Annotated in this window: 46 protein-coding genes; 24 read left to right on the top strand and 22 right to left on the bottom strand. The window is 45.4% G+C overall.

The features are described from left to right. Positions 1-320: 320 nt before the first annotated feature. The 4 genes from S1OALGB6SA_RS07825 (at position 321) to S1OALGB6SA_RS07810 (ending at position 6,799) form a co-directional block, all read left to right on the top strand. Entirely contained in the window at positions 321-2,147 is a 1,827-nt protein-coding gene (locus S1OALGB6SA_RS07825; protein ID WP_124033092.1) for a DUF6056 family protein, read from the top strand. A 116-nt stretch (positions 2,148-2,263) separates the two neighbouring features. Beyond that, a complete protein-coding gene (locus tag S1OALGB6SA_RS07820; RefSeq protein WP_124033091.1) occupies positions 2,264-3,196 on the top strand; it encodes a glycosyltransferase family 2 protein in 933 nt (310 codons plus the stop codon). Then, positions 3,193-4,596, top strand: a complete 1,404-nt coding sequence (locus S1OALGB6SA_RS07815; protein WP_124033090.1) for a hypothetical protein — start codon at positions 3,193-3,195, stop codon at positions 4,594-4,596. Before S1OALGB6SA_RS07820 ends, S1OALGB6SA_RS07815 begins: the two co-directional genes overlap by 4 nt. Further along, a complete protein-coding gene (locus S1OALGB6SA_RS07810) occupies positions 4,580-6,799 on the top strand; it encodes an LTA synthase family protein (protein ID WP_124033089.1) in 2,220 nt (739 codons plus the stop codon). The genes S1OALGB6SA_RS07815 and S1OALGB6SA_RS07810 overlap by 17 nt, the downstream gene beginning before the upstream one ends. Before the next feature lie 22 nt (positions 6,800-6,821). Here the strand turns inward: S1OALGB6SA_RS07810 and S1OALGB6SA_RS07805 are convergent, their stop codons facing one another. The 3 genes from S1OALGB6SA_RS07805 to S1OALGB6SA_RS07795 are packed head-to-tail and all read right to left on the bottom strand — an operon-like array spanning position 6,822 to position 10,584. Further along, positions 6,822-7,964 (bottom strand): glycosyltransferase, encoded by a 1,143-nt coding sequence (locus tag S1OALGB6SA_RS07805; RefSeq protein WP_230204501.1) that lies wholly within the window; start codon positions 7,962-7,964, stop codon positions 6,822-6,824. Then, complete coding sequence (locus S1OALGB6SA_RS07800) at positions 7,954-9,336, bottom strand: undecaprenyl-phosphate glucose phosphotransferase (protein ID WP_124033088.1); 1,383 nt, start codon at positions 9,334-9,336, stop codon at positions 7,954-7,956. Before S1OALGB6SA_RS07800 ends, S1OALGB6SA_RS07805 begins: the two co-directional genes overlap by 11 nt. Before the next feature lie 3 nt (positions 9,337-9,339). Beyond that, the gene (locus tag S1OALGB6SA_RS07795; protein WP_124033087.1) at positions 9,340-10,584 is read right to left on the bottom strand and encodes a BamA/TamA family outer membrane protein; all 1,245 of its coding nucleotides are present in this window, start codon (positions 10,582-10,584) and stop codon (positions 9,340-9,342) included. Positions 10,585-10,773: 189 nt separating this feature from the next. Here S1OALGB6SA_RS07795 and S1OALGB6SA_RS07790 point away from each other — a divergent pair, with 189 nt between their 5' ends. The 3 genes from S1OALGB6SA_RS07790 (at position 10,774) to S1OALGB6SA_RS07780 (ending at position 14,277) form a co-directional block, all read left to right on the top strand. Then, positions 10,774-12,660 carry a hypothetical protein gene (locus tag S1OALGB6SA_RS07790; protein WP_124033086.1) on the top strand — a complete coding sequence of 629 codons (1,887 nt, stop codon included), beginning with the start codon at positions 10,774-10,776 and terminating at the stop codon, positions 12,658-12,660. A 61-nt stretch (positions 12,661-12,721) separates the two neighbouring features. Further along, the gene (locus tag S1OALGB6SA_RS07785) at positions 12,722-13,759 is read left to right on the top strand and encodes a 3-dehydroquinate synthase (protein ID WP_195910372.1); all 1,038 of its coding nucleotides are present in this window, start codon (positions 12,722-12,724) and stop codon (positions 13,757-13,759) included. Positions 13,760-13,851: 92 nt separating this feature from the next. Next, complete coding sequence (locus tag S1OALGB6SA_RS07780) at positions 13,852-14,277, top strand: GtrA family protein (protein WP_195910371.1); 426 nt, start codon at positions 13,852-13,854, stop codon at positions 14,275-14,277. A 212-nt stretch (positions 14,278-14,489) separates the two neighbouring features. On the opposite strand, the gene S1OALGB6SA_RS07775 is transcribed toward S1OALGB6SA_RS07780, so the two are convergent. Both S1OALGB6SA_RS07775 and hisS read right to left on the bottom strand, forming a co-directional pair. Then, complete coding sequence (locus tag S1OALGB6SA_RS07775) at positions 14,490-17,030, bottom strand: helicase-related protein (protein WP_124033083.1); 2,541 nt, start codon at positions 17,028-17,030, stop codon at positions 14,490-14,492. A 316-nt stretch (positions 17,031-17,346) separates the two neighbouring features. Next, positions 17,347-18,732: a histidine--tRNA ligase gene (gene hisS / locus S1OALGB6SA_RS07770; RefSeq protein ID WP_037564171.1), complete on the bottom strand. Its 1,386-nt coding sequence runs from the start codon at positions 18,730-18,732 to the stop codon at positions 17,347-17,349. A 366-nt stretch (positions 18,733-19,098) separates the two neighbouring features. Here hisS and S1OALGB6SA_RS07765 point away from each other — a divergent pair, with 366 nt between their 5' ends. Further along, on the top strand, positions 19,099-20,139 hold the full coding sequence (locus S1OALGB6SA_RS07765) for a tRNA nucleotidyltransferase/poly(A) polymerase-related protein (protein WP_195910370.1): 1,041 nt from the start codon (positions 19,099-19,101) through the stop codon (positions 20,137-20,139). Then, on the top strand, positions 20,136-21,452 hold the full coding sequence (locus S1OALGB6SA_RS07760; RefSeq protein WP_037564169.1) for a UDP-glucose dehydrogenase family protein: 1,317 nt from the start codon (positions 20,136-20,138) through the stop codon (positions 21,450-21,452). Before S1OALGB6SA_RS07765 ends, S1OALGB6SA_RS07760 begins: the two co-directional genes overlap by 4 nt. Before the next feature lie 208 nt (positions 21,453-21,660). Here S1OALGB6SA_RS07760 and S1OALGB6SA_RS07755 read toward each other — a convergent pair whose 3' ends face one another. Continuing rightward, positions 21,661-22,644, bottom strand: coding sequence for a hypothetical protein (locus tag S1OALGB6SA_RS07755; RefSeq protein ID WP_124033082.1), 984 nt, complete (start codon positions 22,642-22,644; stop codon positions 21,661-21,663). Between the two features lie 179 nt (positions 22,645-22,823). On the opposite strand from S1OALGB6SA_RS07755, the gene S1OALGB6SA_RS07750 reads away from it, so the two are divergent. The 10 genes from S1OALGB6SA_RS07750 (at position 22,824) to S1OALGB6SA_RS07705 (ending at position 34,559) form a co-directional block, all read left to right on the top strand. After that, positions 22,824-24,416, top strand: a complete 1,593-nt coding sequence (locus S1OALGB6SA_RS07750; RefSeq protein ID WP_037564168.1) for a hypothetical protein — start codon at positions 22,824-22,826, stop codon at positions 24,414-24,416. After that, on the top strand, positions 24,413-25,744 hold the full coding sequence (rsxC, locus tag S1OALGB6SA_RS07745; protein ID WP_037564166.1) for an electron transport complex subunit RsxC: 1,332 nt from the start codon (positions 24,413-24,415) through the stop codon (positions 25,742-25,744). The genes S1OALGB6SA_RS07750 and rsxC overlap by 4 nt, the downstream gene beginning before the upstream one ends. 3 nt (positions 25,745-25,747) lie before the next feature. Continuing rightward, entirely contained in the window at positions 25,748-26,776 is a 1,029-nt protein-coding gene (locus tag S1OALGB6SA_RS07740) for an RnfABCDGE type electron transport complex subunit D (protein ID WP_037564164.1), read from the top strand. After that, positions 26,773-27,315, top strand: coding sequence for an FMN-binding protein (locus S1OALGB6SA_RS07735; RefSeq protein ID WP_037564162.1), 543 nt, complete (start codon positions 26,773-26,775; stop codon positions 27,313-27,315). Before S1OALGB6SA_RS07740 ends, S1OALGB6SA_RS07735 begins: the two co-directional genes overlap by 4 nt. Next, positions 27,312-27,917, top strand: coding sequence for an electron transport complex subunit RsxE (gene rsxE / locus S1OALGB6SA_RS07730; RefSeq protein ID WP_037564160.1), 606 nt, complete (start codon positions 27,312-27,314; stop codon positions 27,915-27,917). The genes S1OALGB6SA_RS07735 and rsxE overlap by 4 nt, the downstream gene beginning before the upstream one ends. Then, positions 27,914-28,510, top strand: coding sequence for an electron transport complex protein RnfA (locus S1OALGB6SA_RS07725; protein ID WP_037564158.1), 597 nt, complete (start codon positions 27,914-27,916; stop codon positions 28,508-28,510). The genes rsxE and S1OALGB6SA_RS07725 overlap by 4 nt, the downstream gene beginning before the upstream one ends. 3 nt (positions 28,511-28,513) lie before the next feature. After that, positions 28,514-29,326 (top strand): RnfABCDGE type electron transport complex subunit B, encoded by an 813-nt coding sequence (locus S1OALGB6SA_RS07720; protein ID WP_037564156.1) that lies wholly within the window; start codon positions 28,514-28,516, stop codon positions 29,324-29,326. A gap of 61 nt (positions 29,327-29,387) precedes the next feature. Next, positions 29,388-31,427: an alpha-amylase/4-alpha-glucanotransferase domain-containing protein gene (locus S1OALGB6SA_RS07715; RefSeq protein ID WP_037564155.1), complete on the top strand. Its 2,040-nt coding sequence runs from the start codon at positions 29,388-29,390 to the stop codon at positions 31,425-31,427. Between the two features lie 73 nt (positions 31,428-31,500). Next, the gene (locus tag S1OALGB6SA_RS07710) at positions 31,501-32,700 is read left to right on the top strand and encodes a flagellar motor switch protein FliG (protein WP_037564154.1); all 1,200 of its coding nucleotides are present in this window, start codon (positions 31,501-31,503) and stop codon (positions 32,698-32,700) included. 71 nt (positions 32,701-32,771) lie between these two features. Then, positions 32,772-34,559, top strand: a complete 1,788-nt coding sequence (locus S1OALGB6SA_RS07705; RefSeq protein ID WP_124033081.1) for an alanine--tRNA ligase — start codon at positions 32,772-32,774, stop codon at positions 34,557-34,559. A gap of 75 nt (positions 34,560-34,634) precedes the next feature. On the opposite strand, the gene S1OALGB6SA_RS07700 is transcribed toward S1OALGB6SA_RS07705, so the two are convergent. From S1OALGB6SA_RS07700 to S1OALGB6SA_RS07635, 14 genes are all read right to left on the bottom strand, one after another. Then, entirely contained in the window at positions 34,635-34,919 is a 285-nt protein-coding gene (locus S1OALGB6SA_RS07700) for a hypothetical protein (RefSeq protein ID WP_230204500.1), read from the bottom strand. Positions 34,920-34,945: 26 nt separating this feature from the next. After that, positions 34,946-35,524, bottom strand: a complete 579-nt coding sequence (locus S1OALGB6SA_RS07695; protein ID WP_124033080.1) for an imidazoleglycerol-phosphate dehydratase — start codon at positions 35,522-35,524, stop codon at positions 34,946-34,948. Further along, positions 35,521-36,150, bottom strand: coding sequence for an ATP phosphoribosyltransferase (gene hisG / locus S1OALGB6SA_RS07690; RefSeq protein WP_037564150.1), 630 nt, complete (start codon positions 36,148-36,150; stop codon positions 35,521-35,523). Before hisG ends, S1OALGB6SA_RS07695 begins: the two co-directional genes overlap by 4 nt. After that, positions 36,143-37,264, bottom strand: a complete 1,122-nt coding sequence (locus S1OALGB6SA_RS07685; protein ID WP_195910369.1) for an ATP phosphoribosyltransferase regulatory subunit — start codon at positions 37,262-37,264, stop codon at positions 36,143-36,145. The genes hisG and S1OALGB6SA_RS07685 overlap by 8 nt, the downstream gene beginning before the upstream one ends. 41 nt (positions 37,265-37,305) lie before the next feature. Beyond that, complete coding sequence (locus S1OALGB6SA_RS07680) at positions 37,306-38,946, bottom strand: LysM peptidoglycan-binding domain-containing protein (protein ID WP_124033078.1); 1,641 nt, start codon at positions 38,944-38,946, stop codon at positions 37,306-37,308. Positions 38,947-39,011: 65 nt separating this feature from the next. Further along, positions 39,012-39,563: a 16S rRNA (guanine(966)-N(2))-methyltransferase RsmD gene (gene rsmD / locus S1OALGB6SA_RS07675; RefSeq protein ID WP_124033077.1), complete on the bottom strand. Its 552-nt coding sequence runs from the start codon at positions 39,561-39,563 to the stop codon at positions 39,012-39,014. A 7-nt stretch (positions 39,564-39,570) separates the two neighbouring features. Further along, positions 39,571-41,640 (bottom strand): ATP-dependent DNA helicase RecG, encoded by a 2,070-nt coding sequence (gene recG / locus S1OALGB6SA_RS07670; protein ID WP_124033076.1) that lies wholly within the window; start codon positions 41,638-41,640, stop codon positions 39,571-39,573. Positions 41,641-41,649: 9 nt separating this feature from the next. Beyond that, positions 41,650-42,252 (bottom strand): YggT family protein, encoded by a 603-nt coding sequence (locus S1OALGB6SA_RS07665; RefSeq protein ID WP_124033075.1) that lies wholly within the window; start codon positions 42,250-42,252, stop codon positions 41,650-41,652. Between the two features lie 3 nt (positions 42,253-42,255). Then, the gene (gene dnaE, locus S1OALGB6SA_RS07660) at positions 42,256-45,762 is read right to left on the bottom strand and encodes a DNA polymerase III subunit alpha (protein ID WP_124033074.1); all 3,507 of its coding nucleotides are present in this window, start codon (positions 45,760-45,762) and stop codon (positions 42,256-42,258) included. Positions 45,763-45,778: 16 nt separating this feature from the next. Continuing rightward, positions 45,779-46,708 carry an FAD binding domain-containing protein gene (locus S1OALGB6SA_RS07655; RefSeq protein WP_081950135.1) on the bottom strand — a complete coding sequence of 310 codons (930 nt, stop codon included), beginning with the start codon at positions 46,706-46,708 and terminating at the stop codon, positions 45,779-45,781. After that, entirely contained in the window at positions 46,650-47,135 is a 486-nt protein-coding gene (locus S1OALGB6SA_RS07650; protein WP_124033073.1) for a (2Fe-2S)-binding protein, read from the bottom strand. Before S1OALGB6SA_RS07650 ends, S1OALGB6SA_RS07655 begins: the two co-directional genes overlap by 59 nt. Continuing rightward, complete coding sequence (locus S1OALGB6SA_RS07645; RefSeq protein ID WP_037563937.1) at positions 47,132-49,156, bottom strand: molybdopterin cofactor-binding domain-containing protein; 2,025 nt, start codon at positions 49,154-49,156, stop codon at positions 47,132-47,134. The genes S1OALGB6SA_RS07650 and S1OALGB6SA_RS07645 overlap by 4 nt, the downstream gene beginning before the upstream one ends. Next, positions 49,143-50,342 carry a DegT/DnrJ/EryC1/StrS family aminotransferase gene (locus tag S1OALGB6SA_RS07640; protein WP_037563936.1) on the bottom strand — a complete coding sequence of 400 codons (1,200 nt, stop codon included), beginning with the start codon at positions 50,340-50,342 and terminating at the stop codon, positions 49,143-49,145. The genes S1OALGB6SA_RS07645 and S1OALGB6SA_RS07640 overlap by 14 nt, the downstream gene beginning before the upstream one ends. Next, entirely contained in the window at positions 50,326-51,795 is a 1,470-nt protein-coding gene (locus tag S1OALGB6SA_RS07635) for a polysaccharide biosynthesis protein (RefSeq protein WP_124033072.1), read from the bottom strand. The genes S1OALGB6SA_RS07640 and S1OALGB6SA_RS07635 overlap by 17 nt, the downstream gene beginning before the upstream one ends. Before the next feature lie 89 nt (positions 51,796-51,884). Between S1OALGB6SA_RS07635 and S1OALGB6SA_RS07630 the strand changes: the two genes are divergently transcribed. The 3 genes from S1OALGB6SA_RS07630 to S1OALGB6SA_RS07620 are packed head-to-tail and all read left to right on the top strand — an operon-like array spanning position 51,885 to position 54,216. After that, on the top strand, positions 51,885-52,418 hold the full coding sequence (locus S1OALGB6SA_RS07630; RefSeq protein WP_124033071.1) for a hypothetical protein: 534 nt from the start codon (positions 51,885-51,887) through the stop codon (positions 52,416-52,418). After that, positions 52,418-53,482: an RlpA-like double-psi beta-barrel domain-containing protein gene (locus S1OALGB6SA_RS07625; protein WP_124033070.1), complete on the top strand. Its 1,065-nt coding sequence runs from the start codon at positions 52,418-52,420 to the stop codon at positions 53,480-53,482. The genes S1OALGB6SA_RS07630 and S1OALGB6SA_RS07625 overlap by 1 nt, the downstream gene beginning before the upstream one ends. Next, positions 53,479-54,216: a TylF/MycF/NovP-related O-methyltransferase gene (locus tag S1OALGB6SA_RS07620; protein ID WP_124033069.1), complete on the top strand. Its 738-nt coding sequence runs from the start codon at positions 53,479-53,481 to the stop codon at positions 54,214-54,216. The genes S1OALGB6SA_RS07625 and S1OALGB6SA_RS07620 overlap by 4 nt, the downstream gene beginning before the upstream one ends. A gap of 40 nt (positions 54,217-54,256) precedes the next feature. Here S1OALGB6SA_RS07620 and S1OALGB6SA_RS07615 read toward each other — a convergent pair whose 3' ends face one another. Together S1OALGB6SA_RS07615 and S1OALGB6SA_RS07610 are read right to left on the bottom strand one after the other, a co-directional pair. Beyond that, on the bottom strand, positions 54,257-54,808 hold the full coding sequence (locus tag S1OALGB6SA_RS07615; protein ID WP_052080246.1) for a TlpA family protein disulfide reductase: 552 nt from the start codon (positions 54,806-54,808) through the stop codon (positions 54,257-54,259). A 28-nt stretch (positions 54,809-54,836) separates the two neighbouring features. Next, positions 54,837-55,448: a CPBP family intramembrane glutamic endopeptidase gene (locus S1OALGB6SA_RS07610; protein ID WP_037563931.1), complete on the bottom strand. Its 612-nt coding sequence runs from the start codon at positions 55,446-55,448 to the stop codon at positions 54,837-54,839. A gap of 95 nt (positions 55,449-55,543) precedes the next feature. Between S1OALGB6SA_RS07610 and S1OALGB6SA_RS07605 the strand changes: the two genes are divergently transcribed. Then, positions 55,544-56,635, top strand: coding sequence for a PilZ domain-containing protein (locus tag S1OALGB6SA_RS07605; RefSeq protein ID WP_037563930.1), 1,092 nt, complete (start codon positions 55,544-55,546; stop codon positions 56,633-56,635). Between the two features lie 55 nt (positions 56,636-56,690). Beyond that, positions 56,691-57,671, top strand: a 981-nt coding sequence (locus S1OALGB6SA_RS07600) for a ComEC/Rec2 family competence protein (RefSeq protein ID WP_195910368.1), incomplete at its 3' end; no start/stop codon positions are given.

Raw genomic sequence — 57,671 nt, 5'->3', positions numbered from 1 at the left:
TTCCGAAACTCTCAAATGGGCATCCGATAGCATTTCCACTCCAAAATTACGCAGCGCATGCAATGAAAGTCAATCATTAATTAGAAAATTCAGGCTACACCGCCGTAATTTAAACCAAGCACTATCGGCGAGAATTTGGCGAGAGATTTTTCCAGAATCTTCTAATTGATTAGTTGAGAGATTTATAGGTATTATCTGGCGGCGAGTTTTTATGAAGTCTAAGAATTGTCCGCCTGGAATGTTATCGGTTTGTTTTGACTGACGATGGTGTAACTTCGGGGGGGGTGCCCAGCTTGATTTTTTGTGGAGGGAGGAGTAGAATGGCAGCGAAATCTGATGTCAATACTGTTCCCGGGAATAGTTTCGTGCGCAAGATATTCCAGCATAATCGTTTTCCGATTAGTGGCTCCAGGTACGCAGGACAGTATTATTTTTGGCTATCGATAGTACTAGTTGACTCCTGGTATCTCTATTTAAATCTTTGCATTCCATTATATGCAGATGACTACAGATACTCCCTGGTCTTCGGTACATCCCGGCATCTAGAATCGTTAACAGATGTAATAATATCGGGTCGGAATTTATATCAAACTTGGGGAGGGCGAATTGTTGCCGCGGGCATAGGGCAATTGGCGTTGCTGGGGAAATGGCAAACCACGGTTTTTCGTTTCTTAAACACCTGCGTTTTTTTGGGATTAAATCTGTTGCTCGTTGATTTTGGTAGGAGCAGGTACTGGGGCGGGAGTAATTCAACAGCTGCGAGCATAAATGGCGGCAGATCTGATTACGGGCGACCGAGGTGGATGCTGTTTCTTATCAGCTTTTATCTTTTCTGGCTATTTGTTCGGACTCTGGGGGAGACAACGCTTTGGCTCATGGGCAGTGTTAATTATCTCTGGATACTTTTTTTTTATTCTACTACTCCTGAGACTTTCCATAACGCTATATACCAGAAACAGTTTTCCAATCTTGATTTTGCATGTATTGATGGGATTTTTTGCCGGGTGTGGGTACGAGTCCACCTCACTTACGGGCCTGATATTTTTTTGATTCTTTTTTTCAGGCAGGAAAAAGGATTCAGGCGGATATCTTGGCAGATACCGGGTTTCTTAGCCTATCTTGCCGGCTATATTCTATTGGTTGCGGCGCCCGGAAATACAATTAGGGCAGAATACTTTGGTGTAGATGGAACATTCTTTTCCTTACTTGTCAACAATATTCCACACTATGTGAAATTACATATTTTTTCATGGGAAATCCTGCTCTTATTGCTGGTTTTAGTTTTGGTGGCACTTAAGAAGTTAGGTCGTATCGATTGGACAACCTGGGTTTTTATAGGAGCTGGTTTTTTCAATAACGGATTGATGCTGGTTTCCCCAACGTTGCCAATGAGATCCAGCTTTGCATCATCAGCGTTTTTTATATGCTCCATTCTTTCACTCCTGTCAAATCCAAGTCTAGTCACTAGGCGGGTTTTAGTCTGGATTCTAATCGCATTCTCTGCCATATCGATAGTTCTGGCTTTCTCAGATGGAATCTCATATTGGGAATGGAGAGTATTGGATAAGGAGCGAAAGTCTATTGCCAGAGCGGCGCTGGAAAATGATGAATCGACAGCGGAATGGCCGCTCCCAAGCATGCGATTTAATCAGCGGGTTTTTGAAAGAGATATTAAAGGTAGTTCGAGTTATTGGGTAAACGAGGCTGTTGCAAACTACTACGGATTTGATGCTGTGTTCGGGAAGGAACCAGGACTTGAGTACTACTATGAATCTGAACCTTGGTTGTCTGCAAATAGAGATTTAGGTGATGTGAAATTGATTGATATTTCCAAGTACTGCGATGCCAGGCGATGTTTTTTGTATTTCCGTCTCAGCGCAAACAAAGGCTTGGATGTCAATTGGGACAACTTATCCTTTCGTTTCTATTACACATATTCAGGATCGCTGCATAAAAGAATCATAGGGCTATTACCGGATAAGTTCTTCAGGAAATTTGGAGCCAAAGGAATCATAATGACTCCACCTCACAGGGCTGAGGATAGTTACATATTCGTATACGCAATTCCCAAAGAGCATTCTGCTATCAACAGAATTGAATTCAGCGTAGAATCAGGATCTGAAACTTATCGATGGTCAAAGAAGTAAAAATGAACATCCTGACAAAAATCAGAAATCAACAGGGGAGCATGAAATTTGATTCTCCTAGGATGTAATGTAAGTTACCTGAGGCATACATGGAAGTATGATAGTGGAGCTGTTTGATGAAATTGACAATCATTGTCCCTTGCTACAACGAAGAGCAGGTTATAGGAGCGACTCACAGACGTTTACTTAAGGTAATTGACAATGCCCACTGGGATAGCGAAATATTGTATGTAAATGATGGTAGTACTGATGACACAGTGTCCATGTTAAGCGATTTTTCCAACAGGGATTCAAGGGTTTCTGTCATTTCTTTTTCCCGGAATTTTGGGCAACAAGCGGCAGTCAGCGCCGGAATACATCAATCCTGCGGGGAATATGCCGCCATCATCGATGCCGATCTCCAAGACCCCCCTGAGCTTATTCCAGAGATGCTGGCTTTGTGCCTCAAAGAGAAGGCAAACATGGTCTATGGCCGCAGAAGGATTAGGAAGGGCGAAAATCGATTCAAGAAGTGGACAGCCAGTCTTTATTGCAGGCTGTTAAATAGACTTTCGGAATATCCAATTCCTCTTGATACCGGCGATTTTCGACTTATCGATAAGAGGGTGATCAAAACCTTTAAATCCTTGTCGGAAAAGAACAAGTACCTTAGGGGGCTCTTCGCCTGGATGGGGTTTAAGCAACTCGAATTCCTTTATGATAGAGATGCCAGAGCTGTAGGAGAAACAAAGTATCCACTTACTAAAATGATGCGTCTAGCCACCGATGGTTTGATTGCAATTAGTCGTAAGCCACTAACCGTGGCGCTTCATGTCGGCCTTGTAACCGTGGCTGTTTCGTTAATTCTTGCATTGTATGTATTCGTTTCCTATTTCTCTAAATACATAACGACTGTGCCCGGCTGGGCTTCTGTGACCCTAATCATTATATTTTTTAGTGGTGTCCAGCTCCTTACTATAGGGATTATAGGGACCTACCTCGGTTGCATTTTCGATGAGGTTAAGGAGAGGCCCGAATATATCATTGTGAACGATAACGAGAAGTCGTGACTCAGAGAATTCCAAGATTGCTTGTGCTCACAGTAATCATTATCCTAATCGTATTATACATACCATTTCATAATCGCTATCGAAATGAACACATAGATGACGCCTGGAGTTTTTCTTGGGCCTATGGGTATTGGACTGAGGGTGATGTCTATGATTCCGTATTTGGATATCTTGATGGAGATGGGGGAACCTCGATCTTTGGAAGAACTTATGCATTTATATATGGAGCATGGGGTTCGGCGACTTCGTGGTCGAGACCAGCCGGATATGTACTCTCAACGCTCTTTCTTTTTGGTGCCGCGGCCCTATGGAGAAAGAATCTTCTAATACTCGGATACTCTTCTCCGATTATACTGAGTTTTGTATTGATAATGCTTCTAATGGAGGCGTACTATGGAATGGCACATCGACTTCGAAGCGATGCCCTGGTGCTGTTTCTATCCACGCTTTCCCTGACGCTGTATCTTTGCAAACGTCCGTTTTTTTCAGCTATAAGCTTGTGTGTTGCCGTCGAAACCCATCCCTATGGAATGGTTGGCTTATTTTATATATTGAGTGTTGTTCTAAGCGAGTTGATAGGCACTGCAAAGCAGAATCGCCGATATCCTCCTGCCGACGTATTCCGATTTCTTCTCGGCGGTTTGCTGGGTTTTGGATACTATATGGCACTTCACTATAAATGGCTTGAGGGTCTTTCAGACACATTGAATCGCATCGGAGGGAATTCAATATTTAAGTACTTTTTCGATCACAGCTATTCCTGGAGGCATTGGCCCGAACTTGTAGTGATAGCCGTAGGAGTTTCAGTGTTCATAATTCGAAGAGAGTATCGTAATGATAAATTTATTCCTATTTTTATCTGTATGATGCTTCTGTTTTCCATTCTTCTGCCAAGGGCAAATCACCAATACATTGTTTTCCTATACCCACCCTTCATATTGTTACTTCTGTATATGAGTGCCAGATTGAATTTTCTACCTGTCTTCATGGCTGGCTTCCTGTTGTTTCAGATTCCCCAGTATGCATGGCTGTTTTGGAATCAGAGGGATTTTTCTTGGCCCAATTATGTTGAGCGACTGAGGAAAATCATTCCGGAAGACAAAGATGCCATGATTTATGGCCCATCGAGCGCTTGGTTTGCTCTGTATAAGTATAACTATGTAGCCTACGGATATTTTCAGAGAGCCGAAGTAGATGAAGCGCAATTGCCGGAAAAAATGTATGTTATCAGAAATTGCAATATGCAAAAGGAGGGCGGCGTTGTCGATCTTCAGAACATTGAACAATATTATAAAAAACAAAGAATAGAGGAATGGTTCGAGCCAGGGCATTTTAAATATCACGTATCATATTGGAAACTTGATCGGTCTCTCAATGGTATAGATGACAACAACTTCTAGAAAAAGCATAGCGATTCCAAATAGATTGGAGGTATTGGCCGCAATCATTGGATTGCTAATCCTGATTCCAGCAATAATACTGGATAAGCATCTACTCGTTTTCAAGGTGTCTCTTTCCATAACCCTTGAGCTGCTCATAATCTATCTGGCTTTTACTCAATTTCGACAACGGATAATTGACAGAAGGCGGGTACTACTTGCCCTTATTATTGTTGTATCGCTATTCATGCATGGGTTTTTGCTTCTACCAAACATATCTTCTATCAGTTACACAGAGTTGATGTATTTTATTTTGAGCCAAATCCCCGTGTTGCTACTGCTCACTCTCTATGCAGTAACTGATGCCTTCTCCAAGTCTCTGAATCAATTCTACAGACATGGGCGCAAACATCTAGACTCCCTTTTTATATGCGGTATGCTGCTTTGCTGCGGACTTATCTTCTTTTACTCACCTTTGACAATACATTCTTCGGACTTCGAATCCTTACCGTTCCCCTTGGTTCAGCTCATTCTTTGGCATCTTCTGTACTGCATGGCTTTCGTAGTCTTAACCTATCTGTTTTATCGAACCAGGCTAATGGAAATGCGGGGACTGATTGCTCCTCTGGCAGCGGTTATCGGCCTTAGCGCCTGGTTGTATACCTACATCTTGCCTGGAGACTATGGGCATCTAGATGTCATTCTGTTCTCGAACCCAGGATCACTTCTGGGTTTCGACCGGCTCTATGGAATCCGTGAGAAGCTGCTTCAAATCGCGGAAATAGTGCTTATTCTGATTACAGGATGCGGCCTGTATTATCTTGTAAGAAAGTTTTCACATGTCGCGCTTTGGGTATTGATTGCTTTGAACTTCATGGTATTGGGGCAGACAGCCATGAATGTATTCGTTAGTCCCGAGCTTTGGCGAGTTAATGGAAAGAGTGCTTATTTACCGGAAAATGCAAGGACTGTATTTCGGCTTTCAAGGGACAAAAACGTTTTGCTTTTTATGATGGATATGTTTACAGGCGGATTCATTCCGGAAATATTCGAATCATATCCGAGGCTTAGAGCCAGTTTCGAGGGGTTTGTATGGTATCCCAATACCATATCTTTGGGAACGGCCACATTTGCCGGGCTTCCTGGGATACTGGGTGGAGACGAGTTCGCTCCTCATAATGTGAATAACAATCCCGGAATCCCAATGAAGAAGCGCCTTTCCGAGGCCTATGGAGTATACTCTGAGGCCTTCAATGCTAGCGGCTACGAAACCGTTTATGTAAATCCAGTCTATTTCAACCTTGAAAAAGAGTCGGATAAGAGGGACATCACCGTTGTGCATCCTGAGTCCTTTGTCGAATACTGGCTTAGTTCCGATGAAGAAGCCTTGGAATTGAATCTTCATTACTCATCTGGACAATACGCGCTTATCTTCTCAGTTATCGGACTGTTTAAGGCATGCCCATTCGTACTTCGACCATTCATCTATACTCAGGGCAGATGGCTGAATATAAATCGGGGTGAATTGAACATACGCAATACTGTTAATCATTTGGCATATTTATCACTGCTGCGAAAACTGACAACAGTCGACATGGGGAAACCGGCATTCAAGTTCATAAATAACGAACTCACGCATTCGCCGTGGGCCATCGATAAAGAATTGAAAATAACAACTGAAACCACTGGCGGGCGTCGTTATTTTTCCGAATACGACTTCATGCTGGTAGATAGAGACGGGCCATATTATGCCTCCATTCGGGCCTTGATTGAGCTGGCCAATTTTTTTGATTGGATGCGTGAAAATGAGGTGTTCAATGAAAGCAAGATTGTCATTGTTTCCGATCACGGACACTATGGCCCGTCGCCATTATGGCCCAGATTACCTGTAATTAGAGCTCGCAATGGCGAAGGCGTAGAAGGTTCCGCCGCATATCATTCACTGTTGATGGTAAAGAATTTCAACTCTGAATTCAAGTTTAAACAGGATAATCGATTGATGAGTACGGCGGATACAGCGGCGATCATACTTTCAGCTTTGGGTGATACTAAGTGGATTGAAAAGGATCCTACGCGGAGGCCAGCACAACCTAGAGAAGTTGTCACAACTCTGACACCTGTTCCGCCTGAGAAGAACGAGAAAGATTCTTACAAAATTGAATATCAATTCTCGATTTCCGGCGATCCTTCACAACCAGAAAACTGGCACCAGGATTTTCCCTAGCTAGAACTCGTACTCTGTGTTCTTAGAGCACTCTGTGTTCAATGCTGGAAAAATCATTTAGCGCTTCCAGTATAAAACCTTGGAGTTTTGACAGGAAAATCTTCCTGTCATATTTCTCGGCATGATGTCTAATTTTGACGCTGTCCCAGTGGTGGTTTTCAAGTTCTCTGATTCCATTGATGAGTGAGTCCTCTGCCTGCTCATCGAAAAACACACCTGTCAAACCAGGAATTACCGTATCTAATGCGCCACCCCGCCCCAAGGCGACTACTGGCCTCCCGCAAGCCTGAGCTTCAACCGGAGTAATACCAAAATCCTCAAATGCGGGGAACAAAAAAGCGCGACAGTTGCGATAGTGCTCCCTGATTCTGCTATCTGAGACCTCTCCCAAAAAGAAGATTTGCGGGCCCGCTAGTTTCTTCAGCCTTTTTTCCTGTGGACCGCTGCCTATTATTATCAACTTTCTGCCCAATTTATTGCAGGCCTTGATAGCCAAATCTACTCGCTTGTATGCAACTAATCGTGATACGACAAGATAGTAATCATCGCATCTATCAGGATTGGAATCTGGCGAATAGAAGTCAGTTCGAACTGGAGGATGAAGAACCGCAGCATCTCGTCGATAGGTTTTCGAGATTCGAGCCGCAACTTCTCTTGAGTTAGCAAGATACTTATCAACTCTAATTCCGGAAAGAGCATCCCACTGGCGGATACTGGACATCTGAATTCTCATTGCCAAGCGGGTTAGAAATCCAACTTGCCTGATATAGTCTGGATAAAGTTCCCAGGCGTATCGCATTGGTGTGTGAACATAGCTGATATGGAGTGTGCTTGCTGAGCTGATAACACCCTTGGCGCAGCATGATGAACTCGACAGTATCAGATCGAAATCACTAAGATCGAATTCTTCAAATGCCCTGGGCATTAAGGCAAGCATTTTTCTGTAGTGCTTTTTTGCGAAAGGGACTCTCTGCATATAGGAAACTAAGATACGGTTTTCAGCAAACATGCTCCCCATCGTCTTCCTATCGTATACAGCGGTGAAAATAGAAGCCTCTGGAAACAGATAAGCAAATTCCTTGAGAACCCGTTCAGCGCCTCCAGGAGATATCAACCAGTCGTGCACCAACGCAACTTTCAACCCGTTTAGGGAATCAATAGGCATTGGGATTCACGAATCCTCGAAGGAAGGTTAAGAACAGAATCTTGATGTCCAACCATATCGACCAGTTTTGAATATAATAAAGGTCGAATTCAATTCGTTTTTCCAAGCTGGTGTTGCCTCGCCAGCCGTTTACTTGGGCCCAGCCTGTGAGTCCCGATTTCATCTTATGACGCAGCATATACGAAGGTATCTGGTTGCGAAATTTTTCGATAAGAGCCGGCCGTTCCGGCCTTGGACCTACCAAGCTCATATCCCCTTTTAGTACATTCCAAAATTGCGGAATTTCATCAAGTGATGTTTTTCGTAGAAAAGCTCCGAATGGTGTTATTCGCGAGTCATTTCTCTTTGTCCACACCGTGCCGGATTTCCTTTCCGAGTCAACAAACATCGAACGATATTTCCACATGATAAATAGTTGTCCATTTTGCGACACCCTCTCCTGGTTATAAAAAACTGGTCCTCTGGAACTTACTCTCACGATAATCGAAATTAACAGGAAAGCAGGGGACAAAATAATCAGAGCCAGAAGGCTTCCCAGAATATCAATACCACGTTTGATTAGACTTTCCAAAATCGAAAGACGATGAGCATTTATCTTGAGCATGGGAATGCTGTGAAATGACTCGATTGTATATCCGATGAAAGTGTGCTCTATATCGGGCAGTATCCATACTGGAATCACTGTCTTGTTAAAATGTTCCAAAACAGTACTTTGACTCGGATAATCCTTAACTTCATAGCCAATAATCAGTGCATCTGGCGATTCTTCTCCCTGAACCGTAGGAATATTTTCGACCGAAGAGAGTTCCGGGATATCGAGTTTCCCGGCCTTGCCCCGGGAATCCAGCCAGCCTATTATCCTGAGCCCCAGTTCGGGAGTTTGAATTACCCTTTGTGCATATTCAAGAATTGATTTATTCGCGCCTATCAACACCATTTGTTTGAGATTGAACCCCTTACGCCGGCGCAGTATTAGAAGTGATTTCATGAGAAGTCGACTAGCTAAAGATAGGGAAACAACCGAAATGCTATAAGTAAGCAGCATAATCCTAGACAGTCTGGAGGGGTTTAAGGCATACAGAAGAACAATTACCGTGGAAATGGCCTGAAAATGCGATTTGAAAACTGAAAGTAATTCATGGTGCCAGGAGAAATAGCGCTGCGATGTATATAAATCATTGTGAGAAAAGAATAAGAGTGTGATAACAGCCACCGCTACGCCAATCATGGGAATCTCTAAATTGGAATAATCGATATTGGAGGCCATCAGGCCAAATCGCAGAATGTATGCGCCATTCCAGCAAACTGTTACAATGAGGAAATCAAATATGCGATACAGAACCATTGTGGAATTTCTCTGATTTCTTATCATTGATTAATAGAATAACGAACTTGTTATTGAAATTTCCAGACTGTCAAGCAAATCTTCTTTGTCGAAACGCTTAGGATCAATTCCAACAGATCCGGTTGCCACGAGATTGGGCAGGACATCGATGTACAAAACCAAATCGAAACCTATACCATAATTGTAATCTCGAAGGGAATTGAAGCTTTCATTGTTATAGACGATGCCTAAATCGAAGAAGGGATGGATTTGTGCATCCCAAACTTTCTCGAAACGCCAGAACTGAAAGGCGAGACTTGTATTGAGCACGGCGCCGACATAACCGGACATTACGTTGTCGCGAACACCACGAATTAAGGATGCCGGAGTTTTAGGCACGCCCCAGTGGTAAAATGCAGTCATGCGGGTGTAGAGGTTGAATCTCTTCCAAAATGGCAGATAATAAGAAGCGGAAGCATTGATACTGCTGGAGAATTGAAATTTTCCGTTGTTTGTCACACCGAAACCATAAGAGTTGAATAGTCCTGTGGTAAAACCTTTTCTAAAATTCTCAACCCAATCCACCTCTCCATATCTCAATCCATGAGATGGAGCAAACTCATATGGTCGTTTTGAATTTGGTCCAAGATTTCCAGAATAATTGTATCTGAAACTGGCTCCTAAACTCACCAGGTAGTTCAGTTTCTTATAGAGTGCAAAGGATGTCCCAACATTCAAACTTGTGAGATAGTATCCATAATAGTAAGACTTGGAAGGAGTCAGAATATCTTCAAAATCTTCTTCGTTGTAACTCTGCCGCATCGAAACAGAGAGAAAAATTCCTTTGCTCAATCTGATATCCGATATGGACGGATTGATATCCCATCCGCCAATTTCCCACTTGTTTTCAGAATCTTTTGGTTGAATACTGATACCCATACCCAGATAGACATTCGTCATAGTCCCAAGGAAATTGTTCCAGTAGATTTTGGATCCCAGTCGAACACCGGTATTTGAGTTGTATTTAGGATAAACGATTGGAGTAATTGTTATGGCATCGACAACGGAAACAATAACCATGAAATTATGAATATTTGCCTCTGTATAAAGCTGTATGATATCTGTGTTTACTGATTCAAAAACCCTGGCGTTTACAAGTTTCTGATGCTCGTCTTCAACAGATTCTTCCAGAATTTCCAATGAAGGAAAACTCATTCCGGCCTCTAGATTCGAAAGGGCTCTAAGGGCTTTTTCCTTAGTGCTGCCATCAATCGAATAGATTATTTCTTTTATCATGAATACATCATCTTCACTATGCATTGCATGCAAACTTGTGTTTGGGAATCCGAGGCAGATAGAAATAAGAATCAGAGTCTGACAAAATCGCCCCATCAAAGAAGTATATCGCTTAAAGGGCACTGGAAACAAGTATTTTAAAACCGTCGCTTATTTACAAAGGACAGATTTAGCTTATATTTTACTGATATGAGGAATGGCATACTAAGCAAAAAAAATCTAATTGCAACAGCACTTCTACCCTGTTTATTAACTGCCCTCTCGGCGCAATCTCACAATACAATACCAGTTACAGAGACAGCGCTCTATAATTTTCTGGATATTGCCAGAATTCGCGGATTTACAGACCCCATTAGAGCTGCCAAACCCTATGCCAGATCCCTTGTTGCTGCGATTCTCTATGAGATAGAGGAAAAGAAAGACAAGCTAAGTGAACATGAGCAGTCGGTTCTGGAAGATCTGATTGAGCGCTATGCAATAGATGCTGATAAGGCTTTTAATCTGGATGGTGATGTTCGGATTTCTCACGATATCTTCCCGACAACCTTTGGCGCGTACATAAAAGGTGAGATGAGCCTTGATATTGCCAGGAAAGATAGTTTGGGTGGCAACGGTTTGGTAAGCGTCTATATCAAGGGCGATGTTGGAAAACACGTATCCTGGGGGATCGATGCGACCTGGGGGGGATTTCTTGTGGATGACTACGATACAAAAAGAAGTTACGGGCCTGAAGGATGGACTCCCTACTCGTATACAAAGATTTGGGACGGTGGCTTGCATCCCATCTCCAGCTTGAGCAGCTTTGAGCAAATGCCAACCTCTCTATCGGCGGGTTATTCTTATACCCCCGAAATTGCAGCGACCTTTTGGGATAATCGCGTTGACTTACGATTCGGCAGGATTCGCCACGACTGGGGGATCGGGGAGGGGAGTCTTCAACTTGATTCGGATGCAAGACCCTTTTTTGCATTTGAATGGAACGTAACCCCGCTCAAACAAGTTTCCATATCCTCCATTGCCGGAATACTGGAATATGGGGAGAATTTTCGCAAAAACGATGATTATCACATAGAGTATACTTCAAGGGAGCAGCAAAATATGTTTTCCGCTCTTCATGTGGAAATAACTCCACTAGACTGGCTGTATTTGTCATTCTTTGATGCTGTTATCTATCTGAAACGTCCCGAATGGGGCTATGTCTTCCCGCTCATGAGCAAGTTCTTGAGTCAAAACAACACTGGCGACTTTGATAACCTAATGATGGGAGGTACAATAGGATTAACCTGGCCGGGTATCTTGCGGGCCTACTTCTCTGTTTATCTTGATGAGGCCCGCTTCACTGCAGGTGATTTCTTTCATAATACGGCAAATATGTACAGCTTTCAGACGGGAATCAAAATGCCGATTCCAAGCATACCCTGGTCTAATCTGACATTGCAATACACTAAAATTGAACCCTTCACATATACCCACTACTACTATGTTGACTCACCTTGGTATTCCCCCCCGGATTCTTCCGGTGATGATGGGAGAGGCGGCGAGCCGAACGGAGTTCCAGATTATGCAATGGATACGGGATACATGAATGGCGGTGAATCACTTGGCTATGGCCTGGAGCCGAATTCAGACGAAATAATGTTGAAACTGACAAGCCACTTTCGCCGTGGAATAACTTGGAGCGGTGAGTATCGCATGATTCGTCACGGTTTCCCAGGCAGCGTATCCGGAAGTACCTTCGATCCCTGGGGTTTTAGTCCTAAAAAAGAAACCCTTGAGTCCGGGAAAGACCCGGAAATACTGACTCCTGGGAAAGATCCAAATGGGGCATACAGTGGGAAAAAGAAGAATTTTCTGTCTGATGGCATATATGAGTGGTTTCATATCATCACCCTTGGCGGAACTCTGGACACAAGGCTTTGGAACGAACCTGTACAATTTAGCTTGCAGTATTCGTTCGTGGCTCTATACTACACCGATTTCAAAGAACAGGGTAATTTCAGGCCCATAAACAGTTCCTCCTACCCCAATACATTTCGAAATATCGTAACAATATCCATTGGAGTTTCGCCCTATTGAAGCATCGCCGTAGGGACCTACTAGACTGGGCTGAAGCGATTATACATGGCGTATGGCAGCTATGAGAAAAATAGCCTCAATTCCTTTCTTGGAAGGTGAATCCGCAGTTCTGCATGTTTCCGAGGAAGAGATTTTGCCCTCCGGCGAGTTCGTTACTGTAACTGACAAAAACATTGTTGAATTCTTTGCACCTGCCGATAGCAATCGAATGCTCAAGATGCCCCCCGGAGAGACTGCAAAGGCGTGGACATCGGTGGAGAAAATCTTGAATTTTGCCCTCTCTCTATCTTTGGGTAGGGATGGAATGATGCTGGGCTTTGGTGGCGGAGTGGTATGCGATGTCACAGCATTCGCGGCTTCCATATATATGCGAGGATGCAGATTGGTTCTGGTTCCCACAACCTTGCTCTCAATGGTGGATGCAGCAATCGGTGGCAAAACCGGCATTAACTTCGGAGGTTCCAAAAATATTCTCGGCACCTTCTATCCCGCGAATGAAGTTCGCATCTGCCCCAAATTGCTAAGAACACTTCCGGATTGGGAGTATAAGTCCGGCCTCGCTGAAGTAATCAAACATGCCATGCTGGAACCTAAAAAATACGGATTGTTGGACATCCTCTTAAGCAGGAGGGAGGCCATACTCTCTAGAGATTCGCGAATTTTGAACAGAATTATCCCTGCCGCCGCAAAGATTAAAGCTGATATAGTCAGTGCGGATCTTCGAGAACAGGGTAGAAGAGCCTATCTGAATTTAGGCCATACCTTCGGACACGCTTTAGAGGGGGCAACGAATTTCATTCGATGGAGTCATGGTGAAGCCGTTGCGTGGGGCATAAAAAAAGCTCTGGACTTGGGGGAACGCATGGGAATCACGAATCCTGATTGGGCTAAATTTTCCAGACGATTGTTTTCGGAGTACGGTTTTGATGATGTTAATCTCGAAGTTGAAAGCTCTAAGTTGAAAGAAGCCATGATACATGACAAGAAAAAACAGGGAGGGGAACTCCGCTTCATTCTGATGAGGGATGCGGGTGAAGTAACTGTGGAAAAGGTAAATCAATTTGATTTGGATTCAGTATTGGAAATTCGGAATGGCTGATTTCGCAGTAGCTAAGTTGACTATGCAGAGTAGTCGCTTCTGCAATGCCGTTTTCGACGGAGTATGAGGTGTCCGAGAAGAGTAAATTGTGGATGTCGCGTAAGTTTCAAAACGAGATATGGATGATGGTCCGCTATGGATTCGTGGGACTTCTAAACACTGGAGTATTCTCGTTAACTGCCTACCTGCTAAGTAGGAAAGGATTGCATTATGCCGTTTACACAGCCCTGGGCTACATTGTAGCCATAGTATTTAGTTTTTTAATGAACACTCTCTTTACCTTCAGAAAATCAGAATCTCCCAAATTGGGAATGTTCGGCAGGTTTGTTCTGGTTACAATAACACTGCTGATACTGGTACAAGGAATACAGGCCGGATTGATTGAAATCATGAACACAAAGGAAGTGCCTGCAATAATAGTTGGGATGCTGTTCTATACAGGAGTGGGGTATACACTCAATCGTCTTTGGGTTTTTGGGAAACAGAAAGGCGGACCGAAGAAACACTATGATAATTAGTTCTTTTTAGGGATGGAACAAGCATATCGGAGACAAGATGTGGCAATCAAGATAATGAAATACTTCCAAACGACAAATTAGACGTCTAAGATTATCCATTTGGTAATTGAGTGGACTTTCGAGGGACATCTCTGTATGGGTATTTGCCTCGATTCGCCGCGAAGGACAGTTCAATAAACTAAAACTTTGTCCAGGAAGATGACTCAACTCTCTTAGTATAAGAGCGATTCTATCTGCCTGTATGTGTCTCCCAATTTCGTTTTTTGTGACTTATGCGAATCTGTTTTCATGTAGTCGGCAAGACTCTCCAAGCTTTCAAGACAAGTGGAAATTGCCCCATGAAAGCTTTTAAGCGACCGAAACCAGAAATGACCCCTCCCATCGGAATAGAGGGTTACGAAGCCCATTCCACCCTTCTTCCGTCTTTTATTTTTACGCGTTACTTTCAGCAGATTTGGTAATTCGTCGATTAAATCGTCTAGGCGAGTATCGATATGAAAATTGCCGCGGGGTGCAGCTTCAATAAGATCTTTTTTAGGATCTAGCAAATTCACTGCCTTGATAATCGTATTCACCTTGCTATTTGGCAATACCTCATCATTACCTAACAGCAAGGTCCCTTGCATTGATCCGAAATCCGGCAGCGCCGCATCCCTCGTCTTAGCAAGTGCAGCATGAAGACGGTCCCATTGAATCAGTGCCCGCCTCTTGCTTCTTCTACCCGAGTTTCTTAAGAGTTTAAAACCCTCGCCGGCAATCCAAATTTGATTTGTTGTATCCTTCCTGGGCACACTTTCCCCAGCACCTTTTTCTCTTCGCCAGTTTGAGCCAAATCTTGTGCCTCCCCTTACCGATAGCCATTTCGGCAATTTCGGGTGAATATCCGGCAACCATGCCTTTTGCAGGGGCGAGACCGAGCGTGCATAAGTTCTGCTAGTTCGAACTATTTCGCCTGCAATGATGAACTCAGGAGTTTCCTTGAATAAAACCGAACCAGGATGAATCAGGATGTGGTCCGCGCCAACACTTCTGTAATCGAAGCGCCTGTCCCTCACGCAAATAAAGGGAATAAGGCCGCGCGCGCATGCCTTGATGAAGTTTTCGTTCGCTCCCCCCCCGCTTATCGATATGCTGTTCCGCTCAGTTATTTCTTCCAGCTGATCGGCTATCGCCACAATCTCATCCAAAATCTTTTTGTCCAGGTAATGGGCTTCGGCGAATTTCTGTCTATCCCTCGCTTCCGTATAATCCCCAAAAAGGTTGAGGTAACTCGCAAAATCCCCATGATGCTCCGATCGAAACTTGTGATGTGCCTTCCGCGCCTCCATTTCCTCTCCCCGTGGAAGTAAATAGGGTGAATTGGTAGAGAGAAATGCCGCGAGAATTATCACTTCCCTTATAACATCCGGATAACGCAAAATCGACTCAATTATCATCCGAGAATGTCTAGGCAGAAGAGGGTATGGTACCATTCTCTGTCCAATATCAGTCAATTCATCGTCTAAATCGAGGGCATCCAGAAGACGCAGAGCCGCAACAGCACCACGGATACCCCCGCCCTTAGGCGCACTGATAAAGGGAAAAGCTTCGAAATCCTTAATTCCGATTTCGGCCATGCGTAACACCACCTCTGCCAAATCGGTTCTATAGATATCCTCCTTGGTAAATTTCGGTTTCCTGTTGTAGCTAGCCTCCGAATAAAGCCGATAACAGATTCCAGGCTGGGTTCGTCCTGCCCTGCCTTCTCGCTGATTTGCCGAAGCCTTTGAAATCTCAGTTTCATTTAGAGAGTTAGTATAGGTATGCGGATCATAGAAATTCAGTTTAACAAGCCCAGTATCAATAACCGCAGTTATACCATCTATGGTAACACTCGTTTCGGCAATATTGGTGGCCACCACCACTTTGATTTTCTTCTTCGGAGCGGCCTCGAATACCTTTTCCTGTTCTTCACTCCCGAGACGTGCATAGAGAGGCATCACTAGAAGTTGCCCGCGTACGGAACAGGTGACAAGCTTTGCCACCGTATCTTTTATCATTTTTTCACCCGAACAAAAAATCAATATATCACCGCTGGGAACATCCTCTTTTTCAGGATTTCCTATCGCCGCAATCCGCTCAACCTTGGCAACAATCTTATCAATCAACATATCTTCATTCCCTTCGATGGGCGGAGGATCGTAGCAGAGATGAACTGGATAAACAGGGGTATCAATCGTTACGATGGGAGCCCCGTCGAAGTAGTCACTAAAAGTATGTGGATTCAATGTGGCAGATGAGATAATCACTTTTAGTTCCAGACGATGTGGCAAAATTCCCTTCAGTAAACCCAAAATAAAATCAATGTTTAAGGTGCGTTCATGTGCTTCGTCAATTATCAAAACATCATATCGACTAAGCCAACGATCGCCCTTCATCTCTTGCAAAAGAGTTCCATCAGTAATAATCTTTAATTTCGTATCTGAGCTCGTAACATCTTCAAAACGCATCTTATAGCCCACAAGTCCGCCTACTTCAGAATCCATATGACGCGCAATAAAATTGCAGACACTCATGGCTGCAATGCGCCTCGGCTGAGTAACGCCTATAAGACCCTTCTTTGCATACCCGGCTTCAAGCAGAATCACAGGCAGCCCGGTAGTTTTGCCCGATCCGGTCGGACTCTCAACTACAAGCACCTGTTCCCCTTCCAAAGCCTCAAGTATTCGATGTTTCTCTGAATAAACCGGTAAATTCCATAGAGAATTTTCCACACTATCCTCTCAAATTGGCCATCCCGCACACCAGTGTCCTCAAAAAACCGCCACCAGCACTCTAAACCCACCCTGGAGGGCCCAAGCCTTGTTTCCAATACTTCAGCACCCCAGCTAAACAAACAACTGGATATACTATACTAACGTCGATGCGTTGCTAACAACTAATTACCAAACTGCATCAATCTTCGTACGAACTTCATTCCCATCCTTAATCCGCAGCAGTGACAGCAGCTGTGTTCGTGCGTGGGTTCATTTCGTCGCGCAAGTCTGAGGGATCTCATCCAATTCCAACAGCGTCTAAGTGCAGGCCAAATCAGCGGTCTAACAAGTCGACTAACTTAGCTTTGGCTGCGCTTATGCTCAGATTCTCGAAGCTCTTCCGCGTTTTTAAGTCCTTGAGATTAATCCTTCTGTTTTTTGCCTCGTGGGCGCCGTAAAGCAGTGCGAAAGAGATACCTCTAGCCTGGGCATAGCGAAACTGAGCCTCGAGTTTTCTTTGCTCTGGATAAACCTCCACGGCCAAACCCAGTCTTCTAAAATCTCTTGCAAAACACTGATAGTCGCCAAGGAGCGACTCATCCAACATCAGCACTAATAAATCCGTATCCTTCTCAGTGCTTTTGACGATTCCCAACTCATCGAGTCCGGCGAGCAGGCGATCCAGTCCTATTGATGCCCCAACGCCGCTGATTGACTCCTTCAAGAACAGACCAGTTAAATCATTGTAGCGACCGCCCGAGCAAACCGAACCCATGTCCGGCAGGCGTTCCAAAAAAACCTCGAAAACAATTCCAGTATAGTAGTCCAATCCGCGTGTAATCGAAGGATCTAACAGTAGTATATCCCCAAGTCCCAGTTTATTAAAGGCGTTTAAAATCATACGTACCCGCATAGTTTCCGGCAGTCCGGCTGCCTCCTGCTTCCCAATGTTTGACGACTGTTTCATTGTTTCCGGCGTTTTGGCCAACTTCTCTCGATTCACTCTTTCTATATGCTGTAACATTTTCTCCAGAGTTTTTTCGTTATCTGTCTCCGGCGCGATGAAATCCAGGATTGCATCGGCCTTGTTTCTACCAACAAGGTCAGTCAGGGTTGTTCGCACTCCCTCACTCCCGATTTTTCGAGTTTTATCCACCGAGCGAAGTACGCTTATATGACTCCCCGCAACATCCAGTCCATCCAATAGCAAATTGAAAAGTCCTCGATGGTTAAATCGAATCCTCACGGGCCCCGCATCGATCACATCCAATCCATCTAGCGTCATCAGCATTATTTCCAAATCTGCTCCCACGCTGTCGGAACCCACCAAATCAAAATCACATTGGATGAACTCGCGAAATCTACCCCTCTGAGTGTTCTCTCCACGCCAAACCTTGCCCACATGATAGGGGCGGAAGGGCAAAGTTAGTTCGCTTCGATTTGAGGCTACAAAGCGGGCCAAAGGTACGGTCAAATCAAAACGCAAAGCAACATCGCGTCCCCCCCCATCGGTAAAGCGATAGCTCTGCTTATCGGTTTCACCGCCCATTTTCGAAAGCAAAATGTCGGCATATTCAAGAGCCGGTGTATCAATGGGCATATAGCCGTGGAATCTGAAATGCTCCTCCAGCAAGCGAATAAGCTGTCCTCGTCGCAGCTCTTCTCTCGGCAAAGAATCCCTAAAGCCCTTGAGCACTCGCGCCTTTACCGTGCCTGCCATCCTACCTTCCCACCTCAAACAAACAAGTCTCCAGCTCTGGAACTGAGCGATTCAACAGTTCTGTAGCTCCTTCCGTGCCAATCTTCATGCTGCCTAAGATAACAACTGCAACCTGAAATTACTAGGGCTTCACTGTGAAGTGAGGTTAGACACTGCACTCAGGTTATTCAAAATGGGCCGTGCTTTTGCTACCCATTCGATCATTGCTTCAGCTTAAGCTGCGCGCGTATTTCGATTTTACTCTCCCCCAGTTCACGTCTGTCGATCTAATTGCAAGTTGACTGACGAAGTACTATATTATAGCATCAGGAGTTACTTTCTCATATGCACAGCAGATACTTTCTGGACAACAGCGGGGAGCCTACAATGAAAGCTGTGATTTATGATAAGGACGACCATTTACTTCAATCTTATCATTTTGATTTGGATGCGCGCAAGATTTGCTCCAGACTGAGTCAGTTTGGGCATGAGGCCTATATTGTGGGCGGTGCGATACGAGATCTTCTTATGGGAAGAATCCCAAAGGATTTCGATATTGTAACTGACGCCTCGCCGAGCCGTGTAAAGAAGCTGTTTAAGAGTGCGCGCGTAATTGGGAAGCGTTTTCGTTTGGTTCACATCTATTTTCCCCGGAATAAGCTTTACGAGGTTGCCACATTTCGATCCACTGAGTCTGGTGATAGGAGAAATGTTTACGGAAGTCTGTATGAAGACGTGATGAGGCGGGATTTTTCGATAAATGCGCTTTATTTCGATCCAAGAGACGAGATTCTTATCGACTTTGTGGGGGGATTCGCGGATGTTAAACGCAGAATTCTACGAAGCGTATTGCCCCTGGAAACTTCATTTATTGAAGACCCTGTTCGAATGCTGCGAGCTCTGAAGTATACAGCCATTCTAGGTGTGTACATTGCCCGCCCTCTTGCGCGGAGAATTCGAAAGGATGTTAAGTTGTTAGGCAACGCATCGAATTCAAGGCTCTCCGAGGAGTTGTACAAAATACTCAGTAGCGGACATTCGGCTGAAGCTTTCCGTCTGATGGATCGCTATGGCTTCATCAAACTTTTTTTGCCAGAATTTGCACGGAAGTTCGATGAACATAAGGGAGGTAAGCTGCGTGAAGGCGTGTTTTCAAATCTCAAGGATTTGGATGAAGAGGTTGACAAGAGAGATGTTGGACGAGGTGCAATGATTGCTTGCCTCTGTGAGAGGATTGCCGAAGAGGAGGGATTCTTTGAATCAGCACTGGGGGAGCGAAGCCTGGATGATTTGAGTGAGTATGTGAAAGATCTGATAGTGCCGCTCGTACAGCCCAATCGCGATGTGGAAAATGCCGTCCGCCATATGTTTTTGCATCAAGGACTTTGCGTGCCACGAAAACGAAATCGACGGAGGGAAGTGAAATGAAAAACATTGCGGTAATCGGAACCGGTTATGTAGGGCTTGTTGTGGCAGTGGGTCTTGCGGACTTCGGCAACCGGGTTACTGGAGTGGACATTGATGATGTGAAAATAGCCAAGCTGAATGAAGGCAAATTGCCATTTCATGAGCCAGGATTGAAGGATTACCTCGAAGCCAATATCGAATCAGGGAGACTGAGCTTCACACGGGATATTTCATCGGCCATTCCCAAATCGAGTGTGGTGTTTCTTGCTGTAGGTACGCCCCCCAGGAGAGATGGATCGGCCAATCTTGAATATTTGGAATCCTCGGTGGACGCAATTGCAGAGCATGCTCGCTCCTACACTCTGGTAGTTACGAAGTCGACAGTGCCGGTTGGGACGAACCGGGCGCTTGGGAAGCGCATCCGTGCGCGGGGTGCGGCAGCAGAGATTGAAATAGTATCCAATCCTGAATTTTTGCGGGAAGGGAGGGCAATACAGGATTTTTTTCATCCGGACCGAATCGTTATCGGCGCGGAATCGGAACGTGCGAGGGAAATATTGGTTGACATCTACAGAGCCCTGAAACTTAGTGAGGTACCCTTCCTGTGGTGCGGTATTGAAACGGCCGAATTGATAAAGTATGCCACCAATGCTTTTCTAGCAACGAAGATCACCTTCATAAATCAGATGGCGAACCTGGCTGATAAGGTGGGAGCCGATATTGCGCTAATAGCGAAATCAATGGGTATGGATGGGCGAATAGGGGAAAAATTCCTTCACCCCGGGCCAGGCTTTGGAGGAAGCTGCTTCCCTAAGGATATTCGGGCGCTTGCTTCAACTGGCGATAGCTTTGGTGTGGATATGAGCCTTGTGAAGATTGTCGCCGCTGCCAATGAAGAACAGAAGGCTCGTGTGGTAGCGAGACTTAAGGTATTGCTCGACGCTCGACTTAATGGCCTGTCCATCGCGGTTCTGGGTTTGGCATTCAAATCGAATACAGATGATGTTAGAGAATCGCCCGCGCTGAGAGTGATTGCCGATTTGCTGAAAGAGGGCATACTTATCCGCGCTCACGATCCACAGGCGATGGATAATTTCAAAATACTTTTCCCCGACATCAGCTACTGTGATTCTGGAATTGAGGCTATGAAAGGCGCCGATGCGGTTCTTATACTCACCGAGTGGAATGAGTATCGTTCCTTGGATTTCAGCCTGATGAGAAAGGTGATGAGGGGCAAAGTGCTTCTGGATACGCGAAACCTTTTGGATCCGAAACGCGCTCGTGAGCATGGATTTATTTATCGAGATAATGGACGAAGTACTGATTCAGTCTAAAATTTGATCAATCCAAGTGCTTGGAAGACGACGTATGAGTTCTCATTTTGTTCTAGTTCGCTTCAAAAATTTGTTCATTTTGAAAGTCATTGATGCCTGTTCTTCTGATTATGCGGTGAGTAGTCAGACTAAACGCCTCGTTGTCGATGCATTCTAGCTTGAGGCTTGATTAGGATTTCAGAAAATGAGTGCTCGTCGGTTCTGCTGCCTAGCTTTTTGGGCTGGATTTAACCTCATTTTGAACCTTGGGTATCCCGAACTTTTCTGGAGTCCAATTTGGTTTTGACACTCCTACTATCATGAAATTGAATTCCCCAATCACTACTCCAGTAAATTTCTCAATTTTATCGATTACATACCTCTTGAGTTCATGAAGGTTTTCAATGGTTTCATTCGCAAACGGAGTTTTCACGTCTGCCCACAGCTGATAGACACCGTGCGATCTCCGAATTTTTACCCTCTGAACAAAGAGAGTTCCGTCGAATTCGTCGACACAATGAGCAATCATCTGAGCAATCGCATTCTCGCTAACAGTTATTGTACCCTTGTCCTTCGAATTAAAGGTTGGTTGGACAACCGATTTCTCGTACACCTTATGTTTCTTATTCCGCTTCAAACCGAAACCACGACTTATTTTTACAAATACCTTTATGGAGCTTGAAAATAGATTCGGATAGTCACGCTCCACCTCGACAGCGGGTACCGGAATCACGTGCTCTCCACGATCGTTTCGTGATTTTTGAGCCTTTTCCATGTCTGACTCAGTGCTAATCTCCTCAATCTGCAGCACTTCGGAGGGGGGAGGGAGTTCGAGGCGCTCTGACACCAGCGTTACCATTTTAATCGAAGTGCCCAGAATCAGAATTCTTCTTATTCGACGTGAATGTATAGCCTTCAACATTTCGTTTCGGTGATGAATATCGTCGAACAAGGCCGTGCGAACGGCGCGCATGTACGTAGGTTCTTTCTTTGCTGATTTTCCGGTAATGATATTGTTCCCTTGAATCAGAAGTCCATCATCAATGATGAAATCTATGTTGTAATTTTCGGCCATCAATTTTGCTCTGAAACTCTTCCCTGTGCCACTTCTCCCGACTAGAGCAATTATTTTTATTCTGCTTACTAAGCCCCGGAGTCTATCCTTAATCTTTCTTTGGCGTAGGATGGCTTTGTAATCTGCATCCATTGGCATCCCCTGTTCTCATACAAAACATTCATATTGCATTTTCATCAATACATTTCCAATTTTTTTTAGTGGTAGCGCATAGTATTTGGAATAGAAGAGAATTGATGCAGGCACGGACGGTGCCGGTAATCAAGGGTTTCTGATTAGCTTGACAGGATTCGAATCCTCAAGTAAGAATGATATGAATGCCAACCAGTATTCTGAACTTCTTTTACAGCATCAGGCAAAGTACGCTGGGATTTAGAATGCTCCTGTCGGTGGCTTTAATCGCAAGTCTGTATTTGGCGATATTTTTTGTTGACAATGAAGATTCACTCTACTGGCCTGGTTGGTATATTCTGAAGCTCAGTCTAGGAGCGGATGTCGAGAGGGCCGAAGAAACGCTGCGCAGTATGGGTGTGGAAGAAACAATTTCCGAAATTACGGCCGATGTTGCATATATGGCCATACCGAATTTAGAAAGAGTCAGTGTGGCAAAACTTGAGGAATATCTCGTGCCGGAAGATCCACGGAGAGATCCATATATTTCCAGCGTCTCAAAGCTCTTCAAATCGAACGGCTCGCCATTGATTTATATCCGAGCTAAACATAGACTATCTCATTACAAGGCCATTCTTGAGAGGCAGGAAGAGATTTCCGACTGGAGACTGATGGACTGGCGCGGCGTCAGAACATTGCTGAATCCTCTCATACTCGTTGTTGTAATTGCGCTGGTTGCTCTATTCGGCAGCACCTCGGACAGGCTTTTGGCTCGGTTTGTGAGCGCCATACCCTTTGTAGTTTTTGCCTTTCTTATTAAACCGGATACTCTCATCCCTGTCATTCTTGTTTTCTATCTCTCTCCCAATGCGCTGGATATCGGAAGCAGGGCATATACGAATCGGATTCTAATCTGCTTCGGGTATGTTCCCGCACTCGTTTCCGCCTTCCTTGCCTACGATGGAATGCATTTGTTTCTTCCGGCTGTGTTGGTGTCGGAATTCGTCTATTTGATATTAGCAGGAACAGGCGGACAATTGTCCGTAAAGAGAATGGCAAAAAAGGATAGGTTTCTCTCTAGGAGGATGGCGCTTGGAATACGCAAATCTCTAAAACGTGAACATCAGCTCTTCAACCCAGTTCCACTGTCACAGATGTATGGAGTTTTCATGCCAGGTGATTTGCACAGAAGTGTTTTTGGTGCTTACAACATGCGTGATTTGCTTTTGACAGCTCTAGTTATCCTGATATTTCTAATCCCGGAATTTGCGCCGGTGAATCACGGCCCAATCCCATACACACAGAAGAGCACAGAAAATTTTGAAAATCTCAAGGCCATGGAGCTTCTCGATATGAATCGGAATTCCACAAATTTGCCAGATGTCTCCCTGCTGATGGCATCAACAGCCTACCAGGAAGGATTTCTTTTCGGAGCGGTTTTTCGTCTGCCAAGGTTGAATGAATCGCTCATGATACGGAATTATTCGCAGGTGGGCAATACGATAGAATCGACACAAACCACAGTAGCAGAGTACAATCAGACCTGGTATAGGCAGCAACTGTCCACACAATTAGAAAGCGGAGTTGGAAAATTGTTTGCATCTTTGGAAGGGCCAAGTCCTGTTTCGGTGGTTACGAAACAACCTATGAACCAGAAAGGCTGGGGTGATCCTTTAACGGCGATTCTTTGGACCATTGCTTTCATTGCCCTATTTATCCTTGCACTGATTTCGCATGATGCTTATGTGAGAGATTCAACTAGATCGTTTCCTGGCGATGAAAGAGTCCGAGCTGCATGAGCCGTTATCAAACCTTTTCTCGCGGAGGGATTCGTCCACCAGATGCAAAGTATTCTACATCGAAAATTGGTATCAAAACCTGTCCGCTTCCAGATGTGGCTATTGTGCCATTTCTACAGCATATCGGAACTCAGGCCAGGCCAACTGTGAAGCTGAACGATAGGGTTAATGAAGGGCAACTCATTGGCGAACCCTCAAGCCTCATTTCCGCGGCTATTCACTCTCCTGTCGCTGGAATTGTTTCGGAATTCAGAAGCATATTTCTTCCGATGGGTATAAAAACTGATGCGGCAGTAATTAAACGTGATCGCAATATCCATAGTCCGATTAAGCATGAAGAAAACCACGACTGGCAGTCCCTGGAGATTGAAGAGCTTTTAGAGATACTGAAGTGGAAAGGCGTTGTGGGACAAGGCGGAGCCACCTTTCCCTCACATATCAAATTTTCCATTCCGAAGGGCCATGACTGCGAAGTGTTTTTGATTAATGCATGTGAATGCGAACCATATCTTTCAGCGGATCACCGTTTGATACTCGAATCGACTGAGCAGATAATGGAGGGAATAAAAATAGTCCAAAAACTACTGAACCCAAAGCGTGTTGTTATAGGAATTGAGGCTAACAAGCAGGATGCTATCGAAATGCTGACTGCTGCCGGAACCGCCCGTGAAGTTGAAGTTGTACACCTCAAGGCGAAATATCCACAGGGCGCCGAAAAGAACCTGATAGAGGCCATATTGGGATACGAAGTACCTTCAGGGAAGCTTCCTCTTGAGGTTGGGGTTATCAACTCGAATGTGGGAACTCTTTTCTCGGTGTACGAGGCCCTTGTAAGGAACAAGCCGGTAGTAGAAAGGGTTCTTACCGTTGCCGGAGGTGCAATTGCCCATCCGGCCAATGTCAGAGCTCGTGTGGGCAGCCCCGTGAGTAGTCTGATTGAAGAATGTGATGGGTTTCGCGAGGAACCGGTGAAATTAGTTATGGGTGGGCCGATGATGGGTTTTGCTTTCAACAACCTAGATACGCCTGTTATCAAGGGGACAAGTGGAATATTGGCTCTTACTGGAAATGAGGTTAATACTTCTGCCACAACCCCGTGTATCTCTTGTGGACGCTGTGTCGGAGTTTGTCCGATGGGGCTCTCACCTACCACTATCTTCAAACAAATCGAACATGAACGATTTGATGAAGCAACCAAATACGGATTGGAGGATTGTGTATTGTGCGGTGCGTGTTCCTATGTCTGCCCGGCCCATATACCCCTGGTTTCCGCTTTCAGGGCTGGTCGTGGTCGCAAGAGGCGTTTGGCTGCCAGGAGAAAGAAATAACCCTTGAAACCTCTGCCTTTAATCTCAACCTCGCCGCAGATTCATGTACCCCATTCGACTCGAAAGATGATGGCCTGGGTGCTGGTTTCTCTGGTGCCCGCATTTGCATGGGGCGTATACATTTTCGGCTTCAGGGCCCTGTTAGTTGTTGGAATAGCAGTAATCTCAGCTGTGCTGACCGAAGGATTGTTAAACATTGCCTTTGGTCGACCAAACAGTCTTGGCGACTTGAGTGCCATAGTAACGGGGGTATTGATCGGATTCAATATGCCTGCTCAGATATCCTTGTTCATTCCTGCAGTTGCCTCGATATTCGCAATAGCTGTTGTTAAATGGAGTTTTGGAGGCTTGGGCGCTAACTGGATGAATCCAGCGATGGCCGGCAGGGTATTTGTTTTTTATTCCTGGGGGGCGGAAATGACTCACTTCACTATTCCGCGCACTCTGATTGTTGATGCCACGAGTGGCGCCACTCCCTTGGAAACGGTGAAAAGCAATTTGTTGAGCCTCACTATGGGCGGCCCACCTGGAGAACTAGCGGGGGGTCCTATGGAACTATTGGAGAAGTCAGGTTTTCCTGGTAGCTATTTTGATTTATGGATTGGTCGCATGGCCGGTTCGTTGGGCGAGGTGTCCGCGCTCTTGCTGATACTCGGCGCAATTATACTCACTGTTAAAAGGATTCTCAATTGGGAAATTCCATTGGCCTATATTGGCAGTTTTGCCTTTTTAATCTGGCTTTTTGATGGAATTCAATATGGAAATGGGGCCTTTGGAGGGGATGTGCTTTTTCACCTTCTCACAGGAGGCTTGATGCTAGGTGCCTTATACATGGCAACTGACTTGGTAACCACGCCGCTCACAAAGCCTGGACGAATTATTTTTGGACTCGGATGTGGACTTCTCACCTTTGTCATCCGGCGTTTTGGTAGTCTTGCAGAGGGAGTCAGCCTGGCAATTATTTTTATGAATATTCTAGTGCCTCTTATTGATCGTTTTGTAAAGCCAAAGCGCTATGGTATTCAGCTATGACTGATATCACCGAAAAAGCGTTGAAACTGGGTTTAATTGGAGCGCTTGCTGCCCTTCTGCTTGCCGTGCTAAACAGTTTTGTAGCGCCGATTATTGAGTTGCGGCGGGAAGCCGAGATGAGAGCTGTTCTCGACGTGCTTGCTAACGGAGAGAAAACTGAGGAAGCAGAAACAGTATCTGAACCCGGCATTTTGCAACGCTGGCGGATATCGAACGATAAGGGCTGGATACTGGAAATGGAGGCCGTTGGATATGGCGGTCCGATGCTGCTTGCTGCTTCCTATAAGAGCGACGGGACAATTGTAGCGGCCCGTTTGATGGATAATAAAGAAACCGTCGGATTTGGGAAAAAGGCCGAAGACAGCGCATACATGAAAGTGTTTGAAGGTTTCGGCGGTGAGATTTCGATTCCACAGAGCAGAACTGAACTTGCTAACGGAGCGGACCTTGTTTCCGGTGCAACGATCACCTTCACGGGAATAGCGGTAGCTCTTGAAAAAGGATCCAAAACTGTGAAAGAGTGGAGCAATCAGAGATGAAAGGATTGTTTAAAGGTTTGCTCAATGAGAACCCTATCTTCGTTCTAGCGCTCGGACTTTGTCCGGCACTGGCCGTTTCTATCACAGTAAGTAATGCGATTGGAATGAGTGCGGCTACACTTGTAGTGCTTATGGGCTCAAATCTCCTGATTAGCCTTTTTCGCAAGCAGATACCATACGACATACATATACCGGCCTATATAGTAATTATTGCAACCCTGGTTACGGCTGTTGATATCATATTGCAGGCATATTCCCCGGCTCTCTCAAAATCCCTGGGCATTTTCATTCCATTGATTGTTGTGAATTGCATTATATTGGGTCGGGCCGAGGCCTTCGCCAGCAAAAATACGCTAAGTGCATCTTTCCTGGATGCACTTTCCATGGGTTTTGGGTTTACTGTTGGACTTGTAACAATTGCTTTCATCCGAGAGCTACTAGGCTCCGGGACAATAACCCTTATCCCGAATGGAAATTTCATTCGAATTCCCCCGTTGGCTGATAATCCTGTCCTGGTGTTTTCCCTTCCTGCGGGAGCTCTGATTGTAATGGGATTCCTTCAGGGATTTTTTCGTTGGCTAGGGGTGGTTAGGAAAAGATGACCTACGTTGGCATCATTATAACCTATACTTTCATCAGCAATCTGGTGCTCTCGCAATTTCTGGGGCTTTGTCCTTTCATAGGAGTGTCAAAGAATTCCGAAAGCGCTGTTGGCATGGGCCTCGCTGTCACTTTCGTAATGAGCCTTGCATCCCTAATAAGCTGGGCGCTTGAGTATTTCATCTTAGTGCCCTTGGATATCGAGTTCCTTCGAACTGTCACCTTTATTCTAGTGATTGCAACACTGGTTCAGCTCGTGGAGATGGCGGTGCGAAAGTATTCACCTCCGCTTTACCAGGCATTGGGCATATATCTGCCCCTTATCACCACTAATTGCGGAGTACTGGGCATTGCACTGATTAGCGTAAATAGAAATTTCGATGCCGCGGAGAGTTTCCTGGCGGGGTTTTCCGCCGGTTTGGGTTTTTTAATGGCGCTATTGTTTATGTCGGGTATTAGAGAACGATTGGACACTGAAAAAGTGCCAAAATATCTTAGGGGGGCTCCTATAACTTTTATTTCGGGCGGATTAATGGCCCTGGCATTCATGGCCTTTGATACGGCTTTGCTTACAAATTTGCTGAGGAGTAGTTAGCCTGTGGAAAATCTCCTGCAAGTACTGTACGCTTTTATCAGCACTTCGGTCTTTGCCATTTTTCTTGGTGCCGGACTTGCTGTGGCTTCACGAAAACTCAAGGTGAAAAGTGATGAGAAGGTAGAGACCCTCATCTCAGTATTACCCGGTTTGAACTGCGGTGTGTGCAGTTATTCCAGCTGTGAGTCCTATGCCAGGGCCATGGCCTCAAAGACGGAAACTGACGTTTCCAGATGCAGCCCTGGCGGTTACGATACACAGAATGCGCTTGCAAAGCTGCTGGACGTTGAAAACGGCGAAAACTCTTCGCGAATGATAGCGCGATTAGCCTGTCTTGGGGATAACAAGGCTGCAAAAAGGGAATTTACTTATCTTGGTTATCCCGATTGTGAATCCGCACACATTCAGTTTCATGGGGATAAGGGATGCAAATATGGCTGTCTTGGTTTGGGTTCCTGTGTTAAATCTTGTCCGGTTGATGCGATTCGCTATACGGGTACGGGTTTAGTGAAAGTAAATCCCGAACTCTGCATAGGCTGCGAAATATGCGTTGCAGTCTGTCCCACCGGTGTCATGGTTATGATACCAAAGGATGCAAAATGGTTTGTCGCCTGCAAATCCAAGGATTCCCCCAAGCTTACAAAGAATCTCTGTCGAACCGGATGTATCGGATGTCGAATTTGTGAACGAAAATTTCTAAATTCCGGCTTCGTTGTGTCGGATAATCTTTCCATGCTGAGTTATAATGATGCTGACGAAGAGGATCAAAGAGCCGCATCGGCTGCCTGTCCTCCCAAGTGCATAATCAATTTATAAGGATGGCAGGATTGAGCAAGGAGTGCTCGGATATGGAGGGCTGCTTTATCTCCGATTATTCATGAGCAAGGTTAAGTTGATATTTGGAACCTGCAATGCCGTCCCGTCTGGGGAGATTGATCTCCAGTCTGAGAGCGCTTATCAAACGGCTTTGAAACCCTTCATAACGACGATTTACAACCATCCTGAGATACTTGCAACTCTGTATTATACTGGACCCCTGCTTGAATGGTTGGAGAAGAAACACCCCGAATTTCACACGGTTCTAGGTGAACTGATATCTCGTAAAAATGTTGAAATTCTTGGAGGCGGATATTGGGAACCTATGCTTCCTCTGATTCCAACGCCCGATAAGGTAGGGCAAATCGAGGCAATGACAACCTATTTGAGGAAAAAATTCGGCAAACGTTCACGCGGAGGATGGATCCCGGGACAAATATGGGAAATGCATTTAGCATCCTCTCTCCATACTAGTGGCATGGACTACGTATTCTTGAGTGAACGAATCTTTCCAAAAGTTCCGAGATTTCGCCCCGACGCACCGGTTATTGCAGAAAATCAGGGTAAGACAATTCTTGTTTTTCCTATTATGGATTCCCTTACGGATCAATTCCTGCAAGTCCCTCCTGATTATATTCTGGATAGGCTCAAGAAATTGAAGACAGGGAAAGACAGAGAAGTTGTGGTAACACTCATTCTTGATGGGCTGGCACTTGGGACCAATGACTTGCACACGATTTGCTATGAGGAAAAATGGCTTGAGCGGTTTTTCGACGCCGTAGCGAGGGCTAGAGATTGGCTTGAGTGTGTACATCCGGGGCGTTATTTAAGAAATACCGTTTTGCCTAGGGAAAAGATATATATTCCCGCGCCAACCTACGATGTCTTAATGCACTGGCTTCGAGGCAGTCAGACTAAACAAAATAGCTCAAGTTCTACCGGTATATCGAATTCACTCAGTAATGGCGCGGCAGGCAAGTCCTCCCAGGATATAACCAAAGCCTCCTATCGTGAATTCCTTGCAAAATACCGTGAAAGCGGACTCCTGTATGCGAAGATGATGTATGTCAATGTTCTGTCGAATCAGTTGAAAGGCGACAAGTACAGGAAAAAAAACGCAAAAGAAGAACTTTGGCGGGGTCAGGAGCATCATGCATATTGGCACGGTCCGAATGGTGGAATTTGCAATAGTCGACTCAGACACAGCACATACAGCACCCTTATCGAAGCAGAAAAGGCTACTCGCGAGAGGGGTATTTTCAAGGCCGCGCTTACCTCGGTCGACTTTGATATGGATGGGAATAAAGAATACCTTTATAGCGGCTTGATTTTCAACGCATATATTCATCCGGTGGGCGGAGTTCTTTTTGAGCTGGATTATCTGTCCGTATCCCGGAATTATCTAGCTACTTTTTCGAAGTATCCAGAGAATTATCATCTCCAGGAAACGGTGGAATTGGGATATGATTCCTATTCGAGACATGCTTTCCTTGATCACATATTGGATCCCGAAGAGAAACTCACTGATTTTGAACAAGGTTCATATCGCAAATTTGACAAGCTTCCCAGCAAACGATACCGGACACTGGAATTGGAGAGAGATCCACCCAGGGTTTCTCTTGCTTGCAGCGCCACGCTGAATAGGAAAGAAGAAGTCCTCGATATATATAAAACTTTTTCATTTCGGCGCAGCTCGCTCGTAGTTGATTATACTTTTTCAAATCTAAGCCAGGAAAAACTGACTTTCTTATGGGGAAGTGAGACAAACTTGGCTTTGACCGAGAATGAGGAAATGAGATCGGTATTTCTAAATGTTGCTGACCTCCTCCCTGCCGGCGAAGTTCAAGAGCGAGGAACTGACAAAGAGGTGAACTCCTGGACTGTGCTCGACAGGGAACGCGGTGTAGTGATGGATTTTCAATTGTCGGAAACAGCCGGACTTTGGCGAGCCCTTGTTTTTGTGGACTATCACGCAGACGGTGAACTTCACAGGAAATATCAATCGAATTTCTTCATGCCATACTGGTTAATCGATTTGAAACCCAAAGCGACGAAGTGTCTTAGCATTACAATGAAGATTGGCCGTCATAAGAGCCGCTAGATTAGTAGACAGTACTGAAGTGGAAGAGGTTTTATCAGGCTGAGTTGCAGCATTTTGGGAGGTGCGGTGCGTCATGGATAAAATGAAATCCGGGATTGAATTGACAGCGTCTTCAGTTGAAGCGCCGGCAGTAAGGGGAAAGGGGAGAAAGAAAAAACACGAGAATCTCCAAGCTCAGATTAAGTTGGGGATCGGAAAGAAGTCGTCCAAAAAAACAGTTATTCAAAATCGAGTCGAAGCTGAGAAAGAACCCGTGGGAAGCTTGCTTAAACTGGCTGGGACTGAAGGAAGAAGGAAGGCAGCGCGCCTGATATTGCTTCTGGGAATAGATGAGGCGGCGCGGGTTATGGCCAAACTGAATCCAGATGAAGCAGAGGAAATAGCGCGAGAAATAGCAACTATCCGGCGCATGGACTTGGTTGAGGCGCAGAGTCTCCTTGATGAATTTTGCGAAACCTTAGCTGATGTCAAGGTAAGGAGAGTGAGGGGTGGAGTAGATGCGGCGATGGAAATTCTGACGGCGGCCTTCGGCAAAGACGAAGCGGAAAGGATTATCCTGAAGTCAATGCCGGATGCGATTCCTAAACGGTTCGCATTTTTGAACGCTCTTTCCTCTTCACAGTTGACAAATCTTTTGCACAAAGAAAATCCTGCAGTTTTGGCATTTGTACTAACCCAAATCGAGCCTTCAAAGGCATCCAGCTTCTTAAAGGCGCTGCCCAGGGATAAACTCCTCCAGGTTGTGCTTAGAATGGCTCGGGCTCGAAAAGTGTCAATGGAACTTGTGCATATCGTTGAAGCAGGCTTGCAGGATAAACTCCGACATATTGGAAAAGATGAAAGCGACGAATTTGATGGCAGATTAATTCTCGCCGATATCCTGCGACATATGGATATTTCGGGTGAACGCCGCTTACTAGATAGTCTGGAGACTGCTGATGCTGCGCTTGCGGATCAGGTTAAGAAAAGACTCTACACCATGGATAGCGTTATTCATATGCGGGATAGGGATATTCAAGGCATTTTGGCTGAGATGGGAGAAAGGGAGATAGCTCTGCTTATGAAGGGGCAGGCTCGAGAAATCAGGGATCGTATCAAGCTTTCTCTGCCCAAACGCCGACGCCTGATGGTTGAAGATGAATCAGATATTATGGGCGCGGTTCTGAAATCGGAGGTGGATACTGCGGTTAGGAATTTTCTTGAAAGACTACGCAACGGCGAAGAAAACGGGACTTATTTGATAATCCGCGAGGAATCCGATCTGATTGAATGAATGTTCGTTTATCTGACCGGGTGGTCCATTCATAACTTGAATAGAGCTTTGCCGATAGATACGATAGGCACATGCAGGGCAATGAATTAAAACGTAGATACATAGACTTCTTTGTCTCACGAAACCACACAGAGATATCGGGGAAGTCTCTTATACCTGAAAATGATCCGTCTGTACTATTTACAACTGCGGGGATGCATCCACTTATCCCTTATTTGTTAGGCGAAAATCATCCCTCTGGCTCACGTCTTGTCAATGTGCAGAAGTGTATTAGAACAGTTGATATTGAATCTGTTGGTGATTCATCACATCTGACTTTTTTTGAAATGCTGGGGAATTGGTCGATTAGGGACTATTTCAAAAAAGAAGCCATCGCATGGAGTTATGAATTTTTAACTAACAAGGATTTCCTTGGTTTGAACAAGAACCGTATTTACGTAACTGTATTTGAGGGCGATAACGATGTTCCCTTTGATTATGAATCCTATAATGCCTGGCTTTCCCTTGCAGTGCCTAAGGAGCACATCTTCAAGTTGCCAAGAGAGGAAAATTGGTGGCAACCAGCCGGTAGGGGAGGGCCCTGTGGACCGGATTCTGAGATGTTCTATGATACTGGCGCAGAGAAATGTGGATCAGATTGCCGGCCCGGATGCTTCTGCGGTAAGTATTTCGAGATTTGGAACGATGTGTTTATTGAGTACAACAAACAATCAGATGGCTCTTATGTGGCCTTGGAAACACCCTGCGTGGATACTGGCATGGGTGTCGAGCGAACAATAAGCATGCTTCAGGGGAAAAAAACGGTTTACGAAACCGAACTCTTTGCTGGTATCATCAGATCGATTGAAGATATCTCCGGAAAAAAATACCGCGATGATGATTCTAGCACTAGATCTTTTCGAATTATTGCAGACCACGTGAAAACCGCAGCGATGATTCTCGGTGACGGAAATGCAGTTAGGCCCTCCAATCTTGGGCAGGGCTATATCCTGCGTCGTCTTATCAGGCGATGCGTGCGCCACGGGCTCAAAATTGGTATTGATTCCAATTTTCTGGCCCAAGTTGCGGAATCTGTTATTCGAACATATGAAAGCGCTTATGTCGAACTGGCATCAAGACAAGAATTCATACAATCCGAGCTTAGTCTGGAGGAGATACAATTCCGTAAAACGCTCAATAAAGGCAACAAAGAATTCTATGGGGTTCTCGCAGATTTAAACAAAAACAAAAAGAGGCTGATACCTGGACAAGAGGCCTTCCACCTGTATGATACTTACGGATTCCCAATTGAATTAACTCAAGAACTGGCTGAGGAAAACAACATCACGGTGGATAGAGCAGGTTTTGATGAGGCATATAGGAGGCATCAGGAAATTTCCAAAAAGGGTGCCGACAAGACATTCAAAGGTGGCCTCGTCGATGATTCACTGATGTCCATTCGTTATCACACTGCGACGCATTTGCTTCATGAGGCTCTGCGAAGAGTACTGGGGGAGCATGTTGCTCAGAAAGGATCGAACATCACAGGCGATCGATTGAGATTTGATTTTGTTCATCCACGTCCCATGACAGATGAAGAGAAGAAATCGGTAGAAAAAATAGTAAATGACAGAATTGCCGAAAATCTTCCCGTTTCGGTGCAGACGATGACAATAGAGCAGGCTAAGAATATCAATGCGAGAGCCCTTTTTGAGGGAAAATACGGTGAGCAAATAAGGGTATACAGCATCGGTAATTTTTCCACCGAGGTATGTGGTGGGCCGCATGTGGAATCGATTGGAGATATTGGTGAGTTTAAGATAGTGAAAGAACAGTCTGTTTCAAGAGGCATAAGGCGTGTTCGCGCGGTGTTAACCTAGGTGATATCATAAACCTTATTTTGTATAAACGAGTTGGCTTGAGGGTAGCGTGTTTGCATGCGTGAAGCGATAAGCCTAGCCATGTAACCAATCCTGTATAACCTGAGCCATTTTCTTGATTAAGTGGTCCACCCGGTCTGGAGCGGGGGCCAGGATATAAAGCCGGTAGGCTTCCCAGTAGTCTGCATTTTTATAACAGTTATCTCCTACGCGAATGATGCCGTCGGTATATCCGCAGGCTAGGAATATTTTTTTTGCGGAGTCAACATCGCCGCTGTTGAACAGCTCGTTTCCCTTTCGAATCAGAGCAACCTTGCGTGTGGAATCAATTTTCGTCCGCTTAGGCGAGGCAATTTTCAAAAAGCCTTCTTTCGGAAACCGCATTGTCAGATTATTCCTTTTGTTGACATCCTCGCCGTACCACCCTGATTCGGTTTATAGGCTTCTCTGATAGCGAATCCCACCGCCTTGAAAAGCGCTTCAGCGGCATGGTGTCCATTTTCAGAATATCGAACAGATAAGTGAAGATTCATCTTCCCCCCAGTTGCCAATCCCCAAAAGAAATCCCGCAGAAGTGAAAGGTCTAAATTCCCCGCTCTCGGTTGAGCCCAATTAACGTTCCAGCAAAGATAGGGCCTCCCCCCAGCATCCACAACCACCTCGCTCAACGCATCATCCATGGGAATGAGTGCACTGCCGTAACGCTTAATACCATCGGATTTCAACCTGACCTGCTCAAATGCTGAACCAATAACCAGACCAGTATCTTCAATCAAATGATGCGGGTCTACATCGACATCCCCGGTGGCAACCAGATTGAGGCGAAACCTGCCGTGAAATGACATCGCGGTTAGCATATGATTGAGAAAGGCGAGTTCCGTTTTTATACTTGATTTGCCTGGTTCGTCCATATCCAGAATTACGTGAACATTGGTTTCTTTGCTTACTCGGTGAAGTTCAATCATCGTTTCCCTCTCGTCAAAATATCGGTAAACTCGCCGATTTCACGATAGTGAAGTTTGAAATATGCTGGATTGGCAATAAGCCTTACTCTAAGATCCGCAAGTTTCTTCAGTATTTCAAGGCCGTTTGCCTTAAGAGTACCGCCGGTTTCAACCAAATCGGTGATGTATTCTGCTAAACCCAGGCGCGGTGCCAATTCGACACTCCCCCCGAGTCTTATTATCTTCACCGGAATACCCCGTCGATGAAACCATTCTCGCGTGAGACGAACATAACTGGTAGCAACATTGACAACAGATGCACCATGTTCCTCTACGGCCGGCGAATCCTTTGGCGCCGCAATACAAAGACTTGTCTTGCCGATAGGCAGGGTTGAAAGCCTTACGAACGAGTGTCCGGATTCGATCAGAGTATCATCACCCGCAATTCCAAGTCCGGTTATTCGGTGATGAACGTAAGTTGGCAGATCGCTGTTTTTTACCTTGTAAAATTCCAGCCTGCCACTCGAATCGACGGCCGAAAGCTTGCGAGAGCCAAATTTGATTTGAATACCCTTAATAGAGAAATAGTCCATGAGTGGCTTGAGAAGACGGCCGTTTGGAATCGCAATTGTCAGAGGGTCAGCCACTGGTTTTGTCGGTATTCAGCACTATCCGTTCGCCATTAATTCGACGCTCCCTCGCGTCACGGTATCGGGCAGCGAAGGTAGTGCCGCGTGCGCCACTCACAGACATCTTGCTGCCCGTAGCATATCTGCTTAAGGGTTCAATCTTACGCATCATCATACTGAATCCCGCGGCAGCGGCACTGTTGCCGAACGAGCCAAGAAGATTGTCGTACCTGCCTCCGGAAGCAATAGCCGTATTTGCCCCCTCGGCAAAAACCATAACCGTAAATCCAGAATAATAGGATTGATCTCCTGTTACAGACAGATCTACCCTTATATTCTTGTTCGAAGTGAGTTCCTTCAGATTTGTTGCCAAGGAGATTAGATGGTCTAGCGCCTTTATTACCGCATCTGATCCCTCGTTTTTCGAAATACCAAAACGAGTTACCAGGCCAGGCGCGTATTCCACAAAATCCTCTGCTTCCCCAAGAAACATAAGCAGCTCGGTACGCTGACGTGGGGAGTTCAATCCCGCATCACTAAATAGCTTCTCAAGTTCTTCCCTATCTCTAATCTCCAGGAGTTCTCTTGCCCGGGCTGGTTTTATGCTCGCGCCCAAAACCGCATCGAGGAGTGCACGAGAACCGATATGCATGCGCCAGTCCCGAAGATTCATGGCTCCGAGTAAATCATACAGCATCATAAGAATCTCCAGATCGCCATCCAATCCACTCAAACCGACAAGCTCGGCCCCCGACTGGAATAACTCATCGCTCGCAATGTCCTCCTCTTCCTGGTGGCGGATAACACTGTCAGCGTAGTAAACCCGTCTAGGCAGGGGGCCACACGAGAGTCCCATCTGCTTAGCCAGAAATAAGGTAACATCCGAACGCAGCATCAAGAGTTTTCCACCCCTATCTGGGAAGCGATAGCTATGCTCCTCCTGTTTATGACTAAGCAAAAGCCTATAAGTCTCAAAGTAGTCGATAACCGGAGTAAGCACAGGCAAATAGCCCCAGGAAATGAAATGATCTTCCACAAGACGCAATAGATGTCGATGTCGATGAGCTTCTTCGAAAAAGAGGCTCATTGTTCCTCCAGGAGTTCTAAGTCGCCCTCCGTCGTTTTCGCTCATCTGAAACATATTATGCCACCCACTGTAGCGTAGTCCAGCGGCTAATGTTCTCGCGCCCATGCCAGCAAACCATCCGCAATCATCAATGCATCTTGTTCGCGCAAATCGGACGATCTTAAGGCCCAGGCATTGTGGGAATAACTTATATTCCGCACCTCAACAAGAGCTGCAACATCTGCCGGATTGTTCTGCAAAACTTTCAGTTTCTGATGTCTGATAAACGCCCCTCCTCCAAGATGCGAGGAGAGTGCAGTAGCGAAACGCATGGAATTTTTGAGTTCCTTATCGCTTTCTCCGTCATAGAGAACCGCTCTACCAGGTGGTAGCTCTGGAGAATTATCCGCATGGAGGCTAACAAATATCGTTCCTTTTCGTTTATTCCGTGCGGCAACTTCAGCAATCTCTTTGGAGGCAATGGACTTGCGCATGTCTAAACCCTCAATAGTTCCAACAGGTCTCCAGCTTTTTTGTGCACTAAGGAATTCTGCGTTGTACACTTCATTCTTCAAGTTCACAAAGGTTTGGCGCGCATTAACCCCATCCCTGACATGATGGTCTGGCGAGAGCACCGTCAGAGACACTGAGGCATCGTGTAAAAGCAGGATTCGATAAAGACGCATTGAGATGTCATAGACATACTCATCCTCGGTAATGACGAGCGGGTTGCCGACGCCGTCCGCAACCGAAACGATCGCCCCGGGGTCCAAACCACCGTGACCAGGGTCTATTACAATGTGCCATCCCTTTAACGCATTGCTCTTGGTTTTCATTGCGTCGATTTGATTTCTAAATTTGTCTAGAATCTGCTTGGCCCTGCGGTAGTCCGTCAGGGTGGAGGCTTCCGAGTTTTCCCAGTAGCTAACACTTGGTTGATCTGCGATTTTTGGAGAGCTGAAAAAATACTCTCCTTCATTTTTCAAAACAGTGTGTTTGGTGCCGCTATCTTCTTCTTTCGGAATTCTGATAGACGCTAAGGCGAGTTCATTGTCCACCTTGCTCGAATCAATTTTGCCAAGGCCTGGAAACAGTGTCAGCACATCACCCAGACGGATTTCATCGCTCTGCAGTGAATTCCACATCTTCAAATCGGTCACTGATAAACCGAAGCGTTTTGCAATCAGCCAGAGTGACTCCCCTTTCTGTATGCGGTATGTTTCGGGTCGTTCCACCTTGGTAATCAGAATCTGTCCCGGATAGATTACGTCGTTATCAAGCCTGTTATATGCCTTGAGCTGTTCCACGGACAGATTATAGCGTCGTGCAATTGCAAGCAGGTTATCGCCTGCAGCTACCCGGTATTTATTAGCTTGAACTGGAGAGGGAATCCTAATCTTCTGCCCAATTCCAATCTCATGGGATTTCATGTTGTTAATCCGCTGCAGCTCCTCCACTTCCACGCCAAACTCCAACGCAATTCCCGAAAGAGTGTCTCCGGGTGCTATATGAATAAATTCGATTCCATCGATCGGGATTACGAGTTTTTTTCCAGGGTGTATACTATCATTCCTTAGATTGTTCGCGCGCATAATCCAATTCAAAGGAACCTTGTAACGAACTGAAAGCCCATACAATGTATCCGACTGAATAACCGTGTGAGTTAAGGCGGAGAGGATGAAATTTGCGCGAAACGCCAATGCTGCAAGCAACAGGGCGCAGAATCTAAGTAATTGAAAGCGCGACACCAAATCCTCCAAATGCTTCGCTTTGTATATCGAATTATTGCGAAGGACCGCTGAGAAAAATTTGGTTAATTGTCCCTGGTATAAAAAGCGAGCCGGGATTGTCCGTAATTTCGGATATCATAGAGTCTGAGATTGCAGGCGATATCAGGCAGTCTATCTCCAAATGGATAATGAAAAACCAAAGTTCCGCCTGGCAAGGGTTGTCCGGCCCTGTCTGCAAGGATTAAGAGATTTTCTTTGTTGCTCATCGAAAAGGGTGGATCGATATGTACCACATCATAGCGCTCAATATTGCCCCGCAGGAAACGCTCGACAGGCATGATTCGCAGTTTGGTTTCATCAAGGCTAGATTCTTCCCCTCCTGCAATCTTTAAATTTTCTAAAATAGTCTTTTTTTTCTTTCTGTCTTTCTCAATCAGAAGAGCCTTTCTCGCTCCTCGACTGAGCGCTTCCAAGCTCATTATCCCTGAGCCAGCAAAAAGATCCAGAAAGCTGACGCTGCTTAAATCTCCAAGTGCAGCAAACATCGATTCACGTATTCTATCCATCGCAGGTCGAATAGGTCCTGGGGGACATGAAACAATGCGGCCGGCCAAACGGCCTCCTGTTATCCTCAAGAAACGACTAGCCTGTATTAATGAGTCTTTCGTCGAAGGGAGGACAAGTTTCAAATAGTCTGTGCAGGTTTTCTTCCTCAAGAAATTCCGATTCTGAAGTTACAATTTTTTTTACTTTGTCCCTAGCCTGCAGTAAAACCTGCAAATCCCTAACTGGATTGGCAATGCTCATTTTTAGAAATCCCGACTGCTTAATTCCTACCATGTCCCCAGGTCCCCTCATTTTCAAATCCTCCTCAGCAAGCGTAAAACCATCATGAGTATTTTTCATGATAATCAGGCGTTTTTTCCCATCATCGGTAAGTGGCTCCGAATAAACCAGGAAGCAGTAGGATTTTCTATTTCCGCGGCCAACCCTCCCACGCAGCTGATGCAGAGCAGAAAGCCCGAAGCGCTCTGCATGCTCAATCACGATGCATGTAGCCTCAGGTATATCCACACCAACTTCCACCACACTGGTGGCTACTAGAAGCTTGCAAGCGCCCGTGCGGAAATCTGACATGATGCTGTGTTTTTTTTCCTCATCGACGCGCGAGTGAATCAGGGCTGCCCGGTGCTCGGGAAAAACCTCCTTTGAAAGCTTCAGAAACATGTTTTGAGCATCTTTTAAAGAACTCTTTTCCGATTTCTCTATAAGCGGATAGATGAAATAGGCTCTGAAACCAGCATTCAGCTCCCTGCGAACAAAGTTGTAAACCTTCTCTTCGTTTCCCATGCGAGCAAGATGAGTTTCTACCGGAATCCTGCCCTCTGGCATGCTGCGAATTGAAGATAGCTCCATATCGCCAAAGGCAGTCAGTGTCAGAGTTCGAGGTATTGGGGTTGCTGTGAGTGCTAGAAGATCCACCGAATTCCCTTTTTCGCTTAACAATCGTCGTTGATCCACCCCAAAACGATGTTGTTCATCGATGATCGCGAGTCCAAGTTTCAAGAAATTAACATCCGAACTGAAGAGAGTATGGGTTCCAATGCAAAGATCAATATTTCCGTCGGCAAGTGCCAAACAGATCGAAGCACGAGATGTGCCACTGACATCGCTGCTGATAAACGCCATCCTCACGCCCAAGGGTTCCAGAAGTTTGGCGGCATTGTCCGCATGTTGCTTGGCCAGGAGTTCCGTGGGAGCCATAAAGGCAACCTGGCGGCCGGCGCCAATTGCGCCAAGCGCCGCAATAAAGGCTACCAGAGTTTTACCGGAGCCTACTTCGCCCTGCAAAAGCCGAGACATCCGGTGTTCATTGCTGAGATCTCTCTTAATATCCTCAATGGAGGCAATTTGATCGCGCGTGAGTTCAAAGTCCAATCTGCTTTTCAGAGTATTCACCAATCTGTCCGACCAGGGGCGAGGTGCTCTGTCGTTTCGTCTAATTAAAAAAGCCATGCGCGCAATGCTTACCTGTAATAGGAACAATTCTTCAAAAATTAATGCCCTTCGTGCCAGCTCATGCTCCGAGGAACTTTCGGGGAAGTGAATATTTTGCAGACATTTCTCTTTATGTGGGAATTGCATTTCCGTTCGAACAGAATCTGGCAACTCATCTCGAATCCCCTTCCCATAACTATTGAGGGCAGTTCTAATTGCATTTCTAAGTAGTCTTTGGCTAAGTTTTCCACTAAGAGAATATATTGGAAGAATCTTGCCGAATTCCTTCGAAAATTTATTCTCGACATAGTCTTCGAAAACAAATGTTCCAGTTTGCAAATCGCCATAGCGGTTGCGATCAAAGGGGCCTGTTAACCAAATTTTCTTACCCGGCGCTAATCTGGATGCTAAAGAATTCCGTCCATAGCATAGAAGTGATGCATTTTCTGTATCGTCGCTCACCGTCACTTTTAACACCTTGCCGCGTTTCCATAGTACATATTCCTGTTTTTGCACTGTGGCGATAGTTACAGCCGGTTTTCTTGACGATGAATTCACAAGAGGAACAAGTTTGCTCCTATCTTCGTATTGTGTTGGGTAATGTCTGATTAAACCCGCGATATTGAGCACACCCAATGCGGCAAGACTCCTTGTCGCACTGGGCCCGATACCGGCAATATTACTTACTGGATATGTTAGTTCTCCAAGAAACACGTGTTCAAACTATCTAAGCTCATCAAGCTTTATTTTCAAATATTGCAGCAATTCATCCAGCCCCCATTCAACAAAAAACCTCAGCGCTATCAATACTGCCGCGAAAATACCCAGGGCAAGATGATAATTCAGGGCCTTTTGGGTGAATACGCCAAGAAATTTCGAAACAATGGGAAACAGAAGTCTATCAATCCTATCTAGCCACTCTGCTCGATGTCCCCTCGTCGCAAACAGCATAATTAAGCGAAATAGCGCCAGAATTGCGAGAAGCATGGCAAGAAACGCTATCAACCCCCAGATTCTTTCAATAATCCAGAAAAGCAAATCGTACCAGGTTGGAAAAGCCCCCGTGGAAAGACTCTGAGTTAGAAACAGAACTAGTCCAAGAACCATCAATCCAAGTATTGGCGAGAAATCCAACATGCCGAATCGAAGCCAGCTAATTCCTCTAAAATGACGCATATAGGGTTCAGTAAGTTTGTGAAGGAACGATTTGAACTTGCTTAGTGAGGGAGAGTAAATCCAGCTCAAAATGATATCAAGGATGATAATCAGATAATACGTCATCAGCAAGCTACTTATAATACGTGCGGTGAGTTGGAAATAGTTCATTCGCTAGAGTGTTTCCTTCCAGACTGCTGCGACAGAGTGATGTTTTCTGATATCATCTATGTCGTCCACGGCGAAGCTAAACCTATTCGATGCCTTAACCACCGATTTTGCGCCATTTTCCGACACATGCAGATAGAGCTGTCCAGATCCGTTTTTGTCTTGAAGGAGGGTCCGGAGGGTTATTAGTTCTTTCTCGGAGTGTGCCGCATCAACCAGTTCGATATGAATTCTGAAAGTCACTGCTTCGGCCTCTCCTCGCATTTTATTTATCCCCTTTTTGCTGCTCATTAGCGCTTTGTTTCCACGCTGCTGTGTTTTTGTCAGTGTTCTGGGTTCCAGGATTTCGTCAACCCTGATTTGCGGATTGCCACGACTTAAATCCACTTTTCCTCTTATAAGCACAATATTTCCTTCGGTTAGCAGGTGACCAAATTTCCTGTAGGCCTTGTTAAACACAGCCAATTCCACAGTGTTATCAAAATCTTCGAGAATCGCGAAGGCGATATTATCGCCTTTATGAGTGAGAACAGTGCGAACACTCTTCAGTATCCCAAGGACACTGTGAGTTTTTTTATTCGTGCAAAATTTTATTTCCTGAATACTCATATTCGTTGTTTTCTCCCATACCGAGCGGTAAGGATCAAGCGGATGACCAGACACGTAGAGTCCGAGATGTTCTTTTTCAAGACGCAGCAAATGGCTTTCAGTCCATCCATCGACTTCCTCCCATTGAAATTCAATAGCAGTTTCGCTTTCAGTAAATAATGATATCTGCCCGCTTGCTTCATCGTTTTTTCTTCTACATGAGATATCAAGCGCTCGGTCAAGATTATGAAGAAGGGTAGCGCGGTTTTTTTGTTCTATATTGTCGAATAGCCCTGCCTGAAGACTGATTTCCAGCACCTTTCTGTTAAGCGCTTTCAAATCAACCTTCTTAAGAAAATCCAGAAAACCCGTGAAATCGCCTTTGAACTTACGTGCCTCTGTTATAGCTTCAGCCGCGCCTTGCCCCATTCCCTTTATTCCTGTCAGTCCGTAAATAATACGACCTTCATCCACAGTGAAATATTTTTCGGAGAGGTTAATATCGGGTGGAAGAATTTTCACACCTTCATTTTTGGCATAGGCAAGGTATTCTCGAAGTGCGTCGGTGGAATTTATTTCGTTGGTCAGATTGGCCGCCCAGAATTCAGCAGGATGGTTAGCTTTGCAGAACGCCGTTTTATAGGCGATTACAGAATAAGCAGCAGCGTGCGACTTGTTGAAACCATAGCCGGCGAACGGCTTCAACATGTCATAAATATCTTTGGCAAGCTTGGAATCATAGCCCTTGTTTTCAGCCCCCTCTATAAACTCGCGTTCCATTCTGGCCATTTCTTTTTCTTTTTTCTTCCCCATGGCCTGGCGAAGTATATCAGCCTTGCCGAGGCTGAAACCACCAATCGTCTGGGCCACTTTCATCACCTGTTCCTGGTAGATAATGACTCCATAGGTTTGTTGGAGAATTTCCTTCAAATCCGGATGGGGATATTGAATTTTCCGCCGGTTATACTTGGATTCGATGTATTTGGGTATGTACTGCATTGGTCCTGGTCGATAAAGGGCATTCAATGCAATAAGCTCCTCGATGTTCATCGGCTTTGCATCTCTCAAAACCTTTTGCATTCCTTGGCTTTCAAACTGGAAAACAGCCTCGCTCTTGCCATCTCCCAACATTTTGAAAGTGGCTGCATCATCCTCGGGAAGCTTATCGATGTCGAATTTGGGATTCAGTTTTCTAATCAAAGTTTCACAATTCTTAAGCAGTGTTAAGGTTTTGAGTCCCAAAAAGTCCATTTTCACTAAGCCACAGGTTTCAATCACATCCATGGTGTAGGCAGTAATCACATCTCCGGTTTTTTGGTCTTTGATCAAGGGCACGTAGTCTGTTAGAGGGCCCCTGCCTATCACTTTGCCACAGGCGTGGGTCGAAACATGACGGTTCATACCCTCCAGAATTTCCGCCACCTCAAAGAGTTCCTTGTATACACCCCCTTTCTTGTAGAATTCTTTGAGTCTGGGCTCCATTTCCAGCGCCAGCTTCATATCGATTTCCCTGCCATCAAAGATTTTTCCTTCTGGTACCAGCTTTGTAATCGCGTTGGATTCGCTAAATGGTATATCCAGAACTCTGGCAACGTCCTTTAAGACAGCTTTGGTTCTCAGTGTACCAAAGCTGCAAATTCCAGCAACATTTTCATGCCCATATTTCTCATGCACATATTCAATAACTTCATTGCGTCGTTCATAGCAGAAATCAATATCAAAATCTGGCATATTCACGCGTTCTGGATTTAGGAACCTTTCAAAAAGAAGATCGTATTTCAATGGATCGATATCTGTTATCCGGAGAGCATAGGCGACTAGACTCCCTGCGCCCGAGCCTCTTCCAGGTCCCACCGGGATACCGTGTCTGCATGCCCAATCGATAAAATCCCATACTATAAGGAAATAATCGACATAGCTCATATCGGATAACACACTTAGTTCAAACTCTGCTCGTTTATGAATCGACTTGCGTTGTTCGACATCGACTTCGTGGTAGCGTTTGTTCAAGCCTTCTAAGGTAAGATGGCGAAGGTAGGATTGAGAATTGGCAAAACTTTTTGGGATTTCGTAACTTGGCAGCCTATGTTCAAGTCTCGGAATTGTGAGATCGCACCTCATAGCCAATTTCACGGTGTTTTCAATCGCGTCTTGAAAGTCCGGGAAAAGCCTTCTCATTTCCTCTTCGCTTTTGAAATAGAATTCCGGATTCTCTGTTTTTAAACGCTTCTCATCCGACCGCTTCTTACCGGTTGATATGCAGATTAAAACATCATGTGCATTCGCATGTTCTCTTTCCAAAAAGTGAATGTCGTTAGTTGCGATAATGGGAATACCTGTCTCTTTGCTGATTTTCCGCATACCGGTACGAACTGTTTTCTCTTCGAGGATGCCGTGGTTCATTATCTCCAGATAGAAGTTGTCTTCTCCAAATAACTCTGAGTAATAGACGGACTTGTTGCGGGCCTTGTTCCAGTCTTCATCAAGAATTGCCTTCGGTATTTCCCCACTCAGGCATGCAGTAGAAGCCATCAAGCCACCATGATATTTTTCAAGCAGTTCATCATCGATACGGGGCTTGTAGTAAAAACCTTCGGTATAGCTCTTCGAAGAGAGAATCATTAAGTTTTTGTAGCCTTCAACATTCCTGGCGTATAAAACCATGTGGTAGCTTCTGGGCAACTTGCTGCTTCTCTCAAATCTACTGCCATTTGCAATATAGACTTCGCATCCCACCACTGGATTGATACCTGCTTTGTGACATTCTTGTTCGAAATACAGCGCGCCAAACAAATTTCCATGATCGGTTAAGCCCAGATGCTGCATTCCCAGCCGAGAGGCCTTTTTTACATAGTCACCTATACGGCAGGCGCCGTCGAGAAGTGAATAATCTGAGTGATTATGCAGATGAACGAAGCCGCTCACTTTCCCTCCCAAAAAATTAGAGTATCATTCCATTGATATTATTGTCTTCGATTCGTTTCAAAAAATCTCTAGCGCAGGCCATAGATGTTTTGCGATCATAAGAGCGCGTCTTCCAAGGTGCTGTAAGTTCGATTATCGCCTCATCGAGAATCTTCAGTTCCCTATATCCAAGAGGAAGCTTCTGTCCGGTCATATGCGCCTCAATCTCGCGATCCCTCAAAATTCCAGTACAACCGTCGCTGAAAGCCATTCGACACTCACTAAGAACTCCTCCCTCGACACTGGCCAAAGCTGTGAATATCAAAACTTTGTTCTCGTCGTTGCCGGGCAATATCCTTCTGTGAAAAGCAATGTCCCAATTATCAGTTGGAATACTAATCTTTGAAATCAGCTCCCCGGAATTCAGCAAGTTTTTTTCTTCCAGTAACATAATTGGAATCTTCTTAATCTGACTGCGTTTCCTGCCCCCTCTACTTGGACTGCGAATTTCAATTTTGGCATCCAGCAACTCTAGGAGAGGATGAAGATCGCCAATTCTTGTTTGGAGCGCAAGGTGACCACCGATAGTGGCTCGATTGCGCAATGGCAGGTTACCGATACTATTTATGGTCTCGTGAAGCCCGGTAGGCAGAGTGCTTTTGCCGATACGCAGCAAGCGTTCAAAGGTCATCATTGCACCGATATCAAGACCATACTCAGAACGTGATGCCCGTGCTAGTTCTTCCACCAAACACAGCGAAATAACTGTCTTTGGTAAATCTATAAGATCTTTTCTCATTGAACGGCATGATAGTTCAGTGCCGCCAGCCCAAAAAACCGCATTCGATTCTCTCTCCACCATCTCCAATGTTTCGCTAATGGTGCGCGGAAAGAACACCCTGGGAGAATTATACTTTTGATACACGAAGACGCTCCCGGCGGAATTCCGCAGCCTTTTCGAGTCCATCAATGATTCTCAATGTCGAATTGCAGCTGCACTTCACTGCCTCGGCGGTGAATCTAAGCTGCTTCATGTCTGGATTTAGAGCAGATTTGAGCAAGGCTTCAGCAACAAGGGCCCGGGATGGCGCACAGAAACTGCAAAGTTTGGCATTTGCCAGCTCAAAGCCGGCTACCAAGTCCTCAAATTCCTTACGCGCAGATATCCCCTCCATCGTCCAGATATCCCTGAGTCGAAGCTCAAATGCCGGAATTAAGCAGGAATGCATCGGGTTGCCATCGAGGAGAATCAGACATAAGCCACACCCCCTGTTGTTGCATCGATAGTATATCGAACGTATCTGAAAGGACTCGCGAAGCAAATCCAAAGTGCGGCGATGCGGCATCGTGTCAATCTCGACAGGTTCGCCATTTAGTACAAACGAAATTTTCACCTGTGCTTTCGCAACTCTACCAAACTATCAGGCGTAATAGGCAGTCTGAAAACATCCAGGTTTGTTGCCTGACGAACCGCCCGGAGAAGAGCTGCGGGAATAATCAGCTGCGGAATAGTGGAAACATCTTTTGACTGTCGCTTTGATATCGATTCATGAAATTTTATGTTGACAGAGGGGAATTGATTTCGTTCCTGTCTAAAACCACACCACCTTAGGGTTTTTTGAATAGATGCCTCAACTTCCGCTTTTGCGGATTTCGGCGCAAGTATGCTTCCACCATCAATAATCAACCATACACGGACTGGCAAAAATTCCATCGTTATTGTAGAAAGTCTAATCTCGATTATTCCAACACAGTAAGAGATTGTTTCGAATGGCGAGCCTTCAAACAGTTTGGCATCCCAGGATCCGATTCCGCCTCTTCGGTGAGTACGAGTAACTGTAATCGGAAGTGCTTCTCGAAATCGAAGTTTCGCCAGCTCGTTTGCGGCAAGATTCAGAAGTCTTGTATAAATCGATATATTGCGTCCGAGAATTGAAGGGCCAGGTTCCAAGTCGCCTATTGACATCTTAAACGAGAATGTGATCAAGTCTCTATTAATTCTGAGCTCATTCATCAGAATTCTAGACCATGCCTCTTTCAGGGAGTCGTCGAATTTGTGGGTAGGCAGGCCGACTTCGAGTTTCCCATCTCTGCTAAGTGTCAAAGAAAGCGAGGCCGAGTTAAGCCTTCTTGACGAGCTTAGAAACCCGTTCCCAAACCAGGCCGTGCTCAGTCCTATACCCCCATAATGGTTCGGAATCCTTTTTTGTAGCCTGCGAGCGAGGCGAATCTGTTCGTAAGCGGCATTTTTGCGATTGAAATCCGAAACCTCGATAGCCTCGTCTAGAAGTGCGAGAATTGGAAAATCCTTCGGCGTCGATATTCCAGATCCAAATGAGGCATCTATAGTTTGAAGAGACTCCCTATGCCATACGCTCGGTGTCGACATACTGCTTGATGCGATTTTTGATGCGAGTGTTTCTCCGGCAAGAAATCCCAGTTCGAACCCCGCCGCAGGGGGTATACTTGACGGAGCATGAGGCGCGCGAGCAATTCTTCCGTGGATGGAATAATTTGCGCAGGGGTAGAAACTGAAAAGACCGAGCACAATCCTTTGGAGAAATTCGTTCTCCAAGGGAAGGAAGGCACCCGCAAAAACTGTGAAATCAATCTCAGAGGCAAGGATTCTTCCCTTTGTATCAACCGCGGCTCTTAGTTGGAATTTCGCCCCCGGTATTTCCGACATGAAGGCTTCAGATAATACTCCAGAAAATCTAACAGAACGTCTTGCCCGCTGGGAAAGCAAAGCTACATGGCAAGCTTCCAGTGTTGGATTCCAAAAATTGAGACCCAGGCCTTGATACACCGGATAAGAACGCACGCTAATCTGTTCTCTATCAATTTTCAATACATTGGCAACCTGTCCACGAACTGATCCCGGCCAAGGAGTCGCGGTGTGCATAACATAATGCGATCCATCTCGGACGCAAACCGAATGACTAAACTGTCGTGTGTCAACAGATGGGAGCAGTTCAACGAATTCCTCGACAACTTGAAACGCGTCGCGAAAGGATGCTCCCGGGTCGCCTTTTTCAAAAGTTTGTTCTATCAGGCGTTGTCCCTCTCCTTTGGCTCGACTGTCAATATCAATTTTCACGCTGGAAAGCCAGTCTTCAAGCTCCTCGGAATTTGGACCAGCTGCAAGCAATATTTCCTGGCCTTTCCACTGTATATTGCGATTTGAAAGAATCGGAATCGAAACACCACCGAGTGTTATCTTTTTCGAACCGGGGATTTCAGTGTTTTGAACATATATAAGGTTCTTGGGAGGCTTTGGAAGATGCATCTCGACAATTCTACCCTGCGGGACTGTCGATCTTAGCGGTTTACCCACGAGCGTTTTTTTCCCTCCCGCATCTTCAACCAGACTAATTCGGCCAGACATTCTTTCTGCAAGTGTTTTAGGTTCGTGCACAAAAAAAACTCCTGATTATTCCGCTTATCCGCTGCAAATCTCTGGTTTTTAATCCTGGCCAAAGCGGGAGGGAAAGACTTTCCTCTCCCAACTTGTCGGCCACACTAAAATTCTCCGGATTCAAGTTATAGAGCTTTTTCCAGTACTGCATTCGATGCAAGGGAATAAAATGCACGGAACTGCCGATACCTTCCCTGTGAAGTTCGTCGGAGAGTAGGTTTCTAGTCGTATTATCCCGCAGACGTATTATGAATAAATGCCACGCATGGCCGGGGCAATCATTGGGAAGGGTTAATTCATCAATGTCGCTGAGCATCCTCTGGTACTGCTGTGCCAGTTCCAGACGCAATTTGAGCAGGCTTTTTGCTCTTTTCAGCTGTTCTCTCCCTATCGCCGCGGCAAAATCCGATAAATTGTACTTGAAGCCCGCGGCAATTATGTCATATTCCCAAGAACGCATGCCGGTTCTGTTACTGTAACGATTCCATACAGTACGATCGATGCCGTGCAATTGCATCAACTTCATTCTTTTCAAATAATCACTATTCCGTGTGACCACCATACCACCTTCACCGCAGGTAATCGCTTTTGTTGCGTAGAATGAAAAAACACCGATATCACCCAGACAGCCGGCCATCCCTGCTTGTGTTTTCGAAGGGAATGCATGAGCGGCATCCTCAACAATGGAAACTTGGCGATTACCAATTGCCATGCGAATTCCATCCATATCACAGGGATGACCGGCCAGGTGTACAGGAATTATGGCCTTGATTCTTCTTCCTTCTCGTTCTGTCTTCTTGAAGGCGTGAGTGATATTGGCAGGGTCAATATTTCCAGCAATCGGCTCGGAATCAATAAAAACCGGATCGGCTCCCAGATGTCTGATAACAGCTGCGTTTGCCGTGAAAGTTAGGGACGGTATAGCTACCAGATCGTTACGGCCAATGCCGAGAGATTCAAGAGCAAGGTGCAACCCGGCAGTAGCCGAACTAACCGCGAGAGTTCTAATTGATTCTTCATCTTCAGCAGTGGAACTCCTCAAGAAGGCCGCAAATTCCGTCTCGAATGCTATCGTCTCGGGACCGGTGGTGAGCCATCCGCTTTCAATAACTCTTTTCGTGGCCGCAATCTCAGCTCGTCCGAGGGTTGGTTTGAAAAATGGAATTGTCTTAGTATTCCGGTTCATCTGCCGGACCCTGGACATTCGGGAAATGTCGTTTTATAACCTCTCTCAAACGATGCCGATTACGAAAGAATTTCGGACGTTTTGAATCGAGGGATACCACGGGCTCAATCTCCTCTATGAACTGGTGAGCCAAATTGCACTGAGCTTCCGGAAATTCTACTTTCATAATTCTTGGATATTCGGTTGGAATTGGCTTCTCCTCGTCAGACCACAATCTCTCAATCTTCTTTTCCCCGGGACGCATGCCGATAAAGGTTATCGGTATGCTGTCCTCCTCATATCCGTAGAAGCGGATCATTTGCCTGGCAAGGTCCACAATACGTACCGGGTCACCCATGTCCAATATATACAGACCATTGTTTCCTGAGAAACTGGCCGCCTTCAATATCAGACTAACCGCCTCTGGAATTGTCATAAACCATCTTTGAGCATTTGGATCTGTAATGGTTACCGGTCCGCCAGCCAGTATTTGCTTCTTGAATAGGGGCATGATACTGCCTTGTGAACCCAGTACATTCCCAAAGCGGACAACCATGAAATCACAGTTTCGTTTCCGTTGTAGCAGTACGATTGTTTCAGCAATTTTCTTGCTGATGCCATAAACGGATACAGGTGCAACGGCCTTGTCCGTGGATACCAGAACAAAACGCTGAGTATCAACCCTGGTGACGGCATCTACAATATTGCGAGTACTCAGGACATTGTTCTTAATCACTTCTATGGGATTTTGTTCCATCATGGGGACATGTTTGTGAGCAGCGCCGTGGAATACCACGTCAGCTCTCAATCTGCCTAACAGGAATTTCACATAATCCCTGTCTTGCAATTCACCTACAATAGGGATTATAGTTGCCTTCTCGCCAATGCCCGCATTCTGTAAGTATCGAAGCTCGCTCTCTATGGCCCAGATACTGGTTTCGCTATGGTCGAGTAAGTATAATCGCTCCGCTCCGCCATAGAGCATTTGACGTGATAACTCGGCACCTATGCTGCCTCCGGCGCCGGTAATCAAAACCCGCTTACCCCGAACATAGGATAAGCTTTCCTTCAGGTCGATTAACACCGGATCTCGTCCAAGAAGATCCTGGGGATCAATTTCTCTGGCAAGAACAACGTGCGGATTTGCGGTGATAATCTGACTCACCGATGGCAGTATCCGAATCTTGGGAAAACCGGCTTGTCGCAGGGCTTCATAAACATTCCGCAATTTTTTGCGCGCTGCTGAAGGGAGTGTAATTAAAGCTTCAGCGTTCTGTCCGTGGTCCAACAGCCCCGCACATGCTTCAACGGGACCCAGAACCGGAATTCCATCCACTAAGGTGCCGATTAAATCCCTATCGTCGTCAAGAAAGGCGACAACCGTGGCAGTAGTGTAGTTTTCGCCTATTTCCTTTGCGATAACCCTGCCAAATTGACCTGCGCCCACAATGTAGATACGATTGCCTTTGAACATACTGCTGGGAATATAGCATCAAATCAATATTGGGGGAAAGCAAAGCTAACAACACTCATTTCGCCAGCCAGGAAGCCGAAATTCTTATTATGTCAAACTGCATTAGATGGGAACTTGTTGTGCTGTTACATGCCGCATATGCAGCATCTTTGTTTCCGCAAACCCTTTTCATGGAAACCAGGGTCGAGGTTCCTCGCCAAGCAATGGAACTGAGTCAAAAAATTCAGATAACTGCACTGGAAACAGGAATCATGGATGTTTTGTTTGATGAGGGTTATATTGTTTTTAATCGAATGATATCGACCAAAAACAAGAAATCCGCTAAGATGATGAATTGGGAAGCAGTCAGATTTGCCGTCGAACAGGATGTGGATCTGCTATTGGTGCTTATCCCCGACGAGCGGGGCGCTTTGTGGAGCCTGGTGCAGGTGGGAAATGCATACAAACTGGACGACGGATTTGCGGATATTTCAGCTATAGAATATAAGGGCAATGAAATGAAACGTTGGATATCCCTGGGTAACTCGTTAGCAGTTTCAGTCTTGTCCGTGTTTGATGGGAATCTGGAAAATCCCGATGATGGGGATTCGCGTCGGCGGAAAAGAATCTGGAGACATCAGTAATGGGAAAGTATATAGGTTTTCTAGTACTAGTTCTGTCTTGTTCGACTTTTCTTCGAGCTGAGTCGGTATGGACCGGAAATGCCAGCGTTGGCAGTTCTTCGCAATTCCCTGGTTCACGGGAATACTTCCGGGCCGCATCCAATTCCTTTCCGCTAGGTACGATTCTGAAAGTTACGAATCCGAAAGGGCGAAAAAGTGTCAATGTAACTGTGACAGATCGGCTTGAAACCCCCGGAGTCTTCCTGCTTATGGAAATGAGTGCCGCACAGGTGATTGGGATTCCGTCAGACCATATTCGCCCCGTTCAAATAGTTCCAATCGGATCGTCCAGTTTCGAAAACTATGACCCGGATGATTCGAGTGCTCTAAGCGGGGATTCCAGCACTACGGATTCTTTCTCAAACAGTCAGAACCCCACTCCTTCCGAGGATGAAGAAGCCGATATCACTACCAGTTCATCCCAGGAAGAAAGTCCTGTCGCAACCACGGTGACTACCTCCGAGCCCATGATGATCCACGATCTTGGTGATTATAACAATGCTGGAACAATTCTGAATCCAGTCGAAGTTCAGAATGCAGACAAAATTGTAGATCAGGCTTCGATTGTCGATCAGGAAACTCCAGAGACTATTCCGGATGAAACCAGAAATCTGATCGAAGAGCCGGAAAATGATAGGGAGAAACAGGCGGGGCATGAGAAACAAGTATTCTTTCTTTCCCCATCAGAATTCAGACCGCCAAGAGAAGCTACAGTTGAATCGATAGAGCAGGAGACTGAGCAGGAAAACGAGTTTGGCATTGCCAGATATGAGACTGACGACAGGGGGGAATATATACAAATAGGCGCGTACCGAAATCGGGGAGTCTTTGAATCCAGAGTTGATGATATACAGAGATCGAATCCAGATTATCCATTGAGGGTAGCAGTTATCAGTATATCTGATGACCCGGGCCAAACAGTTTACAAACTTCTTGTCGGACCGATAAAGCCAGCTGAAATCGGAGTGGTTCTCGACACCGTGAGGAAAAACAGTTTTTCCGATGCTTTCCCTTTTACCAGGTGAGTAGGCGGCAGCTCTCCTTAGAGACGGCTAGAAGCCTGTTTGAATCGAGAGGCTGGGGACTCATCCCCCCAAATCAATATCTTCGTGACATGGACGACGAATTCACTGATATATGGGGAGCTATCAAAAAATACACGATGATATCTCCGGAACGAGGATGGGCGCTGACCGAGGCAGTAAGATATGTATCCAAAGCCCGTATCCCAGGCGATATTGTTGAATGTGGCGTATGGAAAGGAGGCGCCTGTCTTCTTGCTTCATACATCCTCTACAGCGTGGAACCTCGCACAGAAAGGAAAATTTGGCTATATGATACCTTCAAGGGAATGGTTAAACCCGGAACGAATGACAAAATTGCGTCGAGCGGACAAGAGTTAGCGGAACGTGATGTTGAAGGTTGGTGGGCAGTCGATATCAATGAAGTACGATCACTGATGAAGAAATCACCTCTTGATGAGAAGGTGTTCAAGTTCGTAGCAGGCCCGGTAAGCGAAACATTGGAACTTAGCGTTCCTCAAAAGATTGCCATACTTCGTTTGGATACAGATTGGTACGAATCCACTTTGAAAGAACTCAAGATTCTCTACCCCAGACTCTCAAAGGGCGGAGTTCTGATTGTTGACGACTACGGACATTTCACCGGCGCCAGAAAAGCAGTCGATGAATACTTCAAGGAACAACCTGTTCTACTTCACCGAAGCGACTATACCGGAAGAGTTGTGGTGAAATCATAGATATATTGACAGGTTGCCTGGTATATTGTGTTCCATCATCCTATTGTTTTTCCGTCCATTGTTTCATCATAGTTACCAAGTCATCATCATGCCACTCAAATGCGCCCGTAACTGCGGCCAGGGCGGTGCCGTCTCTATCAATCAGAATGGATGTGGGCAGCCCTATAATCCCGATTTCATTTGCTGAGCTTCCATCAAAATCGTGGTAAACCAAGAAATCAATTTCGAATTCTTCCAAGAACGCTTCAACCTGTTCAGAAGACTCTTGAACATTTATCGGAATCATGGCGAACTCTTTGTTTTCCAGTATCTTTGATAATTTTCCCATGGACGGCATTTCCGCCCTGCAAGGCGGGCACCATGTTGCCCAGAAATTCAACAAAACCACCGATCCATTGAAGTCACTCAATTTCAAATTCTCACCATCTTGATCCAAAAACGGGATGTCCGGGAATAACTGACCATTGGGTATGGGATGAAAACCCAGGCTGCGAAAAACCTCTGCATCTGGAGCAGTTGATGGGTTCGCATAGGCTGCAAAAGCGCCTAAAATGCAAAAAAGAGCACACAAGTAGAAAGATTTGCTTCTCAAATATCACCTCCAGTTCATTTACCAACAATTATGGAATATGGTACAGGAATACGACAATATTGTGAATCGCGTGTGCTCCGATGAGTATAAAAAGGCTACGTCGATACAAAAAGAACAGCGCGTATACTAAACCGACAAACGCAGCAACCACCACGCCATGGAATCCCTGCCATAGATGAATCAATCCAAAGGCAATAACAGAGATAGCGACAACAAGAACACGAGGCACACCGGAAGCCATCAGAGTTGACAGCATCCAAGATCGAAAAAAGACCTCTTCGGTGATGGAAGCTAACAGTAAACAAAGGATAAATAGTGTTGTATCTGCAACCCCAGACAGATTAAGCTTTGTATTCGAATCTGTGAATAGATTGACAAGCAACAGGGTTGATGCTACCAGCAACAGTAGCTGCGGCAAATCCGAAAGTTTCGGTTTAATCCAACCCAGCCTTTTCCGCGCTTCCGATGAGCCACCTAAGGATACATGTATGAGAATCAGGAATAATCCCAATTCACTAAGAAAAATTATAAGCAAAACCGATAGGTTTGTCGCCCCACCCATGCCAACCTGCCCCAAAACGACGAAAAAAGCCATTATCAAGATTGTAGTAACGTAAGGATGCGAGCGAACAAGCATCATGGAACTATTCTAGCGGTCACACGCCGATAATAAAACTGGATATGTGGATTATAATTCTCCTAATTCTGACAGCTATCCTATTTGTGGTGATCCGAATGCCCAAGCAAACTTCAGCAACTGGAATAAGGGGCAGATTAGATTTCTACTTGAAAGGCATGGATGCCGGCTTTTCCCTATCAGAAATCAAAGTGCTATGGGTTGGTATAAAAAACTCGAATTTTGAAAAACCATCAAGAATTTTTGGATCAATCGAAGCTTTGAATGCCCTGATAGGTGAGCTAATCGTCAATAAGAAATTTTTGGGAAGAGATGGACTTGAGAGCGAAACACAAGCTCTCAAAAATCTATTCGCATATCGAAAAGATATCGAACTGAATCGAATGAAACACTATATGGGTTTGAAAAGCACTCGCAGTATATCCATAGATCAAAGTCTTACGATACGGGTTAGCGGAGTGGGGGTGTACAGCACAACGGTTGTGGAAAACAAAGATAATTATCTTACCATCACCATCCCGGTAGGCAATCCGCTTCCCATGGGGTTTAGTTGGCGTCGGAGCAAGCTAAACGTCTATCTATGGAGAAAGGATGATGCCGGTTACTTTTTTCAGACCCGTATATTGGAAAAATTTTACGATAAAAGCAATCTTTTGTTCCATCTTAAGCACAGCGACAACCTTATTCGAAGCCAAAAGCGTGACTTCATAAGAACACCGGCAAAAATTTATGCCCGTCTTTATCTGAGTACGAATCTCGAAGCTTTTGACAATCTGATGGAATCCTCTCTGGAGCGAGACTGCCTAATCACTGACATATCAGAGGGTGGCGCGGCTTTGGTGTCAAGAGGATTAATCAGGAAGAGACAATCCCTAAAGCTTCAGTTCATTGTTCGAAATGAAACAGCCGCGGTAGCAGGTACGGTAAAGAGCAGCCATTACAACAAAACAAGAAATGAATCGACTCTGCGCGTTGAATTTCTGCCAATTTCCGAAAATCTCAGCATGCTGCTCCTTTCGTACATCCTCGATATCAACAAAGAACGATCGAATGCAATGAAGCAGGACGGCATCTCAACAGAGTTAAGCCAGCGAAGTAAAGAAACCGCAGACTCAAGCGAATCAGAAGCAGAGGATCCAACGAACGAGGAGACAGCGGAGCAGGATAACGAGAGAGTCGAAGAATTCTGAAATATTTCGAAAGATTGAGCTCAAGCCATATCCAACATATTCCTGTCATAATGGCATGAAGTACACGCTGATAGAACTGGCACCTCCAGTCGCCGTCGGTGGATTCGCATTCCTTCTACTTGATAATTACTGCAAATATGGTTCAGACCAGGACATACTGGCGGCTCCAACGGCAATTTTTTTTGGATTGACGCTTGTTGCAAGTGCTTTTTGGGAACTTCGGAAAACTTTTCGCAAAATATCGATAGATAATCTGTTATTACTCGGTATCGCTGGTTTTCTACTTGTTTTCGGTAGCTTCGGTGTATACAGAATTTTGAGGCAAAGTGCATCCCCGGGAATAATTCCTGACAAAATAATTCAAATTCAAGTTTTGTTAACTTCCGATCCCATGCCAACTTCGAGTGGTGATTGGATAGTTGAAGGTCGCCTAATAGAATCTCAATCGGAAAGTTTGATAGCCAGTGCCCGAGGGAAAACCCTCATCTTTGGTAATGGTTCAACAGAGAGCCTTGGTGCAGGAGCATTCATGCAGATGAGGGGCAGGTTGAAATCACACAAGAATTTCGCCGGCAAAACAGCCGATGGTCTCCCATTTATATTTTTTTCAAAGAATTCCAGTTTTGTCGGTTGGAGGACTCGATACCATAGTTTTCGCCACCGATTAAACAGCACGCTTATCGAACGACTTTCCGGATCCGACCCAGATACAAATTCTTTGATAACCGCTCTGTTGCTCGGGCGGAACACGGATCCCGGATCGCCAGTTATGCGCCGTTTCCAGAATTCTGGATGTATCCATCTGCTCGCTTTGAGCGGATTCCATTTAGGCATGATTGCAATCGCGATTAGATTCATCGCCAAACCGCTAATAGGCGTTTCATCATCCGCCATAGTCTCGGCTCTCGGGGCAGTATTATTCTTAATTCTCGTGGGGTTGCGCCCCTCGCTATTTAGAGCAGTCATTATGTATCTGTTATGGACCCGTGACTCACTCCGAGGTTACAAGTTAAGCATCCTATCGTACCTTTCTGCT

This window comes from Olavius algarvensis spirochete endosymbiont, assembly GCA_900608495.1.
GTDB lineage: Bacteria > Spirochaetota > Spirochaetia > DSM-2461 > DSM-2461 > UBA2779.
This window is presented reverse-complemented; position numbering and strand designations above follow the sequence as displayed.

What these genes read in the sequence shown, in the direction of transcription:
- S1OALGB6SA_RS07825 (WP_124033092.1), top strand. Translation starts at nt 321, where the DNA reads ATGGCAGCGAAATCTGATGTCAATACTGTTCCCGGGAATAGTTTCGTG.
- S1OALGB6SA_RS07820 (WP_124033091.1), top strand. Translation starts at nt 2,264, where the DNA reads ATGAAATTGACAATCATTGTCCCTTGCTACAACGAAGAGCAGGTTATA.
- S1OALGB6SA_RS07810 (WP_124033089.1), top strand. Translation starts at nt 4,580, where the DNA reads ATGACAACAACTTCTAGAAAAAGCATAGCGATTCCAAATAGATTGGAG.
- S1OALGB6SA_RS07805 (WP_230204501.1), bottom strand. Translation starts at nt 7,964, where the DNA reads ATGCCTATTGATTCCCTAAACGGGTTGAAAGTTGCGTTGGTGCACGAC.
- S1OALGB6SA_RS07800 (WP_124033088.1), bottom strand. Translation starts at nt 9,336, where the DNA reads ATGATAAGAAATCAGAGAAATTCCACAATGGTTCTGTATCGCATATTT.
- S1OALGB6SA_RS07795 (WP_124033087.1), bottom strand. Translation starts at nt 10,584, where the DNA reads ATGATAAAAGAAATAATCTATTCGATTGATGGCAGCACTAAGGAAAAA.
- S1OALGB6SA_RS07790 (WP_124033086.1), top strand. Translation starts at nt 10,774, where the DNA reads ATGAGGAATGGCATACTAAGCAAAAAAAATCTAATTGCAACAGCACTT.
- S1OALGB6SA_RS07785 (WP_195910372.1), top strand. Translation starts at nt 12,722, where the DNA reads ATGAGAAAAATAGCCTCAATTCCTTTCTTGGAAGGTGAATCCGCAGTT.
- S1OALGB6SA_RS07780 (WP_195910371.1), top strand. Translation starts at nt 13,852, where the DNA reads ATGTCGCGTAAGTTTCAAAACGAGATATGGATGATGGTCCGCTATGGA.
- hisS (WP_037564171.1), bottom strand. Translation starts at nt 18,732, where the DNA reads ATGGCAGGCACGGTAAAGGCGCGAGTGCTCAAGGGCTTTAGGGATTCT.
- S1OALGB6SA_RS07765 (WP_195910370.1), top strand. Translation starts at nt 19,099, where the DNA reads ATGAAAGCTGTGATTTATGATAAGGACGACCATTTACTTCAATCTTAT.
- S1OALGB6SA_RS07760 (WP_037564169.1), top strand. Translation starts at nt 20,136, where the DNA reads ATGAAAAACATTGCGGTAATCGGAACCGGTTATGTAGGGCTTGTTGTG.
- S1OALGB6SA_RS07755 (WP_124033082.1), bottom strand. Translation starts at nt 22,644, where the DNA reads ATGCCAATGGATGCAGATTACAAAGCCATCCTACGCCAAAGAAAGATT.
- S1OALGB6SA_RS07750 (WP_037564168.1), top strand. Translation starts at nt 22,824, where the DNA reads ATGCCAACCAGTATTCTGAACTTCTTTTACAGCATCAGGCAAAGTACG.
- rsxC (WP_037564166.1), top strand. Translation starts at nt 24,413, where the DNA reads ATGAGCCGTTATCAAACCTTTTCTCGCGGAGGGATTCGTCCACCAGAT.
- S1OALGB6SA_RS07735 (WP_037564162.1), top strand. Translation starts at nt 26,773, where the DNA reads ATGACTGATATCACCGAAAAAGCGTTGAAACTGGGTTTAATTGGAGCG.
- rsxE (WP_037564160.1), top strand. Translation starts at nt 27,312, where the DNA reads ATGAAAGGATTGTTTAAAGGTTTGCTCAATGAGAACCCTATCTTCGTT.
- S1OALGB6SA_RS07725 (WP_037564158.1), top strand. Translation starts at nt 27,914, where the DNA reads ATGACCTACGTTGGCATCATTATAACCTATACTTTCATCAGCAATCTG.
- S1OALGB6SA_RS07715 (WP_037564155.1), top strand. Translation starts at nt 29,388, where the DNA reads ATGAGCAAGGTTAAGTTGATATTTGGAACCTGCAATGCCGTCCCGTCT.
- S1OALGB6SA_RS07710 (WP_037564154.1), top strand. Translation starts at nt 31,501, where the DNA reads ATGGATAAAATGAAATCCGGGATTGAATTGACAGCGTCTTCAGTTGAA.
- S1OALGB6SA_RS07705 (WP_124033081.1), top strand. Translation starts at nt 32,772, where the DNA reads ATGCAGGGCAATGAATTAAAACGTAGATACATAGACTTCTTTGTCTCA.
- S1OALGB6SA_RS07695 (WP_124033080.1), bottom strand. Translation starts at nt 35,524, where the DNA reads ATGATTGAACTTCACCGAGTAAGCAAAGAAACCAATGTTCACGTAATT.
- S1OALGB6SA_RS07685 (WP_195910369.1), bottom strand. Translation starts at nt 37,264, where the DNA reads ATGAGCGAAAACGACGGAGGGCGACTTAGAACTCCTGGAGGAACAATG.
- S1OALGB6SA_RS07665 (WP_124033075.1), bottom strand. Translation starts at nt 42,252, where the DNA reads ATGAACTATTTCCAACTCACCGCACGTATTATAAGTAGCTTGCTGATG.
- S1OALGB6SA_RS07655 (WP_081950135.1), bottom strand. Translation starts at nt 46,708, where the DNA reads ATGGACTCGAAAAGGCTGCGGAATTCCGCCGGGAGCGTCTTCGTGTAT.
- S1OALGB6SA_RS07640 (WP_037563936.1), bottom strand. Translation starts at nt 50,342, where the DNA reads ATGAACCGGAATACTAAGACAATTCCATTTTTCAAACCAACCCTCGGA.
- S1OALGB6SA_RS07635 (WP_124033072.1), bottom strand. Translation starts at nt 51,795, where the DNA reads ATGTTCAAAGGCAATCGTATCTACATTGTGGGCGCAGGTCAATTTGGC.
- S1OALGB6SA_RS07630 (WP_124033071.1), top strand. Translation starts at nt 51,885, where the DNA reads ATGTCAAACTGCATTAGATGGGAACTTGTTGTGCTGTTACATGCCGCA.
- S1OALGB6SA_RS07625 (WP_124033070.1), top strand. Translation starts at nt 52,418, where the DNA reads ATGGGAAAGTATATAGGTTTTCTAGTACTAGTTCTGTCTTGTTCGACT.
- S1OALGB6SA_RS07610 (WP_037563931.1), bottom strand. Translation starts at nt 55,448, where the DNA reads ATGATGCTTGTTCGCTCGCATCCTTACGTTACTACAATCTTGATAATG.
- S1OALGB6SA_RS07605 (WP_037563930.1), top strand. Translation starts at nt 55,544, where the DNA reads ATGCCCAAGCAAACTTCAGCAACTGGAATAAGGGGCAGATTAGATTTC.